This is a genomic window from Pseudomonas juntendi, assembly GCF_009932375.1.
GTDB lineage: Bacteria > Pseudomonadota > Gammaproteobacteria > Pseudomonadales > Pseudomonadaceae > Aquipseudomonas > Aquipseudomonas juntendi.
In genome coordinates this window covers 1-56,621 of the sequence record NZ_BLJG01000104.1, presented here as the reverse complement: position 1 = coordinate 56,621, position 56,621 = coordinate 1, and the positions used below count along the sequence as shown (strand labels likewise).

General features: G+C 63.9%; 53 protein-coding genes (1 of these 53 running past the window's edge). 24 read left to right on the top strand and 29 right to left on the bottom strand.

The annotated features are described in order from the left end of the window. A protein-coding gene (locus tag GYA94_RS14580; RefSeq protein WP_161892565.1) for an amidase crosses the window boundary here: on the bottom strand, positions 1–1,194 show its 5' portion. It extends 510 nt beyond the left edge of the window; only the first 1,194 of its 1,704 coding nucleotides appear in the window; it begins with the start codon at positions 1,192–1,194; its stop codon lies beyond the left edge, outside the window. A 185-nt stretch (positions 1,195–1,379) separates the two neighbouring features. Further along, the gene (gene yghU, locus GYA94_RS14575; RefSeq protein WP_161892564.1) at positions 1,380–2,222 is read right to left on the bottom strand and encodes a glutathione-dependent disulfide-bond oxidoreductase; all 843 of its coding nucleotides are present in this window, start codon (positions 2,220–2,222) and stop codon (positions 1,380–1,382) included. 201 nt (positions 2,223–2,423) lie between these two features. Here yghU and GYA94_RS14570 point away from each other — a divergent pair, with 201 nt between their 5' ends. Next, positions 2,424–3,461 carry an alpha/beta hydrolase family protein gene (locus tag GYA94_RS14570; protein ID WP_161892563.1) on the top strand — a complete coding sequence of 346 codons (1,038 nt, stop codon included), beginning with the start codon at positions 2,424–2,426 and terminating at the stop codon, positions 3,459–3,461. On the opposite strand, the gene GYA94_RS14565 is transcribed toward GYA94_RS14570, so the two are convergent. Both GYA94_RS14565 and GYA94_RS14560 read right to left on the bottom strand, forming a co-directional pair. Next, complete coding sequence (locus tag GYA94_RS14565) at positions 3,432–4,625, bottom strand: MFS transporter (RefSeq protein WP_161892562.1); 1,194 nt, start codon at positions 4,623–4,625, stop codon at positions 3,432–3,434. The genes GYA94_RS14570 and GYA94_RS14565 overlap by 30 nt on opposite strands. Positions 4,626–4,773: 148 nt before the next feature. Further along, the gene (locus tag GYA94_RS14560; RefSeq protein ID WP_009686613.1) at positions 4,774–6,360 is read right to left on the bottom strand and encodes an ABC-F family ATPase; all 1,587 of its coding nucleotides are present in this window, start codon (positions 6,358–6,360) and stop codon (positions 4,774–4,776) included. Between the two features lie 318 nt (positions 6,361–6,678). Between GYA94_RS14560 and GYA94_RS14555 the strand changes: the two genes are divergently transcribed. The 8 genes from GYA94_RS14555 (at position 6,679) to GYA94_RS14520 (ending at position 14,746) form a co-directional block, all read left to right on the top strand. Beyond that, complete coding sequence (locus GYA94_RS14555; protein ID WP_161892561.1) at positions 6,679–7,137, top strand: VOC family protein; 459 nt, start codon at positions 6,679–6,681, stop codon at positions 7,135–7,137. Positions 7,138–7,531: 394 nt separating this feature from the next. Beyond that, positions 7,532–8,047 carry an alpha/beta fold hydrolase gene (locus GYA94_RS14550; RefSeq protein WP_255326934.1) on the top strand — a complete coding sequence of 172 codons (516 nt, stop codon included), beginning with the start codon at positions 7,532–7,534 and terminating at the stop codon, positions 8,045–8,047. 246 nt (positions 8,048–8,293) lie between these two features. Further along, positions 8,294–8,806: a GrpB family protein gene (locus GYA94_RS14545; RefSeq protein WP_161892560.1), complete on the top strand. Its 513-nt coding sequence runs from the start codon at positions 8,294–8,296 to the stop codon at positions 8,804–8,806. A gap of 568 nt (positions 8,807–9,374) precedes the next feature. Further along, positions 9,375–9,731: a hypothetical protein gene (locus GYA94_RS14540; protein WP_110678346.1), complete on the top strand. Its 357-nt coding sequence runs from the start codon at positions 9,375–9,377 to the stop codon at positions 9,729–9,731. Between the two features lie 283 nt (positions 9,732–10,014). Next, entirely contained in the window at positions 10,015–10,272 is a 258-nt protein-coding gene (gene trbK, locus GYA94_RS14535; RefSeq protein WP_308936449.1) for an entry exclusion lipoprotein TrbK, read from the top strand. A 373-nt stretch (positions 10,273–10,645) separates the two neighbouring features. Beyond that, the gene (locus GYA94_RS14530) at positions 10,646–12,193 is read left to right on the top strand and encodes an AMP-binding protein (RefSeq protein ID WP_161892559.1); all 1,548 of its coding nucleotides are present in this window, start codon (positions 10,646–10,648) and stop codon (positions 12,191–12,193) included. Positions 12,194–12,207: 14 nt separating this feature from the next. Continuing rightward, the gene (locus GYA94_RS14525) at positions 12,208–13,371 is read left to right on the top strand and encodes an acyl-CoA dehydrogenase family protein (protein WP_110678352.1); all 1,164 of its coding nucleotides are present in this window, start codon (positions 12,208–12,210) and stop codon (positions 13,369–13,371) included. Between the two features lie 64 nt (positions 13,372–13,435). Further along, entirely contained in the window at positions 13,436–14,746 is a 1,311-nt protein-coding gene (locus GYA94_RS14520) for an MFS transporter (protein WP_161892558.1), read from the top strand. Here the strand turns inward: GYA94_RS14520 and GYA94_RS14515 are convergent. Further along, positions 14,731–15,693 (bottom strand): LysR family transcriptional regulator, encoded by a 963-nt coding sequence (locus tag GYA94_RS14515; protein WP_110678356.1) that lies wholly within the window; start codon positions 15,691–15,693, stop codon positions 14,731–14,733. The two genes, GYA94_RS14520 and GYA94_RS14515, sit on opposite strands and share 16 nt — an antisense overlap. 149 nt (positions 15,694–15,842) lie before the next feature. Here GYA94_RS14515 and GYA94_RS14510 point away from each other — a divergent pair, with 149 nt between their 5' ends. Further along, a complete protein-coding gene (locus tag GYA94_RS14510) occupies positions 15,843–17,180 on the top strand; it encodes a DUF1329 domain-containing protein (RefSeq protein ID WP_161892557.1) in 1,338 nt (445 codons plus the stop codon). 90 nt (positions 17,181–17,270) lie between these two features. Here GYA94_RS14510 and GYA94_RS14505 read toward each other — a convergent pair whose 3' ends face one another. Beyond that, positions 17,271–19,229 carry an alkyl/aryl-sulfatase gene (locus GYA94_RS14505; protein WP_161892556.1) on the bottom strand — a complete coding sequence of 653 codons (1,959 nt, stop codon included), beginning with the start codon at positions 19,227–19,229 and terminating at the stop codon, positions 17,271–17,273. 106 nt (positions 19,230–19,335) lie between these two features. Next, positions 19,336–20,235: a LysR family transcriptional regulator gene (locus GYA94_RS14500; protein WP_110678362.1), complete on the bottom strand. Its 900-nt coding sequence runs from the start codon at positions 20,233–20,235 to the stop codon at positions 19,336–19,338. 100 nt (positions 20,236–20,335) lie between these two features. Between GYA94_RS14500 and GYA94_RS14495 the strand changes: the two genes are divergently transcribed. From GYA94_RS14495 to GYA94_RS14475, 5 genes are all read left to right on the top strand, one after another. Beyond that, the gene (locus tag GYA94_RS14495; protein ID WP_161892555.1) at positions 20,336–21,574 is read left to right on the top strand and encodes a 3-hydroxyacyl-CoA dehydrogenase; all 1,239 of its coding nucleotides are present in this window, start codon (positions 20,336–20,338) and stop codon (positions 21,572–21,574) included. Continuing rightward, on the top strand, positions 21,571–23,358 hold the full coding sequence (locus GYA94_RS14490; protein WP_161892554.1) for an acyl-CoA dehydrogenase C-terminal domain-containing protein: 1,788 nt from the start codon (positions 21,571–21,573) through the stop codon (positions 23,356–23,358). The genes GYA94_RS14495 and GYA94_RS14490 overlap by 4 nt, the downstream gene beginning before the upstream one ends. 41 nt (positions 23,359–23,399) lie before the next feature. Continuing rightward, positions 23,400–24,563, top strand: a complete 1,164-nt coding sequence (locus GYA94_RS14485; RefSeq protein WP_110678368.1) for an iron-containing alcohol dehydrogenase — start codon at positions 23,400–23,402, stop codon at positions 24,561–24,563. A 2-nt stretch (positions 24,564–24,565) separates the two neighbouring features. Continuing rightward, positions 24,566–25,000 (top strand): acyl-CoA thioesterase, encoded by a 435-nt coding sequence (locus GYA94_RS14480; protein WP_161892553.1) that lies wholly within the window; start codon positions 24,566–24,568, stop codon positions 24,998–25,000. Positions 25,001–25,180: 180 nt separating this feature from the next. Continuing rightward, complete coding sequence (locus GYA94_RS14475) at positions 25,181–27,034, top strand: DUF1302 domain-containing protein (protein WP_161892552.1); 1,854 nt, start codon at positions 25,181–25,183, stop codon at positions 27,032–27,034. A 34-nt stretch (positions 27,035–27,068) separates the two neighbouring features. Here the strand turns inward: GYA94_RS14475 and GYA94_RS14470 are convergent, their stop codons facing one another. Beyond that, on the bottom strand, positions 27,069–27,746 hold the full coding sequence (locus tag GYA94_RS14470; protein ID WP_161892551.1) for a DsbA family protein: 678 nt from the start codon (positions 27,744–27,746) through the stop codon (positions 27,069–27,071). Between the two features lie 582 nt (positions 27,747–28,328). Here GYA94_RS14470 and GYA94_RS14465 point away from each other — a divergent pair. The 4 genes from GYA94_RS14465 (at position 28,329) to GYA94_RS14455 (ending at position 31,187) form a co-directional block, all read left to right on the top strand. Beyond that, entirely contained in the window at positions 28,329–29,141 is an 813-nt protein-coding gene (locus GYA94_RS14465; RefSeq protein ID WP_110678376.1) for an alpha/beta fold hydrolase, read from the top strand. A 10-nt stretch (positions 29,142–29,151) separates the two neighbouring features. Beyond that, positions 29,152–30,315 (top strand): PAS domain-containing sensor histidine kinase, encoded by a 1,164-nt coding sequence (locus tag GYA94_RS14460; protein ID WP_161892567.1) that lies wholly within the window; start codon positions 29,152–29,154, stop codon positions 30,313–30,315. Positions 30,316–30,440: 125 nt separating this feature from the next. Further along, a complete protein-coding gene (locus GYA94_RS27685) occupies positions 30,441–30,590 on the top strand; it encodes a hypothetical protein (RefSeq protein WP_156326407.1) in 150 nt (49 codons plus the stop codon). Between the two features lie 288 nt (positions 30,591–30,878). Then, a complete protein-coding gene (locus tag GYA94_RS14455; protein WP_009686623.1) occupies positions 30,879–31,187 on the top strand; it encodes a hypothetical protein in 309 nt (102 codons plus the stop codon). On the opposite strand, the gene GYA94_RS14450 is transcribed toward GYA94_RS14455, so the two are convergent. Both GYA94_RS14450 and GYA94_RS14445 read right to left on the bottom strand, forming a co-directional pair. After that, positions 31,174–31,425 (bottom strand): hypothetical protein, encoded by a 252-nt coding sequence (locus GYA94_RS14450; RefSeq protein WP_054912357.1) that lies wholly within the window; start codon positions 31,423–31,425, stop codon positions 31,174–31,176. The two genes, GYA94_RS14455 and GYA94_RS14450, sit on opposite strands and share 14 nt — an antisense overlap. 63 nt (positions 31,426–31,488) lie before the next feature. Beyond that, positions 31,489–31,803 (bottom strand): hypothetical protein, encoded by a 315-nt coding sequence (locus tag GYA94_RS14445; protein ID WP_161892550.1) that lies wholly within the window; start codon positions 31,801–31,803, stop codon positions 31,489–31,491. Between the two features lie 209 nt (positions 31,804–32,012). Here GYA94_RS14445 and GYA94_RS14440 point away from each other — a divergent pair, with 209 nt between their 5' ends. After that, positions 32,013–32,372, top strand: a complete 360-nt coding sequence (locus GYA94_RS14440) for a hypothetical protein (protein ID WP_161892549.1) — start codon at positions 32,013–32,015, stop codon at positions 32,370–32,372. Between the two features lie 54 nt (positions 32,373–32,426). On the opposite strand, the gene GYA94_RS27680 is transcribed toward GYA94_RS14440, so the two are convergent. Beyond that, positions 32,427–32,597, bottom strand: a complete 171-nt coding sequence (locus GYA94_RS27680) for a hypothetical protein (protein WP_009686627.1) — start codon at positions 32,595–32,597, stop codon at positions 32,427–32,429. Positions 32,598–32,819: 222 nt separating this feature from the next. Here GYA94_RS27680 and GYA94_RS14435 point away from each other — a divergent pair, with 222 nt between their 5' ends. Next, positions 32,820–33,320 carry a methylated-DNA--[protein]-cysteine S-methyltransferase gene (locus GYA94_RS14435; RefSeq protein ID WP_161892548.1) on the top strand — a complete coding sequence of 167 codons (501 nt, stop codon included), beginning with the start codon at positions 32,820–32,822 and terminating at the stop codon, positions 33,318–33,320. A gap of 4 nt (positions 33,321–33,324) precedes the next feature. On the opposite strand, the gene GYA94_RS14430 is transcribed toward GYA94_RS14435, so the two are convergent. Continuing rightward, positions 33,325–33,567: a hypothetical protein gene (locus GYA94_RS14430; protein WP_009686629.1), complete on the bottom strand. Its 243-nt coding sequence runs from the start codon at positions 33,565–33,567 to the stop codon at positions 33,325–33,327. Continuing rightward, the gene (locus GYA94_RS14425; RefSeq protein WP_161892547.1) at positions 33,564–34,301 is read right to left on the bottom strand and encodes a carbon-nitrogen hydrolase family protein; all 738 of its coding nucleotides are present in this window, start codon (positions 34,299–34,301) and stop codon (positions 33,564–33,566) included. The genes GYA94_RS14430 and GYA94_RS14425 overlap by 4 nt, the downstream gene beginning before the upstream one ends. Before the next feature lie 228 nt (positions 34,302–34,529). Between GYA94_RS14425 and GYA94_RS14420 the strand changes: the two genes are divergently transcribed. Beyond that, entirely contained in the window at positions 34,530–35,255 is a 726-nt protein-coding gene (locus GYA94_RS14420; RefSeq protein ID WP_054904467.1) for a metallophosphoesterase, read from the top strand. On the opposite strand, the gene GYA94_RS14415 is transcribed toward GYA94_RS14420, so the two are convergent. Further along, positions 35,203–35,817 (bottom strand): LysE family translocator, encoded by a 615-nt coding sequence (locus tag GYA94_RS14415; protein WP_161892546.1) that lies wholly within the window; start codon positions 35,815–35,817, stop codon positions 35,203–35,205. The two genes, GYA94_RS14420 and GYA94_RS14415, sit on opposite strands and share 53 nt — an antisense overlap. Positions 35,818–35,922: 105 nt before the next feature. Then, positions 35,923–36,738: an AraC family transcriptional regulator gene (locus GYA94_RS14410; protein WP_161892545.1), complete on the bottom strand. Its 816-nt coding sequence runs from the start codon at positions 36,736–36,738 to the stop codon at positions 35,923–35,925. A 131-nt stretch (positions 36,739–36,869) separates the two neighbouring features. Between GYA94_RS14410 and GYA94_RS14405 the strand changes: the two genes are divergently transcribed. After that, entirely contained in the window at positions 36,870–37,493 is a 624-nt protein-coding gene (locus tag GYA94_RS14405) for a LysE family translocator (RefSeq protein ID WP_161892544.1), read from the top strand. 46 nt (positions 37,494–37,539) lie between these two features. Here the strand turns inward: GYA94_RS14405 and GYA94_RS14400 are convergent, their stop codons facing one another. The 12 genes from GYA94_RS14400 to mobA form a co-directional block, all read right to left on the bottom strand. Beyond that, positions 37,540–40,017, bottom strand: coding sequence for an autotransporter family protein (locus GYA94_RS14400; RefSeq protein ID WP_161892543.1), 2,478 nt, complete (start codon positions 40,015–40,017; stop codon positions 37,540–37,542). 113 nt (positions 40,018–40,130) lie between these two features. Beyond that, positions 40,131–40,406 (bottom strand): peptidylprolyl isomerase, encoded by a 276-nt coding sequence (locus GYA94_RS14395; RefSeq protein ID WP_009686637.1) that lies wholly within the window; start codon positions 40,404–40,406, stop codon positions 40,131–40,133. A gap of 178 nt (positions 40,407–40,584) precedes the next feature. After that, positions 40,585–41,355, bottom strand: a complete 771-nt coding sequence (gene hbdH, locus GYA94_RS14390) for a 3-hydroxybutyrate dehydrogenase (RefSeq protein ID WP_009686638.1) — start codon at positions 41,353–41,355, stop codon at positions 40,585–40,587. Positions 41,356–41,365: 10 nt separating this feature from the next. Next, a complete protein-coding gene (locus GYA94_RS14385; RefSeq protein WP_161892542.1) occupies positions 41,366–42,757 on the bottom strand; it encodes a GntP family permease in 1,392 nt (463 codons plus the stop codon). Between the two features lie 232 nt (positions 42,758–42,989). After that, complete coding sequence (locus tag GYA94_RS14380; RefSeq protein ID WP_161892541.1) at positions 42,990–44,372, bottom strand: sigma-54 interaction domain-containing protein; 1,383 nt, start codon at positions 44,370–44,372, stop codon at positions 42,990–42,992. 52 nt (positions 44,373–44,424) lie between these two features. Then, positions 44,425–45,441: an ABC transporter permease gene (locus tag GYA94_RS14375; RefSeq protein ID WP_161892540.1), complete on the bottom strand. Its 1,017-nt coding sequence runs from the start codon at positions 45,439–45,441 to the stop codon at positions 44,425–44,427. Beyond that, positions 45,441–46,499: a microcin C ABC transporter permease YejB gene (locus GYA94_RS14370; protein ID WP_161892539.1), complete on the bottom strand. Its 1,059-nt coding sequence runs from the start codon at positions 46,497–46,499 to the stop codon at positions 45,441–45,443. The genes GYA94_RS14375 and GYA94_RS14370 overlap by 1 nt, the downstream gene beginning before the upstream one ends. Continuing rightward, positions 46,496–48,424 (bottom strand): extracellular solute-binding protein, encoded by a 1,929-nt coding sequence (locus GYA94_RS14365; RefSeq protein ID WP_371928266.1) that lies wholly within the window; start codon positions 48,422–48,424, stop codon positions 46,496–46,498. The genes GYA94_RS14370 and GYA94_RS14365 overlap by 4 nt, the downstream gene beginning before the upstream one ends. Before the next feature lie 11 nt (positions 48,425–48,435). Further along, on the bottom strand, positions 48,436–48,717 hold the full coding sequence (locus GYA94_RS14360) for a peptidylprolyl isomerase (protein WP_009686645.1): 282 nt from the start codon (positions 48,715–48,717) through the stop codon (positions 48,436–48,438). Between the two features lie 80 nt (positions 48,718–48,797). Further along, entirely contained in the window at positions 48,798–49,859 is a 1,062-nt protein-coding gene (locus GYA94_RS14355) for a 3-deoxy-7-phosphoheptulonate synthase (RefSeq protein WP_009686646.1), read from the bottom strand. Between the two features lie 568 nt (positions 49,860–50,427). Then, positions 50,428–50,736 (bottom strand): hypothetical protein, encoded by a 309-nt coding sequence (locus tag GYA94_RS14350; RefSeq protein ID WP_029884859.1) that lies wholly within the window; start codon positions 50,734–50,736, stop codon positions 50,428–50,430. A gap of 122 nt (positions 50,737–50,858) precedes the next feature. Beyond that, positions 50,859–51,449, bottom strand: coding sequence for a molybdenum cofactor guanylyltransferase MobA (gene mobA, locus GYA94_RS14345; RefSeq protein ID WP_110678399.1), 591 nt, complete (start codon positions 51,447–51,449; stop codon positions 50,859–50,861). 186 nt (positions 51,450–51,635) lie between these two features. On the opposite strand from mobA, the gene GYA94_RS14340 reads away from it, so the two are divergent. Continuing rightward, the gene (locus tag GYA94_RS14340) at positions 51,636–51,947 is read left to right on the top strand and encodes an HU family DNA-binding protein (RefSeq protein ID WP_161892538.1); all 312 of its coding nucleotides are present in this window, start codon (positions 51,636–51,638) and stop codon (positions 51,945–51,947) included. Positions 51,948–51,974: 27 nt separating this feature from the next. Here GYA94_RS14340 and GYA94_RS14335 read toward each other — a convergent pair whose 3' ends face one another. Further along, entirely contained in the window at positions 51,975–55,100 is a 3,126-nt protein-coding gene (locus tag GYA94_RS14335) for a multidrug efflux RND transporter permease subunit (RefSeq protein ID WP_161892537.1), read from the bottom strand. An 11-nt stretch (positions 55,101–55,111) separates the two neighbouring features. Then, positions 55,112–56,287: an efflux RND transporter periplasmic adaptor subunit gene (locus tag GYA94_RS14330; protein WP_110678405.1), complete on the bottom strand. Its 1,176-nt coding sequence runs from the start codon at positions 56,285–56,287 to the stop codon at positions 55,112–55,114. Between the last annotated feature and the right edge of the window lie 334 nt (positions 56,288–56,621).

Below are 56,621 nucleotides of genomic sequence, written 5' to 3'. Positions count from 1 at the left end.
ATCCGCCAGGCGGTTGAGCTTGGGGTCGCCATTGGCGCGCAGGAAATCATCGAAGCCCCAGCCCGACAGCTCCCAGAGCTCGTCGTGCAGGAATTCCTTGCTGACGATGCCGCGGTTGTACACCGTGGGTGCGCCGGGGCGGTCCCCTTCGCAGTTGGACACCAGCGGGAAATCGACTTCCTCCACTTGCGCGCCGGCCGCTTCCAGGGCCTGACGGGCCTGTTGCCACAGGGCGATAACGCTCGCGCGGGTGTGGATGCGCTGGCCGGTAGGGCCCCCGATACCGGGCTTTTGCGAAGTGCCGGCTGCGTCGTCGGCATTGATGTACATGCGCGGCACGCCGAAGCGCTTGCCCTTGAGGGCGCCGGCATCGGCGGCCAGGTCCAGGTACGACGCCGGGCGCACCGCCGAGGCCGCAGGGATGGGCACCCAGGGCTGCAGGCGCCACAGGTCGCCACGCTTGTCGGGGTCATCGGCGACCACGACGTCGAGTACCTCCAGCAGGTCGGCCATGGTGCGCGCATAGGGCACCACCACATCCATGGTCGGGGTCAGCGGCCAGTTGCCGCGCACCGAAATCACCCCACGCGAGGGCGTGTAGGCGCACAGGCCATTGTTCGAGGCGGGGCCGCGGCCACTGGACCAGGTTTCTTCGGCCAGGCCAAAGGCGCTGAAACTGGCGGCGGTAGCCGTGCCGGCGCCGTTGGACGAGCCCGAGGCGAACGGCGCGGTCAGGTAATGGGCGTTGTACGGGCTTTCGGCGCGGCCATACACACCGCGCTGCATGCCCCCGTTGGCCATGGGCGGCATGTTGGTCTTGCCCAGGCATATGGCCCCGGCGGCGCGCAGGCGCTCGATGGTGAAAGCGTCGCGCTGGGCCACCAGGTCTTTGAAGGCCGGGCTGCCCGATGCCGCAGTCAGGCCTTTGACCAGGTAGCTGTCCTTGGCAGTGTAGGGAATGCCGTCCAGCGGGCTCAGCAGCTGGCCTTTGGCGCGGCGGGCATCGGAGGCCTCGGCTTCCTGCAGCGCCTGCGGGTTGCGCACCACTACGGCGTTCAGGGCGGTGGCCGTGTCGGCGCCGTCGTAGGCATCAATGCGGGCCAGGTAGGCCTTGACCAGCTCGACCGCCGTCGTGCGGCCCGATTCGAGCGCGTCGCGCAGCTCGGCAATGGAAACCTCGGTTACCTCGATCATGCGTTCACCAAACAATGTACAGGTGGGGGCTATTGCGGGGAGTGTACAAGAAGGGCTACGCCGACGCAGGTTTGCGCAGGGGCAAATGATTTTGTGCAGGTGGGCATTGTCATGCCCGAGTACGCGGCAGGCATTGGCAGAGGCGGCCCTGTATCACCACAGGGCCACCTTCGGCGCGCGTTGTATCAGTTGTTCAGATCCGCAGCCGAATGCCGTTCAGGCACCTGGCTGGCTTCGTCGCCCCAGGTGCGGTTCACCCGGGTGCCGCGTTGCACTGCGTTGCGCTGGGCAATCTCTTGCGCCCAGCGCTGCACATTCGGGTACTCATGCACCGCCAGGAACTCTGCTGCGCCATACAGGTTGCCCAGTACCAGCTGGCCGTACCAGGGCCACACGGCAATATCGGCGATGCTGTATGCCTCACCGCCCAGGTAGCGGCTTTCGGCCAGGCGCCGGTCAAGCACATCCAACTGACGCTTGGCTTCCATGGTGAAGCGGTTGATGGCGTACTCGAACTTCTCCGGCGCGTACACATAGAAATGACCAAAGCCGCCACCCAGGTACGGCGCCGCCCCCATCTGCCAGAACAGCCAGTTCAGGCACTCGGTGCGGGCAGCAGGCGCTGTCGGCAGCAGGGCACCGAACTTTTCTGCCAGGTACAACAGGATCGAGCCGGACTCGAATACACGCACCGGTGGTTCCTGGCTGCAGTCGAGCAGCGCGGGGATCTTGGAGTTGGGGTTGACCTTGACGAAGCCGCTGGAAAACTGGTCGCCTTCGCCGATGCGGATCAGCCAGGCATCGTACTCCGCGCCAGCGTGGCCGAGCTCAAGCAGCTCTTCCAGGGCAATGGTGACCTTCACGCCGTTGGGCGTGGCCAGCGAATACAGCTGCAGCGGTTGCTCGCCCTTGGGCAGGTCCTTGTCGTGGGTAGGGCCGGCGACAGGGCGGTTGATGCTGGCGAACTGGCCCCCGGATGCAGCGTCAGGGCGCCAGACCTTGGGTGGCACGTAGGCGGGTTTGCTCATGCATGAAACTCCTTCAAGGGCGCTGAAGCGGTCAGATAAAACCGTTGACCGTCATCTATGCCACGGGTTCGCCGCCAGGCGCAAATGCAGGGTGCGCGTGCAGGCCTGGCATAACGCCAGTTTCATCCAGTTTTCATGCGGCGCCTGCGGGGCCAGGCCTATGCTGGGTTATCGCATTGCCACGCAAGGAGCCGCTGGCCGATGACTCTCCCCCGTTGCGTGTTGACGCTGGCGCTGTGTGCCTGCCTGCTGGCCCATGCCGAGGCTGCGCAATGGGCAGCAGGCCTGCATCACATGACCCTGACCGACCCGGTCGATAACCGGCCAATGCAGGCGCTGGCGTTCTACCCAGCGCTGGGCCAGGCCCGCAGTAGCCGTATCGATGGCTACCCGCTCGAGGTGGCCGAAGAGGCCCCCATCGCCATGGGGCGCTTCCCGCTGTTGGTGCTGTCGCACGGCAATACCGGCAGCCCGCTGGCGTTGCATTACCTGGCTACGGCGTTGGCGCGCGCAGGGTTCGTGGTGGTGGCGGTGGTCCACCCCGGGGACAACACCCGCGACCACAGCCGCCTGGGCACCCTGAGCAATCTGTATGGCCGGCCGTTGCAGCTCAGCGCGGCGATCACCGCGGCCCGCGCAGACAGCGTGGTGGGCCCGTACCTGACGGACGGCAAGGTGGGTGTGATCGGCTACTCGGCGGGTGGTGAAACGGCGTTGATCTTGTCTGGCGCGCACCCGGACCTGGAGCGTTTGCGCCAGTACTGCCTGGAACGCCCCAACGACGCCGACGCCTGCAAGACCCACGGCATATTGATAGCCGACCGCAGTGAGCTTGGCCCCAAGGCCGACCCGCGTGTCGGCGCGGTGATGTTGATGGCGCCGCTCAGCCTGCTGTTCGGGCGGCATGCCCTGGCCGGGGTGCAGGTGCCGGCACTGATCTACAGCGGCGACAGCGACCAGTTGGTGGCCGTGGACCGCAACGCCGCAGCGCTGGCCCGCAAGCTGCCAGTCACACCGGATTACCGACTGTTGGCCGGTGCAGGGCATTTCGTGTTCATGGCCCGTTGCGATGCCGAGCAATACCAGCGCATGCCGGTGCTGTGCAAGGATGCCGAAGGCGTTGACCGTCGGCATATCCACCACTCACTGCAACGTGAAACCGCAGCGTTCTTCAGCGAGGCGCTGGGGGCGCCGCAATTGGCCGAGCGCTCAGCGGCCACGGCCACGGCGCGCCAGTAGCAGCGTCAGCCCGACGCCGGCCAGTGCCAGCAGGGCGGCCACGCAGAAGATCGAGGCATAGCCCAGGTGCGCGGCAACCGCCCCCATTACCGGCCCGGCGAGGGCCAGGGCCATGTCGAAGAACACCGCGTAGGCGCTCAGCCCGGCACCCCGGCTGCTGCTGGGTACCTGCCTGATGGCTTCGACGCCCAGTGCCGGGTACACCAGCGACAGCCCAAAGCCGGTCAGCCCGGCGCCCAGCAACGCCCACGGTGGTGAGGGCGCCAGCCACAGCAGGCCAAGGCCGAGCACTTCGGTGGCCATGCAGGCGACCGCGACGTTGTAGCCACCAAAGCGATTGACCGCGTTGACGAACAGCAGCCGGGAGATGATGAAGCACACGCCAAACGCGCTCAGGCACCAGGCTGCTCCGGCCCAGCCACGCTCAAGGTAATACAGGGTGACAAAGGTGGTCAGGGTGCCGTACCCGATGGAAGCGAGGGTCAGGCCAACACCACACGGCGCCACCCGGCCGAACGCCGACCAGAAGGGCAGGCGCTCGCCGCGCGTCACAGCCACGTCGGGGCGTTTGCGCAGCACCAGCAGGGCAATGGCTGCCAACCCCAGCAGCGCCGGGCCCAGCACGCTGAAGCTCAGCCCGTCCACGGCCAGCACCCCCACCGGCGCGCCGATGGCGATGGCACCGTAAGAGGCGATGCCGTTCCATGAAATGACCCGGGCGGTGTGTTCAGGGCCGACCTGGCTGATTCCCCAGCTCAGGGTCGCCACGCCGATCAACCCCTGGGCTATGCCCAGCAGCAGGCGCCCGGCAAGCAGTAGGCCCAGGCTGAGGGTTGGCAGGTTCAGCGCCCAGGCGGACAGCAGGGTCAGCACGCCGCAGCCGGCGATACCCAGCAGGCCATAGCGTATTGCCCGCTTGCCGCCCAAGGTATCGGCCACCTTGCCGGCTAATGGCCGGCTGAGCAGGGTGGCCAGGTATTGCAAGGCGATGGTCACGCCCGCTATCACGGCGCCGAAGCCCAGCTGATCGTGCACATGGCTGGGCAGTACCGCGATCGGCAGGCCGATGCAGAGGAAGGCAATGAAGGTGTAGAAGACAATCGACAGGATTTGCAGGGTTATGTGCAAGCTATCGCTGGGGGGAGCAGGTTGTTGCGCGGTCATGGGCTCGTTCGCGGGCGGGCGGTTGGGCGTGAACCCATCATGGCCGTTGCGCGAAGGAAATGAAAGCAGGCTAACGAATTTTTCGTGGAGAGGCCTGCGCTGTGGCGCAAGGCCTAGCCGCCGATGGCGGCCAGGCCTTACCGCTCAATCAGACCAACACACCCTGGCTACGCAGGTAGTCGTCGTAGGTACCGCTGAAGTCCACCACGCCATCGGCCGAGAGCTCGATGATGCGGGTAGCCAGCGACGAAACGAATTCGCGGTCGTGGCTGACGAACAGCAGGGTGCCTGGGTAGTTTTCCAGCGCCAGGTTGAGTGCTTCGATCGACTCCATGTCCAGGTGGTTGGTCGGTTCGTCCATCACCAGCACGTTGGGTTTTTGCAGGATCAGCTTGCCGAACAGCATGCGGCCTTGTTCACCACCGGAAATCACCTTCACCGACTTGAGGATCTCGTCGTTGGAGAACAGCATGCGCCCCAGGGTGCCGCGGATCACCTGCTCGCCGGATGTCCACTGGCCCATCCAGTCGAACAGGGTCATGTCGTCTTCGAAGTCGTGGGCGTGGTCTTGCGCGTAGTAGCCGACTTCGGCGCTGTCGGTCCACTTCACCGAACCGGCATCCGGGGTCATTTCGCCGACCAGGGTACGCAGCAGGGTGGTCTTGCCGATACCGTTCGGGCCGATGATCGCCACGCGCTCACCCGCTTCCACGGTAAGGTCGAAGTTCTTGAACAGCACCTTGTCATCGAAGGCTTTGGCCATTTTCTCGACGACCACGGCCTGGCGGTGCAGCTTCTTGGTCTGCTCGAAGCGAATGAACGGGCTGACGCGGCTGGACGGTTTCACTTCGGCCAGCTGGATCTTGTCGATCTGCTTGGCGCGCGAAGTGGCCTGCTTGGCTTTCGACGCGTTCGCCGAGAAGCGGCTGACGAAGGTCTGCAGTTCGGCGATCTGGGCTTTCTTCTTGGCGTTGTCCGCCAACAATTGCTCGCGCGACTGGGTGGCGGCCGTCATGTACTCGTCGTAGTTGCCCGGGAACAGGCGCAGCTCGCCGTAGTCCAGGTCAGCCATGTGGGTGCACACGCTGTTGAGGAAGTGGCGGTCGTGGGAAATGATGATCATGGTGCTGTTACGCGCCGTGAGGATCGTTTCGAGCCAGCGGATGGTGTTGATGTCCAGGTGGTTGGTCGGTTCGTCGAGCAGCAGCACGTCCGGGTCCGAGAACAGCGCCTGGGCCAGCAGCACACGCAGCTTCCAGCCAGGGGCCACTTCGCTCATCGGGCCGAAGTGCTGCTCCAGCGGAATACCCAGGCCCAGCAGCAGTTCGCCGGCGCGCGACTCGGCGGTGTAGCCGTCCATTTCGGCGAATTCGGTTTCCAGTTCGGCGACGGCCATGCCGTCTTCCTCGGACATTTCCGGCAGCGAGTAGATACGGTCGCGCTCAGCCTTGACCTTCCACAGCTGGCCGTGGCCCATGATCACCGTGTCGATGACGGTGAATTCCTCGTAGGCGAACTGGTCCTGGCGCAGCTTGCCCAGGCGGGTGTTGGGTTCGAGCATGACCTGGCCACCCGAAGGCTCCAGGTCACCGCCGAGGATCTTCATGAAAGTCGACTTGCCGCAGCCGTTGGCGCCGATCAGGCCGTAGCGGTTGCCGTTGTTGAATTTGACAGAAACGTTTTCGAACAGCGGCTTGGAGCCGAACTGCATGGTGATGTTGGCGGTGGAGATCAAGGAGCTTACCTATCAATAACTTACGTGGCTTCTTCGCAGCTGCGGACCAATTTGGTACCAGTCTGGCGCTTTTCCAGTTCTGACCAGTGGTTGGACGAGTCAATCCAGCGCGCATAAGTCGATAAGAGCATCTGCACGCCATGCCCGAGCTGTTGGGCGATAAATGTGGGGTTGAGACCAGACATTGAGCGTATTGTCGCATAGGTGTGGCGGCAGTTATACGGGGGCGGTACCTGATCCCCAAACCTGCGAGGATCGGCCCGCCATGGTTGATGCCGGTCGGACGTGACCGTCCCCCCCCCCTTGAAGGATGACTTGATGAATTCCAACCACAGTGTCTATGCCGTCGATCATATTGGCTTCGCCGTCAGCTCACTGGAAGAAGCCATTCGCTTCTGGACAATCGGGCTTGGTTTCACACTCGAACGCCAGTCGGAAATGGGAGGACCATTCATTCTCGATGTAACCGGCACCGCCGACCCGAAGGTGCGAACGGCGATAGTGAAAGGGCCGGATGGCAGCCGAGTGGAACTGCTGGAATATTCGCAGGGTGCCCGCCACGGTGTCACCCCGCCTACGGCATCTGCGATTGGCTCAGCGCATCTGGCATTGAGCGTGCAAGACATGCACGCCGTACTCGGTCGCATCGAGCAAGCGGGCTGGAAGGCCAGGGGTACGCCTCAACCGATTCCCGCAGGCCCACGCAAGGGTACGCTGGTGGTGTATGTGACCGGGCCAGACAACATTACGCTGGATCTGATGCAGGCGGCTGAGTAGCTTTCTGCGCTCGCCTGATGTGTGCTGTCTTCAAACGGGTGCACGGGCAAGCTCTTTGCTTGCTCACCGTCAGTACATGCGTCAATGCAATAAACAGGGTCTGGCGAGAACCCAACTCAAGCGTGCAAGATCGATCATTCTTCATGCCATCGGGTGCATTCATACCCAAGCATACGCCCGTAGTGTTCATCAGCGGCCTCATCGGCTGCCTTGATCACAGCACCCTGCATAAGCGCCTGTCTCCGCTTCCGGTCTTCGTGCCTGACCTGCTTGGGTATGGCCGTCTAAGTGGTGTTACGCCATGCAACGTGAATATCCCTTCTCAGATCGAGCACCTGCACCGAGAGATCGGCAAGCACGCCCAGGTAGGCGAGTACACCTGGTCGGTCACTCCGTGGGCGGAGTTGTAGCCATGCTCTATGCGAGGCGTTATCGAGATCAAGTAGCCAGCATCACAAGCGTAGAGGGCAATTTTTCACTGAAAGATGCGTTCTGGTCTTCTAGTGTGGCAAAAATGTCTGCGCAAGAAACAGAGGCTCTGCTAGCCGACTATCGTGCAAATCCGAAAGCCTGGATGGAGCGCGCAGGGGTTGCTTCTAGCCAGCAACGCCTTGAGGTTGCTATGGCCCGGTTGGCTCATCAACCCTCCAGCACAGTGCAAGCCATGGCCCGATCAGTGCTGGTCGAGACCGTAGGTGATGATTACCACGATGCCTTGAAGGCGGTATTTTCTTCTATTCCTGTGCACCTGCTGGCCGGAGAGCGCTCCCGGGCCGAATGGGATGTACCTGACTGGGCGATAGCACAGTCGGCCAGTGTCACCATCATGCGTGAGGTGGGCCATCTGATGATGCTTGAGCAGCCACAGGCATTTGCACAGGAGATCGCCCAGACACTCAATCAGGTTTGATCGGATTCACGGAGCAGCGCACTACAACCTAGGTAAGGGTAATGGTGACCGACTCATTGCTGCCCTTCACATGGGGGCAGTCGGCCAGAAGCACATGGTAGACAAGACAGCTACCCAACCTCGATCAGATTCGAATTTGATCTACTGAATTGCCGCATGGCCGGGGTATCGTTATCAGTGGCTGGCGAATTCACAAGTATTGAGGGAACATTCGGAGTATCAGGTACTAGCCTCCAAGGAACGGAAATGGCACTGACCAGCAAAATCACTCCCTATGACCTCACTTGGCCCGCCCGCTTTCTGGCAGACAAGCCACTCATCGCTTCGGCCTTTGGCGATGAACTGATCGCCATACAGCATGTTGGAAGTACCTCCGTTCCAGGGCTCGCGGCGAAGCCTGAGATCGATGTGCTCATCGAGGTTCACGATCATAGCAACGCCTCGGCGCGGGATGAGGTGTTGATGGGCTTGGGATATGTGCGAGGAAGCGACTTATCGGAAGGGCATCATTTCTATCGGCGTAATGTGGATGGGATTCGCACGCACAAGCTCCACGCTTGTGTCCGTGGCCACCTTGCGATCACCCAGATGGTGGGGTTCAGAGATTTGCTTAGATGCGATGCCTTGATGCGCCAGCAATATGAAGCGCTGAAGCTCCAACTTGAGTCGAGCAATACAGGTGGGATGGCTGAGTATCTGGAGAAAAAGTCTCCGTTTATTATCGCGGCACTAGTGCATGCCGGCATCGTACCTGGATGACCGATCGGTTGCTAAGCGGCGTCGGTATCAAGTGTCTGCATTGGGTCGGTAGCGGTCATCCACGACCGGAAGCTTGCGACCCATTGCAGACACTCACGCAAAGGAGCACTGCAAACCCAGGCCTCCGATCGCCATTACTGCTGGCTCTGGTTTGAGTTTTGCGCCGTTACGGTATCTCTGGTTTGTTCCATGCGGTGTTTGCGACATCCCTTTTCGTACAGAGCCTAGGCCGGTCTTGCGGCGCCCGTTGGATTTCTCTTGCGCATCAGTCTGCGCTTTCAGATCACACACCGATGCTGCCTGGTGATGAAGAACTCGGTGCATCGGGCAGCTTTCGTCATGCTGACGCGGTACTGGTTGTTCAGAATGGGGCAAGGGCCGTATTATCAGGCCGGTGTCTCGGTTTGTGCTGAGACTCACTTCCTTCGAAGGACATGAGCATGGGAAAATATTTCGGTAATTCAGGCCTGTTCAAGGCGGCTTCGTATTCCTGCAACGAACTCTTAGTCAGTGGTATCGCTAGCTGGGAGCGGAAAAATATTGCCCTGAATACGAAGGAGTTTTTGATATGTCCAAAGAATTATTCGGAGTTTCTGCTCTAGGTTTAATGGTGGTCGGTGAGTTCTGTGCAATCTACAGTGAGGTCGTGGTCGCTAAACTCGCGCAGACGGGAAGTGCTTCATGGGGCGCTATCAGCTTTCCCTTGGTGCTGATGTGTTTTGCAGGGATTTGCCTACTGGCGGCATACTGGCTTGGATACGTTGCAGTCGGTGACATCTGGATCGTCACCGTAGTATCGGTCACCTCGTTGTTGCTTCTCGAGCCCGTAATCGTGTGGTCTCTTTTTCATGAATTCCCAGGACGGGGAGCGCTCATTGGCTTTATCCTAGGGGCCTTGGGGATGCTGGCCACTGTATTGCTTTAACTCACTCTTCTGGCCCAGCATCTACTGCTGGGCCAGTTCGCACGCATTGCATTAATTTTCCGTCTGGTACCGTTGCCTGGGCCAGTCAGTGAAATGGGATCCGGCAGCATCGGCCTTTGACTGGATGCGCTCTGGAATCCCTTCCCGATGAACCGAGACATCCTTCGCCCCATCCGCTATGATCCGGGGCCAGCAACCCATGCAAACTGTGCAATGCGCGGGCGATTCAGGACCTCCTGTCACTCGTGCCTAGGTAGATCAGGGTACCGGATTACCCTGAGTCATGAATGAGGACGTTATGAAACACATAGTGGGAATTTCCGCAGCCATCGTTATGGCGTGTAGCCTGTCAGCACAGGCGGATGAGAAAGTACCTGCCCCAAACGAGAAGAATTGTTCGGGTAGCACGTACGATCAGATCCTCGCCAGTCTTTCGAAAGACGCTGATCGCAATGAATTCATTTACAACTGCAAGAGTTTTGAACAAGCTCGAAAACACACAGAGTGGAAGTTCGAGAAGAGCCCACCGGACGATTTCTGACCGCTGATGTGATTCAATGCTCGGCTCTGCACGTCGATACAGGTTTACCTTCGGTCGAACGACGTTATGGAGAAATAACCCCGTTTGGAGCAGAGCTAGTCAGACTGTGTGAAAGCCCACTGATCGGCCTTACACGCCCCGACTTGTGCGGGGCGTTGTTTTTTACTGAAAAAAGCGCTTCATCAGCGCTGACACCTCCTTTGAAGTATTACAGCTGAGCGCCCGCAATCCCCCGGACGATCACCGAGCTGTCGGCGGCCGCTTGCGGGTGCCAGCCAATAAAGGTATGGCCTACATCTGAATCTGGTATTTCATCTGCACGCGCACAGCTGATTAGCATCGTCGATGTCTTTCTGTCGACGAGAACAATAACGTGAACCTTGGATCGATCATTACCCGAAGTGCCCGCTACTGGGCGGACCACATCGCCGTGGCGGACAGCCAGACGCGCCTGACCTACGCGCAGTTGGAACGGCGCAGCAACCGCCTGGCGTCAGCGCTGGGTACGCTTGGCGTGGGCGTTGGCGAGCATGTGGCGATTCTTGCCGCCAACCGCGTGGAACTGGTCGAAGCGGAAGTGGCGCTGTACAAGGCGGCGATGGTCAAGGTGCCGATCAATGCGCGGCTGTCGGTGGATGAAGTGGTGCGGGTACTGGAAGACTCCTGCACTGTCGCACTGATCACCGACGCGCGCTTTGCCGAGTTGCTGGCTGCCCGACGCGCGGAGTTGCCGCTGCTGCGCCAGCTGATCGTGCTGGACGGCCAAGGGGGCGACCTGGGCTATTGCGCGTTGCTGCAGCTTGGCAGCGAGGCACCGCTGGGGCTGGACCCGGCCGACGATGCGCTGGCCGTGCTGCATTACACCTCTGGCAGCTCGGGCGTGCTCAAGGCCGCGATGCTGTCGTTCGGCAACCGCAAGGCGCTGGTGCGCAAGAGCATTGCCAGCCCCATACGCCGCTCCGGGCCGGGCGACGTCATGGCCCACGTGGGGCCTATCACCCATGCCAGCGGCATGCAGATCATGCCGCTACTGGCGGTGGGCGCCTGCAACCTGTTGCTTGATCGGTATGACGACCGCCTGTTGCTGGAAACCATCCAGCGCGAGCGGGTTACGCGGCTGTTCCTAGTACCGGCAATGATCAATCGCCTGGTCAACTACCCCGGCGTCGAACACTTCGACCTGTCCAGCCTGAAGCTGGTCATGTATGGCGCCGCACCCATGGCCCCGGCCCTGGTGAAAAAGGCCATCGAACTGTTCGGGCCAATCCTCGTACAAGGCTACGGCGCCGGGGAAACCTGCTCGCTGGTCACTGTGCTGACCGAGCAGGACCATTTGGTGGAAGACGGCAATTACCAGCGCCTGGCCTCTTGCGGGCGGTGCTACTTCGAGACCGACCTGCGGGTAGTCAACGAAGCCTTCGAGGATGTAGCCCCCGGTGAAGTTGGCGAGATCGTGGTCAAGGGCCCGGACGTGATGCAGGGCTATTGGCGCGCCCCGGCGCTCACCGCCGAAGTGATGCGCGACGGTTATTACCTCACGGGCGACCTGGCCACGGTCGATGCACAGGGGTACCTGTTCATTGTCGACCGCAAGAAGGAAATGATCATCTCCGGCGGGTTCAACGTGTACCCCAGCGAGGTGGAGCAGGTGATCTACGGCTTCCCCGAGGTGTTCGAGGTGGCGGTGGTCGGCGTGCCGGACCCGCAGTGGGGCGAAGCGGTGCGTGCGGTGGTGGTGCTCAAGGCGGGCGCACAGCTGCAGGTCGATGAGCTGATCGAGCGTTGCGGCCGGGCGCTGGCCGGTTTCAAGAAGCCGCGCGGCGTCGATTTTGTCAGCGAACTGCCAAAAAACCCTAATGGCAAGGTGGTGCGCCGCCTGGTCCGGGACACCTACTGGCAACACAGCGAACGTCGCATCTGACCAGGAGCATGACCATGTACCAACCCAGTGCCAAAGCTGCGCAGATTATCGAAGCAATCGAAGGTTTCGTCCGTGACCAGGTACGCCCGCTGGAGCAGCAAGCCCAGCTGGACTGGGCGCGCCCGCATCCGCAACCAGTGCTGCGCCAGGTGTGGAAGCTCGCCAGCGAGCAGGGCCTTTACACCGTCATGCTGCCTGAAAGCATGGGCGGTGCCGGCCTGAACGTGGCCGACCTGTGCGCGGTCAAGGAGGCCACGGTGCTGACCGGCTCCATGTTGGCCTCACACGTGTTGGGCGAGCTGTCGGGGCCGCCGCGGGTCGGCCACCTGTTCAAGGTGGCAAGCCCCTACCAGGTCGAGCGCTTTCTCAAGCCGGTGTGCAGTGCTGAAAAGGCCGTGTGCTTCGCCCTGACCGAAGCCGAGGCCGGCTCCGACGCCACCGCCATCAGCACCCAGGCACGTCGCGACGGCGACCACTATGTGCTCAGCGGCAGCAAGCGGTACATCTCCGGAGCCACGTACGCCGACCTGGCCGTGTTGCTGGCGGTGACCGGGCCAGGGAAGGGCGCCGAGGGTATTTCGGCATTCTTCGTCGACCTTGACGCCCCAGGGGTGCGCATCAACAGCGATTATGCGGTGATGTCTGGTGGCGGTGCCCATGGCGACATCCTGCTCGATCAGGTGCGTGTGCCGGCGGCCAACCTGATCGGCGAGGAGGGGCAGGGGTTCAAACTGGCCATGGGGCGGATCACCCTCAACCGCCTGCTGCATTGCCCGACCCTGCTGGGGATGGCCGGCTTGGCCCTGAACCTGTCGATCGAGCATGCGCGCAGCCGCAAGCAGTTCGGCCAGCCCATTGCCATGTTCCAGGCGGTCAACCACATGATCGCCGACATGGCCACCGAGCTGCACGCTGCGCGCAGCATGGTGTACGCCACGGCCCAGGTGAACGATGCCGGGGGCGATATCCGCACCCAGGCGCCGATGTGCAAATTGTTCGTCTCCGAGGCGGCGTTCCGCATCGCCGACAAGGCGGTGCAGGTGCACGGCGGTGCCGGGCTGTTGCAGGGCCACCCAGTGGAGTGGATATTCCGCGCCACGCGGATGATGCGGATCCTCACCGGCACCAGCGAGATCCAGCGCAACACCATCGCCAAAGGGGTGCTGATGCCTGCCTGACCGATGGGCCGCCCTGTCGGCGGCCTTTTTGCATCGCCCCACAACAATAACAAGAGTACTCCCCATGACTGCGGATTCTTCCCTGCCCAACCCCCGTACCGCCTGGCTGGTGGCCGCGCTGCTGGCCCTGCTGATGCTGGTCAACTTTCTCGACAAGGTGGTCATCGGCCTGGTAGCGGTGCCGATGAGCGCCGAACTGGGCCTGACGGCTACCGAGTTCGGCCTGATCGGCGGCGCCTTGCACTGGTTCTTCGCGATCTCCGCCGTGGTCGGTGGCTTCATGGCCAACCGGCGCCCCACCCGCACCTTGCTGCTGGGCATGGGCCTGTTCTGGGCGCTGATCCAGCTGCCCATGCTGTTCGCCACCTCACTGTGGGCCATCGTTGCCTGCCGGGTGCTGCTGGGCATCGGTGAGGGGCCGGCATCGCCGGTGGCCACCCATGCACTGTACAAGTGGTTCCCCAACGACCGACGCAACCTGCCAGTGGCCCTGCTGCATGCCGGCAGTGCCATGGGGCTGCTGGTGGCAGGGGCGATGATCCCCTGGGTCAGCCTGCATTACGGCTGGCGGACCAATTTCATCATCCTGGCGCTGATCGGCCTGCTGTGGAGCCTGCTGTGGTGGCGGCTGGGCCAGGAGGGCACCCTCGAGCGCCTGCGCGCCAGCCAGCTCAAGGCCGATGAACCGGCTATTCCCTATCGCCGGCTGCTGGGGGACCCCAGCGTGCTGGGCAACTACCTGTGCCACTTTGCCGCCAACTGGTCGTTGGCGCTCACGCTGACCTGGGTGCCCAGCTACCTCCAGGTTGGCCTGGGTATCGACCCGCTGCAGACCGGCCGCCTCTTCGTGATGTTCGTGGTCGTGACCACGCCGCTGAGCTTGCTACTGGCCTGGTTCTCCCAGCGCCTGATGCGTCGCCGCGTGCCGTCACGTGTGGCACGCGGCGTGTTCGTTTCAGTGTGCCTGATACTGGCTGGCCTGTTGTCGGCGTCGCTGATGCTGCCTGGCCTCAGTACAGTAGCAAGGGTTGCCGCGCTGACGCTCAGTGGGGGCCTGGCGCTGGTGATGTATTCCGTGGGCCCGGCCATGCTCGCCGAGTTCACCCCGGCGGCCCAGCGCGGCGGCATCCTCGCCATGGGCAATGGCATTGCCTCGTTGGCCGGGCTGGCAGCACCGCTGGTGACGGGCTTGCTGGTTCAAGGCGCGGGCAGCGCACACCCGGCGGGGTATGCCCAAGGCTTTCTGGTATGTGGCGCGGTGCTAGTAGTGGCCGGGCTTGTGGGGGTGGCCACGCTGAACCCGCAGCTGACCCAGCAGCGCCTGCGCGTGCCGGTTGCCGCTGGCGGGAAGGCGCGCGCTCAGACCGCTAGCTGAGCGCCGGGCATGGCCTCCAGCGGCTGCGCTTCTTTGCCGATCAATTCGCCTCGCCAGCGGCCGCTGTTGACCAGGTCGATCAGCACGCTGCGCACCAGGTCGCGCAGGCAACCGGCGGCGAACGACAGGGGCTTGTGCTGGGAGTGCGCCAGGGCAATGGTGCGGCTGATGGCCGGTTCGACGATACGCCGCGCCGCCGTGGGTTCCAGCAATGTGCTCAGTGGCGGCCAGTTGCTGATGGTCGCAGCCAGGCCCGCGCGCACCAGGCTGGCGATGCCGGGCGCCGATTGCTGTTCGTAGGCGGCGGCCAGGGGCACGGCGGCCTGCATCGCCGCTTGCTCTATGCGCCGGCGCAGGTGCAGCGTTCTGGGCGGCAGCACCAGCCGGGTGGCTGCGGCTTCGGCGAGGCTGATGGTGTCGGGGGTGCCAGGGGCTGATGCACCGACCCAGTACAGCGCCTCGGTGAAGATCGGCTCGGCCTCGACATGCTCGAGTTCTTCGGCATTGGGTACCACGCCGAAGTCCACCTTGCCCAGCTCGATGGCCTGGCCGCCTTCACGGCTGAGGCCATCCCACACGGTCAGCGTCACGCCGGGGAAGCGCTGTTCGGCGCGCCTGAGAATTTCCGGCAACAGCAGGTCGGCGGCCGTGGCCGGAATGGAGATGGCCACATGGCCCTTGGGGTCGCCGCGGCTGGATTTCAGCTCATCCTTCACCGAGTCCAGTTTCTGTACCACTTGCCGGGCCACCTCGTAGAGCTGGCGCCCGGCATCGGTCAGGGCAATGCCATCGTGCTGGCGGTCGAGCAACTGCATTTCCAGTTCACTTTCCAGCAGGCCGATCTGCCTGCTCAGCGCCGGCTGGGCAATGTAGGCGCGACGTGCAGCCGAAGAGAAGCTGCCAGCGTCGACGATGGCGATCAGATAGCGGAGCTGTTTCAAGGTCATCGGAGCGGTTCCAAGGGTATGCCGAACTGATATGGCACGTATCCGAACACGTTATTTGTGGGGTTCGGAGCGCGGCTCCTAGTATCACCCCGAAAGCGCTTGCCAAAGCAAGCCGGCCAGGACCACACAACAACAAGAGGCCAAGCCCGATGAAGCCATTTGCCCTGCTGCGCAGCACCCTGTGCATCAACGCCAGCCTGCTGAGCCTGTGCGTGGCGGCCGCGCCACTGCCCGTAGACTTGACGCCGGTGGGGGCCGAACGCGGGCCCAGTAGTGACGGCCGCATTCCGGCCTGGAACGGCGGCCTGCACGCGGGACAAGTGTCGCTGACGGTCAACGGCACGCCACTGGACCCCTATGCCGATGAGCGGCCGCTGTATGTGATCAGCGCCAGCAACTACACCCAGTACCGCGAACAGTTGACCGCGGGGCAGGTGGCCTTGATGCAGCGTTATCCCAAGTCGTTTCGCCTGCTGGTGTACCCCTCGCATCGCAGTGTCGCGGTGCCGCCACGTGTCAGCGAGTGGGCCCGGCACAATGCCGCCAGCGCCCGCCTGGTCAATCACGGCAACGGCGTGGCGGGCTTCGCCGGCGTGGTGGCATTCCCCCGGCCGGGCAATGGCCTGCAGGTGTTGTGGAACCACCTCACGCGGCCGCGCAACGGCAGCTACAGCCTGGCCTCGGACAGCATTACCCCGCGTGGTGATGGCCGCTTCGCAACGATCAGCCTGCAACAGAACTTCGCCCGCCCTGACGGGCTGGAAGGCGGCCAGGCGGGCAACGTGCTGTATTACCTGAGTTACCGCATGACCGCGCCGTCGCGCCTGGCGGGCGATGCCGTGGTGCTGCACGAAACCCTCGACCAGGTGGCCCAACCGCGCCTCTCGTGGCTGTACAGCAGCAGCCAGCGGCGGGTGCGTCGCGCCCCGGCGCTGGCCTATGACAGCATCACCCCGGGCACGGCCGGCCTGCGCACCGCCGACAGCCGCGACATGTTCAACGGCGCCCCGGACCTCTACCAGTGGACCCTCGTCGGCAAGAAGGCCCTGCACGTACCGTATAACAGCTACCGTCTGGCTTCGCCGCTGCTCGGTTATGCCGCGCTGATCGGGCCTGGCCATGTCAACCCGCAACCCACACGCTACGAACTGCACCGGGTGTGGGAAGTGGTGGGCACCCTCAAGCCTGGGGCGAAGCACCTGTACGCCAGCCGCCGCTATTACCTGGACGAAGACAGCTGGGCCATCCTCGAGGCGGATTTCTTCGACCACGAGGGCCGGCTGTGGCGCACCGCCCAGGCGCACAGTTACTACCACGTCACGGGCCAGGCGCTGGTCAATGCCATGGAGGCGATCTATGACCTGCGCACTGGCCGCTACCAGCTGTCTGGCCTGACCAACGAGCAGCCCAGGCCATACGTCTTCGACGTACGCACCCATGCGTCCTACTTCTCCCCCGGGGCATTGCGCAGCCAAGGGTTGCGTTGAAACAGGCCCCTCATCGCTTCCGAGCACCGTCATACCCTTTGCAAGCGCCAGGTTTAGCGCCGCTCGTCTCAGGGCGGCGCTGTTGGTTATTCAAGGGGTGACGATATTGAAACGCCCGTCAGGCTCGTCCAGCCCTGCCATGAAACGCATGAACTTGACGCGCTCACCCCTGATGGCGATATCACCCACGGTTGCTTCCTTGAGAAAGCCGGTCTGCTTCAGGGCGATGCGGTCCAGGGTCGCCTTGCTCATGTTCACTTCGACATCTGCCTGCCCATGGCGGGTGTGGTCGCGGTGGGTGAGCACCCCGTTACGCAGGGTCAAGGCGTAGTCGTCGTTCAGGTCGGTGAAGTGCCAGTTGATGGTCAGGTCCTGCTCGGCTGCCTTGGCGGCATCCACGCGCACACCCAGGTAGTCGAAGAACAGCGTCGGGGTCAGGGCGCGTATCAGGTCGTCCGCGCTGCCGCCTTTGCTGGCGGCAGGTGCCACGCCGTTGCGCAGCTCTTGCGCACCGGTCAGGTACGCGTTGCGCCAGGTGGCGTTTTCGCTCTGATAGCCCAGTTGCTCCAGGGCGTCGGCCTGCAGCTCGCGCGCGGCGCGGTTGTCGGGCTGGGCGAACACCAGGTGCCGCGTCAGCTCGGCAACCCAGCGGTAATCACCGCTGCTATAGGCCTCACGGGCCAGGGTCAGCACCCGCTCGGCGCCACCCAGGGCCTTTACGTAATGCGTACCGGCTTCGCCAGGCGGCAAAGGGTCCAGGGTTGCCGGGTTGCCGTCGTAAAAGCCCATGTAGCGCTGATACACCGCCCGCACGTTATGGCTGAGCGAGCCGTAGTAGTCGCGGCTGTACCATTTGCTGGCCAGCCGGGGCGGCAAGCTGGTCAGCTCGGCGGCGATTTCGGTAGGGCCCAGGCCGCGGTTGATCAGGCGCAGGGTCTGGCTGTCGATGAAGGCGTACATGCCGCGCTGATCGGCCAGGTAGTCGCGTATCGCCGCGCTGCCCCAGGTTGGCCAGTGGTGCTGGGCAAACACCACGTCGGCCTGCTCGCCATAGCGCACCAGCGACTGGTCGAGGTAGTGCGCCCACACCTTGGCATCGCGCACCTGGGCACCGCGCAGGGTCAGCACGTTGTGCTGCACGTGGGTGGCGTTCTCGGCCATGCACAAGGCCTTGAACTGCGGAAACCACAGGTTCATTTCAGCCGGCGCCTCGGTGCCAGGGGTGAGCTGGAACTCAATGTCGACCCCGTCGATGCGCAGGGTCTCGAAGGACTGTTCGATCAGCCGGGTCGGGGCGATCAGGCTGACCGTGGCATTGGCTGGCACGCCTTTGCCGAGGCCGGCATCCACCTGGCCGCGTGGCCCGCGGGGCAGTGGCGCGCCGTACATGTACTGCGCACGGCGCTTCATTGCCGGGCCGGCCAGCACGTTTTCGCTGACGGCATGTTCGAAGAACCCTTGTGGGGCGATGACCTGTACCTTACCGGCCTTGACGTCCGCCTCGTCGACCACCCCACGTACCCCGCCGAAGTGATCGACGTGCGGGTGGGTGTAGATCACCGCCACCACCGGCCGCTGCGGGCGATGGCGCATGTACATGGCCAGCCCGGCCCGGGCGGTTTCCACCGACAGCAGCGGGTCCATCACGATCAGGCCGTGCTCGCCTTCGATCAGGGTCATGTTGGCCAGGTCCAGGCCGCGCACCTGGTAGATGCCCTCGCGGACCTTGTATAACCCGGCAAGGGTGTTGAGCTGGGCCATGCGCCACAGGCTCGGGTTGACCGTGGCCGGTGCATGGCCTGCCAGGAAGGCGTAGCGCTGCAGGTCCCAGACGGTCTTGCCGGCGGCATTGACCACGGGCTGGTCGACGGCTTCGAGCAGGCCGCGGCGGGCATTGTCGAAGTCGCTGCGGTCGTCGAAGGGCAGGCGCTGCAACCATTGCTGGTTGCTTTGGCGGGTGAACTCGCTGGCTTGCTTGGCCGGCTCGGCGGCCAGCGTTGCGTGGGGCAACGCCAGGGCCAGCAGGCAGGGCAGGGTGCGCAGGTGCATGGGGTGGTCCTTATTGTTCTGTTCTGAGGGCAAACACTCTAAGGACAGAGCTCGCTGGCGAACCAATACCACTCTTGCATGGCTCCCCATGCCCAATTGCGATGGCTTAGCCAGCACCGATGTCCATGATGCGCGCCACCAGCCAGGCCAAAGCCGGGTCGTGCTGACGATGGGCAAGGTACACCAGCTCCAGTTGGAAAGGCTGCAGGGCGAACGGCAGCTCGAACACCTGCAATGGCAGCAGCCTGGCGAAATGGCGGGCCAAGGCGGTAGGCAGCACCACGCACAGGTCGGAGCTGGCGGCCAGGTGCGCGGCCTGCAGGTAATTGGGCGTGGTGTAGACGATGCGCCGGGCCAGACCCTGTTCCCCCAGCCATTGGTCGACCATGCCACGCGTCTGGCCGCCGTGCACCCACAAGTGGCGCAGGGCGAGAAACGCCTCAAGGTCGAGTGTGCCCTGCACGTCGGGGTGGCCCTGGCGCACCGCCACGTGCAGGGTTTCGCTGCGCCAGTGGCGCCGTTCGTAGCGGGCGGGCACGTCATCGAAGCGCCCCAGCACCAGGTCGAGTTCGCCCCGGTCGAGGGCTTCGGCAGGCAGGTTGGGCGCCAGGTGCAGCACATCCACGCGCAAGTGCGGGGCCTGGGTTTGCAAGGTGGCCAGCAACTTTGGCATGCACAGCTGTTCAGCGAAATCGGTCAGAGCGATGCGCAGTTGCCGGTGGCTAAGCCTGGGGTCGAAGCGGTCACCAGCGCCAAGGGTTTGTTCGATCTGCAGCAAGGCCGCGCGAATCGGGCCTTCCAGGGCCAGGGCGCGCGGGGTGGGGCGCATGCGCCGGCCGACGCGCACCAGCAGCGGGTCGCCCAGCAGGTCGCGCAGGCGTGCCAGCGCATTGCTGACCGTCGGCTGGGTCAACGCCAGGCGCTCGGCGGCCCGCGACACGTTCTGTTCGCGCAGCAGCATGTCCAGCACGCGAAGCAGGTTGAGGTCGAAGTTGGCAATATTCATGCAAAAAATACATGGGATGGAAAATGAGAATTTCAAAAATAGTAGGCGCCTGACTAGGGTGAGGGCAATGCCTTCACAACTCGAATCAGGAGCGTCACCCGTGAGTACCCTCTACAACATTCAGCAGGTGGCGGTGATCGGCGCCGGCACCATGGGCCGTGGCATCGTCATCAGCCTTGCCCGTGCAGGCCTTGCAGTGCAGTGGCTGGACAACGACCCCGGCGCCACCGAAGCAGGCCTGGCCATGATTGCGCAAACCTGGGCACAACAGGTTGCCAAAGGCCGCATCGCTCAGGCCGAAGCTGATGCTTGCCTGGCGCGCGTGCACCCGGTCATGGCCTATGACGACCTCGCCGCAGCCGACCTGGTGATCGAAGCGGTGTACGAGAGCCTGGCGCTCAAGCAGGCCATCTTCCGTACTCTGGACAGCACGCTCAAGGCCGACGCCATCCTGGCCAGCAACACCTCGGCGTTGGACATCGACGCCATCGCGGCGGTGACCCGCCGGCCCGAACAGGTGCTGGGGCTGCATTTCTTCAGCCCGGCCCATGTGATGAGGCTGCTGGAGGTGGTGCGCGGGGCGCGCACGTCGCCGGCGGTGCTCGACGCGGCCCAGGCCCTCGGCCAGCGCATGGGCAAGGAAGTGGTGGTGGCCGGCAACTGCCCGGGTTTCATCGGCAACCGCATGCTCGCCAGCTATGTGGCCGAGGCGCGCAAGCTGCTGCTCGAAGGCGCCACGCCGCGGCAGGTGGACGGTGCGCTGCAGGCGTTCGGCATGGCCATGGGCCCGTTTCGCATGTACGACGTGGTCGGCCTCGACCTGGAGTGGCGAGCGCGCCAGCTGGCTGGTAACGGCATGGATGCGCCGCTGGTACAGGTCGACAATGCGCTGTGTGCGCTCGGGCGGTTCGGCCAGAAAAGCGGCCAGGGCTATTACCGTTATACCCCCGGCAGCCGTGAAGCCGGGCACGACCCCGAAGTCGACGCGCTGGTGCTCAAGGTCGCCCAGGACCTTGGCGTGCGCCGGCGCCCGATCGACGACGAGGAAATCCGCGAACGCTGCCTGCTGGCACTGGTCAACGAAGGCGCGAAAATTCTTGAGGAAACGGTGGCGGGTTGCAGCACTGACATCGACCGGGTGTACCTGCATGGCTATGGTTTCCCGCACCAGGCCGGCGGGCCGATGCATTGGGCCGACCAGCAGGGCCTGAGCTTGCTGCTGGCGCGGCTGGAACGCCTTCAGGGGCTGTTCGGCGAGCATTGGCGCCCGGCCGGGTTGTTGATGCGCCTGGTGGCCGAGGGCAAACGACTGGCCGACGTCCGAGGAGGCCGTGCATGAACTACCGAGCCCCCCTGCGTGACATGCACTTCGTGCTGCACGAACTGTTCGATGTGACGGCGCACTGTGCCCGCCTGGGCAATGAACTGGACCGTGAAACCATTGACGGCATACTTGAGCAGGGTGCACGTTTCGCCGGCGAGGTGGTTGCACCGCTCAACCGCCAGGGCGATGAGCAGGGCTGCCACCTGGAGCAAGGCAGCGTGCGCACGCCCGAGGGCTTTCGCCAAGCCTACCGGCACTATGTGGAGCAGGGCTGGGGTGGCATGACCGGCCCGCTGGAGCATGGTGGGCAGGGCCTGCCGCAAATGGTTGCGGCCTGCTTCCATGAGATGCTGATGGGCGCGTCGCTGTCGTTCCGGATCTATTCCGGCCTGACCGAGGGCGCCGTGCTGGCCGTGCACCGGCATGGCAGCGCAGCACTCAAGCGCGACTACCTGGGCAAGCTGGTCAGCGGCGAATGGGCCGGCACCATGTGCCTGACCGAGCCGCAGGCCGGTACCGACCTGGCGCTGCTGCGTACCCGTGCGGAGCCGCAGGGCGATGGCAGCTACCGCATCAGCGGCAGCAAGATCTTCATCAGCGGCGGCGACCAGGACCTTACCGACAATATTGTCCACCTGGTGCTGGCGCGCCTGCCGGATGCGCCGGCCGGTGTGCGTGGCATCAGCCTGTTCCTGGTGCCCAAGTTCGAATGCGCCGCAGGCGGTGGGTTGGGCCCGCGCAATGCGCTCGAATGCGGCGCACTCGAGCACAAGATGGGCATCAAGGGCGCGGCGACCTGCGTAATGAACTTCGATGGCGCGCGCGGCTGGCTGGTGGGGGAGGCCAACCAGGGCCTGGCGTGCATGTTCACCATGATGAACGACGCGCGCTTCCAGGTCGGGCTGCAGGGGCTGGGCATCGCCGAAGCAGCCTTCCAGGGTGGCTTGGCCTATGCGCGCGAGCGCCTGCAGTCGCGCAGCCTGGCAGGGCCGGTGGCGCCCGAGCGCAGTGCCGACCCGATCATCTGCCACCCTGATGTTCGGCGCATGCTGCTGACCCAGAAAACCCTCAGCGAGGGCTGCCGCATGCTGGCGGCGTTTGCCGCCCAAGCGCTGGACCTGGAGCACGGCGCCTTGCAACCCGAGTTGCAGGCGGCCGCCGGGCGCCGGGCGGCATTGCTGATTCCCATCGTCAAGGCGTTCCTCACCGATGTTGGCCAGGAGACTGCCAGCCTGGGCGTGCAGCTGTACGGTGGGCATGGCTACATCCGTGAATGGGGCATGGAGCAGCTGATGCGTGACAGCCGCATCACCCAGTTGTACGAGGGCACCAACGGCATCCAGGCGCTGGACCTGATTCGCCGCAAGCTGCTGGGCGATGGCGGCGAGCAACTGCGCCTGTTGATCGATGAGCTACTTGAAGCGGCACGCAACTGCCGCGTTGAGGCGCTGGCCGGGATGGCCCGGGTGGTCGCCCAGCGCCTGCAGGAGTGGCGCAACCTGAGCGCCGAAGTGCTGGATGCCTGCCGCAGCGACCCCCAGGAAATAGGCGCGGTGGCGGTGGATTTCCTCGCCTATTCAGGCTACGTGCTGCTGGCCGCACTGTGGCTACGGGCGGCCGAGACCGCCAGTGCGGCCTTGGCCACAGGCAGTCGGGACCGCGCCTTCTACCAGGCCAAGTTGCACGCCGCTGCCTTCTACTGGCAGCGGGTATTGCCGCGCGCCACTGCCCACTGCGATGCCTTGCGCGGCGGCGCACAGTGCCTGATGAGCCTGGATGAAGCGCACTTCGCCTTTTGACCTGGCCCCGCTGTTCACCCACAAGAACAAGGAACATGAGCATGCAGCCTTTCAGTTTTGCCACCACCCCCCACCTGCTATGCGAAACCGGCGCCGCCGGGCGCCTGGCCCAGCTATGCAAACGCCGTGGCGTGCGCCGCGTGCTGATCGTGACCGACCCCGGAATCGTCAACCTGGGCATGCTCGATGACTTGCTGCCAGGGTTTACCCAGGCGCACCTGAGCGTGGCCATCTTCAGTGAGGTCAGCGCCGACCCCAGCCATGCCTGTGTGCTGTCGGCCGTGGGCCGGGCGCGGCATATCGGCGCCGAGCTGATCGTCGGTTTCGGCGGCGGCAGCTCGATGGATGTCGCCAAGCTGGTTGCGCTGCTGGCACACCCGGGCTGTGACCAGACCCTGGAGGCGGTCTATGGCATCGACCAGGCCAAAGGCCAGCGCCTGCCGCTGATTCAGGTACCGACCACCGCCGGGACCGGCTCGGAGGTCACCCCCGTCGCCGTGATCACCACCGGCGAGGCCGCCAAGCTGGCAGTGATCTCGCCGTTGTTGTTGCCTGACCTGGCGCTGCTCGACGCCGAGCGCACCCTGGGCCTGCCACCGGCGATCACGGCGGCCACGGGGATAGATGCCATGGTCCATGCCATCGAGGCCACCACCAGCCAGTTCAAGCGCAACCCGATGTCCAGCCTGTTGGCCCGGGAGGCGCTGACGCTGCTGGCAGGCAACCTCGACCAGGCAGTTCACAACGGTGGCAACCTGGCGGCGCGCCAGGCCATGCTGCTGGGTGCCTGCCTGGCCGGGCAGGCATTTGCCAACGCGCCGGTGGCAGCGGTGCATGCGCTGGCCTACCCGTTGGGGGCGCGCTACCACGTGCCGCACGGGTTGGCCAATGCACTGGTGCTGCCGCACGTGATGCGCTTCAACCGGCTGGCAGCGTTCGCCGACTATGCTGCGCTGGCCCCGGCACTGTTGGGCGAGCGCCTGGTGCCGGGCGGTCCGCATGAGTTGTGCAACCAGTTCATCGATGAGCTGGAGCAACTGGCGCCACGCTGCGGCCTGCCCAGCCGGCTGCGGGATGTCGGGGTACCGCGGCACAGCCTGCCATTGCTGGCCGAGGATGCCCTGCAACAGCAACGGTTGTTGGTCAACAACCCGCGCAAGGTCACGCTCGACGATGCCTTGGCCCTCTATGAGGCGGCGTTCTGACCATGGCCAGGGAACGCCCGCGGCGTGGCGCCTACCGCCACTTCCAGCCGATCACCACGCGGTGGCACGACAACGACCTGTATGGGCATGTGAACAACGTGGTGTATTACGGCTTTTTCGACAGTGCCGTGAACACCTGGCTGATCGAACACGCCGGCCTGGATGTTCACCACGACCCGGTGGTGGCTTACGTGGCAGGGTCTGCCTGCGACTACTTCGCCGCCGTCGCGTTCCCGCAGCGCATCGAGGTGGGCATTGCCGTCGAGCGGTTGGGCAGCAGTTCGGTGCATTACGCCCTGGCCGTGTTCGCCGAGGGCGAGCCCCAGGCCTGCGCCGCTGGCCGCTTCACCCATGTGTTCGTCGATCGCCGCAACAACCGCCCGGTCGCGATTCCCGCCAGATTACGCAGTGCCTTCGCCCGCCTGCTGCCGGTTTAGTTGCGCGCCGTTGCCCTTGGGCCATAACGAAGCGGCATGGCATTGATCCGAACACGCTATTTGTGAGCGTAATCAGCCCTCCCTGATACTGCCCGTCACCGACACCGCCGGCCTTGGCAGCCGGCGTGTCCGCGCTGAACCCATCATTTTCCTCATTACTAGAACAACAAGAGGTCAAGCGTGAGCGCACTCCTTCCAACCTGCCGGCGCCAGGCGCCGCTGGCGGCCCTGTGCTGCCTGCTCGCAACCCCGGTTGCGGGCGTTCAATTCGACTTTGGGCCGCTGCAAGGGCGTTTCGATTCGGCCCTGTCATTGAGCACCGCCGTCAGCACTGCCAACCCCGACAAGCAGCAGCTGCAGGCCGCCAATGGCAATGACGGGCGACGCAACTACCGGTCGGGTGACGTTTTTTCGGTGCTGTTCAAAGGCACCCATGACCTGGAGGTGCGTCGCGGTAACCTGGGTGTATTCCTGCGGGGCAGCTATTGGTACGACACTGCGCAGCGCGACCACAGCCAGCGGGCCGTCGACATCGACGACCGCAACCGCCTGGTCTCGGCGAAAACCGCAGGGGCGGAGCTGCTTGATGCCTTCGCCTACGGCCTTTATGACATTGCGGGTGAGCCCGGTTCGCTGCGTGTGGGCAAACAGGTGGTCAACTGGGGGGAAAGCTTGTTCATCCAGGGCGGGCTGAACGTGATCAACCCATTCAACCAGGCGGCGCTGCGCCGGCCGGGCGCAGAAGTGAAGGACGCCCTGGCACCGGTCAACCTGCTGTATGTCACGCAGAACCTCAACCAGGCGGTGTCTTTCGACGCCTTTTATCAGTTGGACTGGGAGCAGACCCGGCTGGAAAACTGCGCAACGTTCTTTTCCGGCAACGACTTCATGCCCGAAGGCTGCCAGGGCCTGGATGTCGGCGGGCAGGCGCTGACCAACCCGGCCGTGTCGCAGGCCCTGGCGCCGTTCGGTGTGACGCTGACGGCGGAGGGCGTACGCGTGCCGCGAGGCGCCGACCAGGATGCGCGCGACGGTGGCCAATGGGGGGTGTCGTTGCACTGGTACGTGGAACCTCTGGATACCGAGTTCGGCCTGTTCGCGGCCAATTACCACAGCCGCTCGCCCTACCTGGGCACGGTCAGCAGCCGCTATTACGCCAATGCGGGCTTTGCCCGTGAACTGTGCGGCAACATCGGCGTGGCGCTGGCCAGTTGCGGCGCGTTCATGGCGTCCGGCAACGGGCAGACCCTGGCTGGCGCGCTGCGCATGGGTACTTCGCAGTACCAGGCGCAGTACCCCGAGGACATCCGCCTGTACGGTCTGACCTTCGCCACCACCTTGCGCAACGGCGCCGCCGTGCAGGGTGAACTGAGCTACCGCCCGAACATGCCGGTGCAGCTCAACGGCAACGATGTGCTGCAGTCATTGCTCAATGCCCCTGGCCGCAGCCCGCTCAACGCCGACGGCCTGCGCCCGGCGACAGGCTACACCCCGTTCGACGGTTATCGGCGCAAGGAGGTGACCCAGGCTCAGGTATCAGTGGTGCAGGCATTCAGCCAGGTCATGGGCGCGAACCAGTTGCTGCTGATGGGCGAGGTTGGGGCGACCTATGTCGGCGGGCTGGAGGGACGGTTCGGGCCGCGTTATGGCCGTTCCGGTGCCTACGGCAACGGCGAGCTGGCCGACAACAGCCTGTGCCTGGCGATTTCGAAGAGCCCGGGCGACTGCAACAACGAGGGCTTCGTCACCGCCTTTGCCTGGGGTTACCGCCTGCGGGCGACCTGGAGCTACCCCAACCTGATCCAGGGCCTGGACATTCGCCCAGGCCTGGCCTGGGCCCACGATGTCAGGGGCTTTTCGCCGGCCGACAGTTCGGCTTTCAACGAAGGCTCGCGCTCGATCAGCTTGGGCGTGGACGTCAGCCTGGCTAGCCAGTACTGGGCCGGCCTGGCCTATACCGCTTACCTCGACGGCGATTATGGCACCCGCGGCGACCGCGATTATGTGGCGTTCAGCGTGGGCGCCAACTTCTAGAGCAGCCTGGCGGCAAACACTGTGCTCGACGGCTTCAGACTGCAGCCCGCCTGAACTGCTCGATCGTAGCGATCAGGCGTTCTGGCTGGTTGTAGAGGTCTGGCCCGCTGAAGGCATGCATGCGCTGGTCGAGCTCGACCAGCAACAGCGGCACACCATTTGCGCCCGCTTTGCGCATCAGTGCCTGCGCTTCGGTGAAGCGGGCCGAGGTTTGGCTGGCCAGTTGCTGTTGCCGGGTAAGCGCCGTGAGCAGTGCCTGCGCATCGGCCGTGAAACCCTCCTGGCCCAGGAAGTTGGCAGTGCAGGCCGCCACTACGTCGGGCGACGAGGTATCAAGGCCATCCACGTAGCGCGCTGTTTGCAGTGCCGCGTACAGCTTTGGCTCCAGCGCCTTGCCGTACCCTCGGGCCAGGGTAAGCGCACGGCTGACCGGCATTGAGTCGAACCGCAGCGAGCGGCCACCGAGAATCTGCTTGAAATACAACTCGCTGAAGGGCTGGCCGGTGAGTGAAGCGATTCGCAAGTCGTTGGCCCGGGCGAAGTGGGCAAACTCAGCGTTTATCTGCCGTGCACCTGGCCCTGCGAAAAGCTCTGTCGGGTGCATCTCCAGCTCACCGGCGAAGCGCTCTGCCAGGTGCTTCAGCGTGTCGGCGCTGGCATAGCACCAACCACAGAGCGGGTCGAACAGAAAGTGCAATTTCATAGCGGCCATCATCAGGCTCCTTGAATGTGATGGCGCCAGACTATTCGATTGGTATGCGCGGAAATAGGCGATTACACCGCACAGATTATTGCGCAAACCGGGCAAATGCTGTTCGAAAACCTGCCTGTCGCAGCCGAGCCTTTTCCCGAAAACGGTGCACGGCTTCGGCCGCCCCAGCCCCCTGCTGGGCAGCGCTACACCGTGGCTGAACTTTTGCCGGCGTTGATGGCTCTGAGCCATTCCCACAGCGCATTGTGCGCTGCGGCATCTCAGAGACCCTGTCATGTTTTCCGATGAATTCCTGGTTGCTTATGTCGTGGTCGAGGTGGTGCTGGTCGTGGCGGCTTTTGCTATCGGCGTTCACCTGACCGAGCGCTAGGGCACACAAAAGCTGCGTGATCGATGGTTTTTTCGGAACTATCCATCTGCATCCTGTATGGTGCCGGTTTAAGGCTTCGAAAGTGGATCGGCTTCGCGCTCAATGTCATTCAGCAAGCACTACAGGCAGCTTGATCTGCAGTCCACTATGCTCTCAGGCAGCATGGACTGGTTGGTTTTATCAGCGCAATGTCGACCGAAATCGGGATATGTATGACTGTACAGCAGCGTAACAATGTACATATCGAGGGTGACGGCCCGGCTACCCTGATTCTGTCTCACGGTTTTGGCTGCGACCAGTCGATGTGGAAGGCGTTGTCGCCGCATTTCATTCCACACATGCGTGTCATCACCTACGACCTGGTCGGTGCTGGGCAGTCCGATCTCGCTGCCTACGACAGAGCGAAATACTCGACCCTGTTGGGCTATGCCGATGACCTGAACGCAATCATCGATGATTTCGGCCAGGGCCCGGTCATTATTGCGGGGCATTCGGTCAGTGCCATGATCGGTGTGCTGGCCGAGCTACGGCAGCCAGGCAGAATCGCGGGGCTGGTGTTGATCGGGGGGTCGCCTTGTTACATCGACTCGGACGGTTACAACGGCGGCTTCAGCCAGGAGGATGTGCTGGGGCTGCTGTCGATGATCGATGAGAATTACCTGGGCTGGTCCAGCACCATGGCGCCTGTGCTGATGGGTGCGTCGGGTGAGCCCGCGATGCAGGAAGAGTTGGTAAGCAGCTTCCGTCGCACCAACGCGGAGATCGCCCGGCATTTCGCCCGCGTGATCTTCTTGTCCGACCACCGCGAGGATGTGAAAGGCTTGAATGTGCCGACGCTGATCCTGCAGAGCAGAGTGGACCCGGTAGTTCCAGTGGCCGTGGGCGAGTACCTGGAAAGGGTGATGCCCAGCAGCCAGCTTGTACTGGTGGACAACATGGGCCATTACCCGCAGCTCAGCGCCTCCAGCGCCTGCGCCGCGGCCATGGACGGGTTTTTCGCCCGCCTGGGGCTGGGTCGTGAATGATCCGACCGTGATGTTCGACGCGTCTTACTTCGAGCAAGCGCCTTGCGGCTTGGTCGTCATGGAGGCGGACGGCACACTGCTGCGCTGCAACGCCACCTTTGGCAACTGGCTGGGGTATGACGTAGCGCAGTTGAAACAGCGCAGTTTCGATCAGTTGCTGACCACCGTGGGCCGTACCTTCCAGCTTACCCACTGGGGGCCTTTGCTGAACTTGCAGGGCTCGATTTCCGAGGTGAAGGTCGGCCTGCGTCACCGCGATGGTCACGTGGTGGCCATGCTGCTCAATGCCGTGCGCCGTGAAACCGCTGAAGGGGTTCGCTTTCAGCTGGCCTTGTTCAGTACCAGCGAGCGTGATCGCAACGAGCACACGGTGTTTCAGGCCATGCAGCGGGCCGAGGAACTGCTGGCGCAAAAAATCAGCGCCGAGCATGCCCTGCAGCGTGCACAGGACGACCTGGCCCTGGCCTACGCCGAGGCCCAGCGGCGTGCGCGACTGGCCGAGCAGATGGTGGCGGTTGCCAGCCATGATTTGAAAAACCCCATGACCGCTATTCGGATGGCCACCGAACTGCTGGCGCGTGATGCCCAGGGCGAGCGGGCCCGGCGCCTGTTGGGCAGCATCAACACATCGGCCGAGCGCGCGCAGCGCATGATCGTCGACCTGCTGGATTTCGCCTCGGTCAGGCTAGGCCAGGGCATCAGCATCAAGCGTCAGCGAGTCGACCTGTTGCGGGTGGTGGATCAATGTGTCAGCGAGCTGAGGATCACCTTCTGCCACGCCAGCATTCGCCATCTTTCCCGCGGGCAGGCCATGTTCGAAGTGGATCAGGACAGGCTGCAGCAAATGATCGGCAACCTGGTCGCCAATAGCGTTGCCTACGGTGACTTGCGCCAGCCGATTACGGTGACCACTGACTGTTTCGCGGACAGCGTGCTGATCAGTGTGCACAACCACGGCCCCGCCATCGCCGAAGCAGTGATACCCACCTTGTACGAGCCAATGACGCGCGGCAGCGACCGCCAGGAAGGGCTGCGGTCCATCGGCCTTGGTCTGTTCATTGTCAAGGAAGTTGCCCACGCCCACGGCGGGCACATCTCCATGACCTCCAATGCCGTGTACGGCACCACCTTCATGGTTCAGTTGTACAAGGAGCGCCCGGCCACCGAGGCGTAGTCACTTCTGACCTGTCAGTTTTTCCGGGTGAGACTCGGGAGTATGATGGCGCAAAGACAATTAAAAATGCGGCTTACCTGGTAGTACGTTCTCGGTTTCTCGTGGGGGTAACAGGAGCGTGTCGCATGATGAAATTCCAATCGCTGGCAGGCGCTGTGTTGATGGTTGGGGTGAGTACCCTGTTGTTGGCAGGCTGTGCCCATGATGGTGATGTGCGTGACAGTCATGACTGCCGCTCTGCTGTGCTCGAAAGCTTGATTGACCACGCGCTTTGAGCTCAAAGGGTAAGCGCGACGCGGCTTGTGTGGGAGCGGGCGTGCCCGCGAAGAAGCCAACGCGGTGGCTTGCACCGGCTACGCCGGTGTTCGCGGCGGTTTGACGCCTCGACATGCCCGCTGCCCCAAGGACCTCGCTAAATCAATGAGTTATGTGTTCTTCTATGAGGGCGGGCTTACCTGCGATGGGCTGCGCAGCAGCCCCTTAACGGGTGATACAGCATCACGCACTATTAAAGCAGTTTGAATGGAGAGCAGCGGGTGGAAGCAAGAAGCGTTGTCGCCGAAATGTTCATTGGAATCCCGACGCATTTCTGGGTATTGCCGGTGGCCGGCCTGGTAGCCTATTACGGTTTGAAATGGTCGGTCAGGTTCGGCAGCCGGGCCACCCTGTTGCAAGTATCGACTTACCTGTTGTTGCTGGCACTGGCAGTGCTGCCCAATGGTATTTATGCGCTGTTTCCGCCAACGCCTGATCCTGATGTGCTGCTGAACAACGCGCCGTTGCCCAATTATGCAGGCCGTTTTTATCTGGACGCATTCTACGTTTTCAGCGGCTGGGCACTCAGTAAAGTCGTGAAGCTCAAGTTTCGCTAGGCCGGCGCTGCGGCCAGCTTTCACCTGCGCGCTCGCCGCCGTCCATTCTCGCAGCCACGGCGCGCAGTTGCTCCGCAACCCCATCAATAGCGCGCACGTGCGCGGTGACATCGATGTCGCCTGGCGAACTGCCGCGGGCCAGCATGAAGCGCACATGGCCACTCATGGTCTGGCTAAGCTGGTCCAGGTGATCTGCTGTTCTGACCAGATCTGACTTGATGGTGCGAAGCGTTTCCATAATGCGGGGGCCTGATTGTCGGATGCTGTTGCGCCTGGGGTCAGCAAAGGCAGGCCTGAGTGATCAGGTCTCATCGAGCAACAGTTCCGGATCGAAGAAGAACGAGGCCAGCAGCACCGCGGTGATTACGCCCGATGCGTCGGCAATGAACAATAGCAGGGCGCTGGCATCGCCCGGGGTGAGGTGATTCCTCAAGGCGAAGTCCACGCCGTGCGGGAACGCGGCGATCATCAGCAGCATGGTGGCTAGCAAGCCAGAAAGCAACTTCAGATAGGCGCGTCCGAACGCCAGCCCAAAAGCCCAGAACACCAGGATGCAGAGGACAGCCAAGCCAGTGGCGGTTGCATATTGGGTGAGTAGTTCCAGCCACCAGAGCATGGCAATCTCCTGAACGAAGCGAGCACTGAGTCAAGATAAGTGAACAGGGCCAGCCCGAATCGCGCTGCCTGTTGCTCATCAGAAGCGGAGCGGATTCAATTCGTTCCGTCGTTATAAGCAAATAGTCGCCGTGACGTGCTGCCGTTGAACAACAGGCTTCTCAAGGCCAGACTTTGGTTGATTGGTCAGTCGGTATCGGTCTCGTTAGAATGCAGCGTATCCATACGAGTCAATTGCAAATGCATACTTTTCGTATTTTTATCAGTTCATTGTTAATCGCCGGCCTCGCCGGTTGTGCGACGCCTGGCAAGCCGACGGCCAGCAAGCTCAGTTCGAAAACGCCCCAGGAATATGCGGCCTGCGTCTTGCCGAAATGGCAGGCTGTGGCCCCGCAAGCCACGCAGAAATCGATTGCCCATGGCTATCGGCTGACGGCATCCAGTGCCGTGGCCAGTGACGATGTACTGGAGGTGATCGATTCAGGCGAAGGCAGCCGTGCTACGTTCTACAAAGGCAGTTTCTTGTCCGGGGACAAGTTGCGCCAGGCGGCCAAGGAATGCCTGGACTGAAACAGCGCCGAGCGCGGCTGGGTCCTTTCAGACCGCGCCAGGTTTCAACCGGGCTTACGACTGCTTGATCAGTTTGCGCCCGGCCCCTCGGCGTACCACACTGCATATCCAGCGCTTGCCGCAGCGATAGGGCGCACGGATGAAGGTAAGGTCCGCGATGCGCCGCGCCCCCTGAGCCTTGAGTGCCTGGGCGAGCTGGGCGAGCGTTTCTGCCACGATGGTCATGGTTCACCTCATGAATTGACTGCATTCATAATTCTCGACCCATCAGAAGAACCCGTGACTCAGTTCGATTAGGGTTAATCACAAAGTGATAGTGTGGACGCCTCAGTCCGCCCGTCCGGTGCGGATCGGTGCCGGCTATGCAGTTACCCGAGCAAGAAAGCGGATGCGCCACAGACGGTGGATCTTTACAGTGGCGGCATCGCAATCTGCAGGAGCCCGCTGATGTCCAGCGCATTCACCATGATGCAATCGCCTGTGGGCACGCTTACCCTGGTAGCGCGCGGCGATCGCCTGGCAGCCGTGCTGTGGGAGAACGAGCGCGAAAACCGCGTGCGCCTGGGCGCACTGCACCGTGACGATCAGTGCCCGGTGCTGCTGGAAACCGTTCGCCAACTGGGTGAGTACTTCAGCGGCAAGCGCCGACAGTTCGAGCTGCCGCTGGATTTTGCCGGTACCGGGTTCCAGCGCCAGGTGTGGGCCGCGTTGCTGGCCATACCCTTCGGTGAAACCCGCAGCTACGCCGAGATTGCCCGGCAGGTCGGCAACCCCGGTGCGGTGCGTGCAGTGGGCGCGGCAAATGGCCGCAACCCCATCTCGATCATCGCGCCTTGCCACCGGGTCATCGGTGCATCGGGCAACTTGACCGGGTTTGCCGGCGGGCTGGCGGCCAAGCAATACCTGCTGGCGCTGGAAGGGCGGCAGAGCCTGGCACTGGACCTTTAGCGGTTCAGCCGAACCAGCTGGCGATCAGGCAAGCCAGCACCGCCAGTACCGAACCTGCCATCAGGGTGTAGTGCCGGTGGGCCCGCCGCGCAGCCTGTTGCACTTCACGCAGGTAGGCGCCGGGTGTCGGCGCATCGGGCCGGTGACGCAAATGCTCGGCCACGTCGGCCATTTGCCCCCGGATGATCAGGCCGGTCAGGTAGTAGGCACAGGCATAGCTGAGCAGGGCCAGTACGAAATAGGTCATACCGGGTCCAGTGGCAGGGCAATGGCATTGGCCTGGCGGGTATCAAGCACGATAAGGCCTTCGCTGCGGTCGTCCAGGCTGGCCAGCAAGTGGCCCTTGCTGTCCCACGCAGCCGAGCCGCCGGCGCCAATGAAGGTGTCGGCTGGCCCCACGCAGTTTGCCAGCAGCACCGGCATGGCCAGCTCGCGGGCGACCCGCATGTAGTGCGGGTGACCCTCGCTGATCCCTTTGGCGGTTTTCGCCACGCTGACCATGTACAGGTCGGCGCCATGTTCACGGGCCGCAGCGGCATGCCCCATGAACATCGACTCGTAGCAGATCGCCGGGGCGATGCAGTGTTCACCCAATGTCAGCAACAAGGCTTGGTCACCGGCGCTGAACCACGGCAACTCATCGGCATGCAAGCGCCGTTTGGCATAGACCTGGCGCGGTGCATTGGGGCTGAACACAGGCATGCCGATGCGTATGCCGTCAGGGGCTGGCAGCGGCAGGCCGACGGCAACGGTGATGCCCAGGCGGTCACTGGCTGCCTGCAGCGGGTCCAGCTGCCTGGCGCTGACCGGCATGGCCGCCTGGCGTGCCACACTGGGTTCATAGCCGGTCAGCGACAACTCGGGAAACACCACCAGTTCGGCGCCAAGCGCTGCAGCCTGTTCGATGCAGGCCAGATGGCGCTGCAGGTTGGCTGAGACCTCGCCTTTGAGCGATGCCAGTTGTACGGCGCACAGCTTCATGTAAACCCTTCCCTGGTAAAGGTTGAAGCCGCCAGCATACTATCGGCCACGACGCCTGTACCAGTGAAGGGGCGTTCAGCGAGCACAAGGGGCGAAAGTGGCCCGCGACCTGCGCGCTTGGAGCAGGTTGTGCCATGCTGTTCATCAAGGGCGCGATGCGTGCGGGGGGAGGCCGGGTCCGTCAGCCTTTCATCCCTGCCTGGGCAGCGCCAGCAGAGGAACAGTGAGATGGGACGGTTACGGCGCATGATCGCCAACCTGCGGGGCCGCGACCTGGCAGTGGGCGATATTCACGGCCATTTCCAGCGCCTGCAGCAATGCCTGGATGCGGTGGGTTTCGACCCCGCCGTGGACCGCCTGTTCAGCGTGGGCGACCTGGTCGACCGCGGGCCAGACAACGAGGCGGCCCTGGAGTGGCTGGCCAAGCCTTGGTTTCATGCCGTGCAAGGCAATCATGAGGCCTTGGCCATTACCCGCGTGCGGGGTGGAAAACTGGACCTGGCCATGTACCGCGAAGCCGGCGGCGGTTGGTTCATCGACCTGCCGCGGGCCGAGCAACTGCGTTTCGTCGAACGTTTCGAGCAACTGCCGATTGCGATCGAGGTTGAAAGTGCGGCAGGTCTGGTCGGCCTGCTGCATGCCGACAGCCCGACTGCCGATTGGCTGCAATTGAGAACGTGGCTGGAGCTGCTGGATGACCCCAAAGTCAGGCAAGTATGCCAGTGGTCGCGGCGGCGACTCAGGGCTGGCGATACCGAGCCGGTGCAAGGCCTGCGCGCCTTGCTGGTGGGCCACACGCCGGTGCCGCAGGCCACGCTGCTGGGCAATGTCTGGCACCTGGACACCGGCGGCTGGGCCAGCGGCCACTTCACCTTGGTGGACATGCGCAGCCTGAAGCTGGTCAGCCCCAGGCCAGGTGTAACAGCACCGCCGCGCCCAAGAGCACCAGCATGATCCCGGAGCTGCGTTCCAGCCACGGCAGCCAGCGCGCGAAGCGCCGCAGTACCCGCTGGTTGCCGATGGCCACGGCGATCAGCAGGTCCCACAGCAGCACCACACCGAACATCCACAGCGCGCAAGCGGCTTTCCAGCCGGCACTGGCGCTGCCCACCATACTGGCCAGGCTCGCGTAGAACAGTGCGTTCTTGGGGTTGAGAAGGGCAGACAGCAAACCCATCCCCAGCCCCTGCCACCACCCTGGCCCAGTGTGCTTGCCAACGGCCGCAGTCAGGCGGGTATGCCCTGCATGGCGCAGGAACAGCATACCGATGTACACCAGGTAGACGGCACCGACCAGTTGCAGGCTGGCAAACAATGGGCTGCCTTCCTGGAGCATCGACAAGCCGGTGAAGGCCACGGTGATGAACGCACCATTGGCCAGGGCGATACCCAGGCACACGCCGCTGGCGCTACGCCAGCCGCTGCTGACCGACGTGCGTGCGACCAGGAAGAAGTCCGGGCCTGGCGATAGCAGTGCAAGAAAATGGGCGAGGGCGACGATCAGGAATATTTGCATGGGCCGGGCTGCTCTGCGGGAAAAGCCGCAGTCTGCTGCCGGGCTGGCATGGCGTATTGAAGAATATTGCAGGGGCCCATGGGTCAGCCTGGCGGCTGTGCACCTTCAAGCACCGCGATACTGCCCCGGTGTCACCCCCACATGAGCCTTGAACACCCGCTGGAAATGGCTCTGGTCGGCAAACCCCAACCGGTAGGCCACCTCTGCCAGTGCCTGCCCTTTGCCCAGCAGCTGCCGCCCAAGGTTGACCCTGGCGTTGAGCAGGTAAGCATGGGGGGTGAAACCGGTGGCTGCACGAAACGCCCGAATCAACTGATAGCGCCCAAGCCCGGCCTCCCGCGCCAGTACCGCCAGGCTCAACTGTACCGGATCCTGGGCTTCGATCCTTGCGATCAAGCCGCTCAGGGCCGTAGCCGCCAATGCCGGTGCCGGTGCCGGTGCCAGCGGCGGCTGCGCGGCAAAGTCCAGGTCACCGAGAAAGGCAACCAGCGCCGCGTCCTTCTCTGCACTGCTGGCGGTGGAGAACAGCAGGCCGTTCAGCTCGCAGAATCGTTGATACAGCACTGCCTCCCGGCAGATACGCGCAGGGGCGCCAGCCCCGCCGTCACCCAGTTCCGACTCCAGGCGCAGTTGCGACAGCCAGCGGGCATCCACATGCAGCATCTGGTAGCTCCAGGCATACCCGGGTGCGGGGTTGCAGGCATGCACGCGCTGGGGCGGTACCAGCACCAGGGTTCCAGGTGTCAACCGCGCCTGCCCGCCGGCAGCTCCGCTGAACAGGCTGAGGCCAGCATCCACTGCGCCGATGGAGAATGTCGGGTGGCTGTGGGCTCTGTAGCAGGCGCGGCTATGGCAGGCACGCCGGCTTTCCACATGTGGCAGGTTCGGGTCGCGCCACAGTGCGGCGTGGGTACGGGGCATCATGCGCTCCTCGGGGTTGTCGGCAGGGTAACAGCTGCAAGGCACCTGTACAGTTTTTATCGCTGGCTGTCACTTGACCGAATGCCCCCGGGCCCGCCGAAATAGGCGCCTGCTGCCAAAGGAAAACAACAATGGACTTATCGAGCCTGCTGCTCTTCATCCCCGCCTGCTTCGCCCTGAACATGGCCCCGGGGCCGAACAACCTGCTGTCGCTGCACAACGCCAGCCGCTACGGGCTGCGCACCGCCTGCGTGGCCGGTGCCGGGCGCATTCTGGCGTTCAGTGGCATGATCGCGCTGGCGGCCATGGGCCTGGCGGTGGTGCTGCATACCAGTGAATACCTGTTTTTGGCCATCAAAGTGGTGGGCGCGGGTTACCTGTTCTACATTGCCTGGCAACTGTGGCGGGCACCGGTGGGCGTGGCTGCGAGCAGCGGCGGTGAGCTGCGGGGCATGTGGCACCTGGCGCGGCAGGAATGCTTCGTAGCGGCCGGCAACCCGAAGGCGATCCTGATTTTCACTGCGTTCCTGCCGCAGTTCGTAACCGTCGACAGTCGTATGCCGGTCAGTGAGCAGTTCCTCTGGCTGGGAGCGCTGTTCCTGGTGCTGGAATGGGCCGCGATCGCCCTCTATGCAGGCCTTGGCGCCTACCTGCAGCGCTGGTTCAGCCAGCCAGGTCCGCGGCGCCTGTTCAACCGGGTCAGCGCCTCGCTGTTGGGCTGCGCTGGCCTCGGCCTACTGGCGGCGCGTCGCTAGGGTTCAACCCGGGTAGTAAGCTGTTCACTTTTGCCGGGACAGGGCCCTAGAACGCCCAGCGTATGCCTAGGTTCACCCCGCTGGCTTCCTGCTGGCGGCTGTCGAGGTTGGCGGTGTACTGCACGCCACCGTGCACGCTCAGTGCATCGCTGACCTGCGCCACCACGCCGCTTTCCACTTGCACCGAGGTGTAGCGGTAGTCCGTCTTGATCTTGTCGGTGTCGTCGAAGGTCAGGGTGTCGCGGCCACCGTCGCCGTGCCACAGGTTGACCTGCGCGTAGGGCTGCAACAGGCGCCCGCTGCTGCCCTTGAAGGCACCCTCCAGGCGCACGCCCAGGCGGCCGGTCATTTCGACTTGGGCGTCATGGCTGACGCGCGAGACACTGTCACTGGCGCTGTCGAGCTTGACCTTCTGCGCAATCAACTGGGCTTGCGGTTCCACCGTCCAGCGGTCGGACAGGGCGATCGGGTAGCCGGCCTCCAGCGACGCCGTCCAGGCATGGCCATCGATGTTCAGCTTGTCACCCCGCTCGGAGCGGGCGCGCCCGTCCAGGCGGGTGTACTGCAGCACGGCATCCAGGTAGCCACCCTGCGGGCCGACCAGCGTCCAGTAGCCGCCCACGCTGTCGCCATCGAGTTGCAGGTCGCCGACGCTGCGGTCCTGCACGGCCAGGGCGAAGCCTTTGACGTCGGCGTCCAGGCGGCTGTGGCTGACATAAAAGCCCATGTGCTGGCGATAGCCACTGTCGTTGACGGTGGCGTACAGGTCCTGGCCAACCTTGAAACCGTACAGGTCCCCGTCCAGGCTTGGGCTGACCGTGCCGGTCCATTGCTGGCGCAGCGTGCCGCCATAGGCCTGGCCCCAACTGGCGGGCAAGCCACCTTCACCCTGAAGCAGCTGCTGGTCACCCTGGCGCTGGTGGAAGCTGCCCAACGCCTGGCGGGCGATGATCGCGGCGCCCCTTGGCGCTGCGGCATACACCGGCACTTCCGGGCGGTACAGGGGCAGGCTTTCGCCTTGCACCGGTGCCGGCAGGTCGACCTGGCCGGGGGCCGGTGCAGCCACCGGCGGGGTTACGGCCGGGGCAGGCGCTGGGGGCTCGCCGGGTTCCGGTTCGGCGACGACCGCGGGTGCTGCCACCAAGGTCGAGCGCAGGTACCAGCTGTTCTCGCTGCCTGCCGTTACCCCGCCCTTGAACAGCCGGTAGTCATAAGCGCCCGCCGAAAGCGTCTGGGTCTGGACGAAGGCCGACGCGGTACTGGTTGCGCCGTCACGTGCCTCTACTACTTGTATGCCGTTCTGCGTGGTGGCGGCGCCGGCGCCATCGAGGTTGTTGATGCTCAATTGGGTAGCGCCGCCAATGGCACCGCCGCTGACCACCAGCCGGTCGGACGCAGCACCGTCGCCGGCCAGCACACTGTTCAGGCGCAGGCTACCGTTGCTGCCGGTGTAGTCGCCCTCGATGGTCAGGCGGCCCTTGGCATCGTTACCTGCGCTCAGGTCGAGCGTACCTGCGTTGTTGACCGAGACGCGCTGGCCGGTGGTGAACGGGGTGATCGCCCCTTGGCGCGAGGTGAGGGTACTGCTGGCGTCGATAGCGATGCTGCCTGTGCCGCTGTTGCTGTCACCCAGCACCAGCGTGTCATCCAGTGCCAGTTGGCTGGCATTGTTGAGCGCCAGCTGTTCCCAGTTCACGTAGTGTGCACCGCCCATGGCCTGGCTGGCGTCGAAGGTCAGGCTGTCGTTGCCATCACCGCCGTCGAGGGTGATGTTCAGCACTTCGGGGCTCAGCCCTTTGAGCAGCGCCAGGTCATCACCTGGCCCGGCATCGACCCGCCCGCCAATGCGGCCGCCATCCCAGGTGAAGCGGTCATTGCCGGTGCTGAGCAGCACATCGCCGCCCACCTCGCCACCATGCACCAGTACCTGGTCATCACCCCCACTGACGCTGATGTTGCCGCCGATGCTGCCATTGAAGATCTCGACATAGTCCTTGTCGAAGGCGGTTATCACGTTTCGGTCGACACTACCGCCGCGCATGATGAAGGTGTTTTCGTCCAGGCGCATATTGACGTTGCCGATGCGTCCACCGTCCATTTCGGCATAGTCGCCGCTGTCGAACGTACCCTGGATCCAGCCCGCGATCATGTGGAAGGTGTCGAGGCCATCGCCTTGGTTGAGGTTGCCGGCGATAACCCCGCCGCTCATTACGAAATCGTCGATGCCTGCGCCTTGGTTGACATTGCCACCGATGGTGCCGGAAGCCATCTCGATACTGTCCTTGCCAGCGCCGAACGTCACGTCGCCGGTGATCGTGCCACTGCCCGATGCTGGCAGTACTAGGCGGTTGTCGCCGCTGGTATCCACCAGCGAGGGGGCGCTGCCACTGTCGCAGCTGTAATTGTCGTTACCGGCAGTGGGCGTGAAGGTGCACGCAGCATGTGCAGCGGGCAGGGCAATGCTCAATAACGGCAGTGAGCCAAGAGTCAGCAACAGGCGCAGACGCATCAGGGAAGCCTCCATTGACCAGGGGGCCCTGCAGGTCACGCATGGCGTGCAGGGTTACCGCGGTTTTTATAGAGGTGTGCGTGCTGGGCACAACTGGCAAAAATGTCAGGTGGCACAGGGCCAGTGCGTTAGTCGCGGTAGAAGGTTTGCACCAGGTGATAGCCGAACTTGCTCTTGATCGGGCCGTGTACCACGCGCAGGGGCTTCTTGAAGATGACTTGGTCGATGGCGCCGACCATTTGCCCTGGGCGGACTTCACCCAGGTCGCCGCCCCGTTTGCCGGACGGGCAAGTCGAGAACTTTTTCGCCAGCACGTCGAACGCCTCGCCATTGGCGATACGCTGCTTGAGCTTTTCGGCTTCGTCAGCGGTCTTGACCAGAATATGGCGGGCTTGAGCTTTCATGGATTACCTGTGCTTCGGGGGGGCGAAAAGCGCGCATTATGCCTGATTGCTGCGCGTTTGTGGCCTTTCACCCAGGCCCGTGGGCGGTGCTCTCGCACCGCTGACAGCGCATCGGCCAGCAGCCGCTTCGGCGGCAAACACCGGCAAAAACCTCTGCCAACCACCGCGGGAGCCTGCGTCACTGGGCCAACCAGCCCCCGTCAACGTTCCAGGCGGCACCACGCACCTGGCTACCCGCTTCGCTGCACAGGAAAAGCACAAGCTCGCCCAGGTGCTGCGGGGTAACGAAGGCCAGCGAAGGTTGCTTTTCCGCCAGCAGGTCATGTTGCGCCTGCAGCGCATCGCCACCGTTGGCGGCACGGTCATCGATCTGTTGCTGCACCAGCGGGGTCAGCACCCAGCCCGGGCAAATGGCGTTGCAGGTGACAGGGCTGGTGGCGGTTTCCAGGCCCACGACCTTGGTCAGGCCCACCACGCCATGCTTGGCGGCCACGTACGCCGCCTTGCCGGTCGAACCGACCAGGCCATGCACAGAGGCAATGTTGATGATGCGCCCCCAATTGCGCGCGCGCATGCCCGGCAGCGCCAGGCGTGTGCCATGGAAGACCGCCGACAGGTTGAGCGCGATGATCTTGTCCCAGCTTTGCACCGGAAACCGTTCGACCGGGGCCACATGCTGGATACCAGCGTTGTTGACCAGGATGTCGACGCCGCCGAACTCGCGCTCGGCCGCGGCGAACAACGCCTCGATCTGGGCGACCTCGGCCAGGTCGGCCGGGTGATGGATGGCTTTTACCCCGTGCCGGGCAATTTCCGCCAGGGCGGGAGCCGGGTCGCCAAAGCCGTTGAGGACGATGTTGGCACCGGCCCGGGCCAGTACCTGGGCGATACCCAGGCCGATGCCGCTGGTCGAGCCGGTCACGAGTGCAGTCTTGCCGTTGAGGGTCATGCAATGCTCCTTAGACAATGCCAGTGGCGTAGAACGTGGCAATTACCACGAACACTGCCAGGGTCTTGATCAGGGTAATACCGAAAATGTCCTTGTAGGCTTCCCGATGGGTCAGGCCGGTGACTGCCAGCAGGGTGATCACCGCGCCGTTGTGCGGCAGGGTGTCCATGCCGCCGCTGGCCATGGCCGCTACCCGGTGCAGCACCTCGAGCGGAATGTTGGCGGCATGGGCGGCGGCGATGAAGGTGTCACCCATGGCGGCCAGCGCAATACTCATGCCGCCCGAGGCAGAGCCGGTGATACCGGCCAACAGGGTGACGGTGATGGCTTCATTGACCAGGGGGTTGGGGATGCCGCGCAGGGCATCGGCCAGCACCAGGAAGCCAGGCAGCGAGGCGATCACTGCGCCAAAGCCATACTCCGAGGCCGTGTTCATGGCTGCCAGCAAGGCGCCGCCGACAGCACTTTTGGTGCCTTCGGCCAAACGGCTGCGGATGGCGCCGAAGGCACATGCCAGCACCATCAGGATGCCGACCAGCAATGCTGCCTGTACCGCCCAGATGGCGGTCAGCTTGGCCACGTCGCTGTTCACTGGGGCACTCATGCCGGGCAGTTGCAAGCTGTGGCTGGCGCCGTACCACTGCGGGATCCAGTGGGTGAACAGCAGGTTCATCACCCCCACCAGCATCAACGGGGATATCGCCAGCCAGGGGTTGGGCAACCTCAGGTCGGCAGCGGTTTCCGGTTCGTTGCGCAAGTCGGTGCCATACCCTTCACCGGCACGCTGGGCTTTGTTGCGCTGGCGCTGCAGGTAGGCCATGCCGGTGCAGAACACGAACAGTGTGCCGATCAGGCCCAGCCAGGGTGCGGCCCAGGCGGTGGTATTGAAAAAGGTGCTGGGGATGATGTTCTGGATCTGCGGGGTACCGGGCAGGGCGTCCATGGTGAATGAAAACGCCCCCAAGGCAATGGTGGCCGGGATCAGCCGTTTGGGGATGTTGCTCTGGCGGAACATCTCGGCCGCGAACGGGTATACCGCAAACACCACCACGAACAGCGAGACGCCGCCGTAGGTCAGCAACGCACAGACCAGCACGATCACCAGCATGGCCTGGCGGGTGCCGAGCAGGCGGATGGCAGCGGCCACGATCGAGCGGGAAAAGCCGGACAGCTCGATCAGTTTGCCGAACACCGCACCCAGCAGGAACACCGGGAAATACAGCTTGATGAAGCCCACCATTTTTTCCATGAACACCCCGGTGAAGGCGGGGGCAACGGCGGACGGGTCAGTGAGCAGAACGGCGCCGAGGGCGGCGATAGGGGCGAACAGTATGACGCTGTAGCCGCGGTAGGCGGCCAGCATCAGCAGGGTCAGCGCGGCAAGGGCGATGAGCACGGTCATCGGGTGTCTCCTGGGTGAGTCTTGTTGTTATCGGTTTGCAGGAGAAAGCGGATATCGTGCCAATTTTTAACTTATTGATTTACATAGAGTTTTTATTTTTTGCAGTGTTTCCTTCTCTGTTTTGAGATTTTGTTGTTCAAGCGCACGCACCATCTCCTCCCAGATTTGCACGCTGCCTGCCTGCACAATCGAGCTTGTTCCGCTATCTCTAAAAAGAGACAAGAGTCTCTGCTCAGAGACCAAGCGCCACCATCTTCTTGTACAGGGTAGAGCGCCCCAGCCCCAGCGCCTTTGCCGCCTGCGGCACGTTGCCCGCATGGTCCGCCAACGCCCCGGCGATCAGTGAGCGCTCGAATGCCTCGCACGCCTCGCGGTAGGTCTGGCGCACCGGTGCCGCCGACAGCGGACTCAACGGCCCCAACGCCGCACGCAAGTCCGCCGCCCCCAGGCGTGGTTGATCGGCCAGCAAGGTCGCCCGCTCCAGCACGTTGCGCAGTTCACGGATATTCCCCGGCCAGGCATGGCGTGCCAGCAGTTGCTGCGCCTCGGTTTCCAGCTCGTACTGGCTGCCCAGCTCTGCCAGCACGGCCTCGCATAACGCCGGCAGGTCCTCCAGCCGCTGCCGCAGCGGCGGCACTTCGATCGGTAACACGTTCAGCCGGTAGTACAGGTCGGCGCGGAATGCGCCGCGGGCCATGGCCGCCTGCAGGTCGATGGAAGTGGCCGCAATGATGCGCACGTCGCTGCGCAGCATCTGGTTCGACCCCACCGGCTCGTATTCCTTTTCCTGCAGCACCCGCAGCAGCTTGCTTTGCAAGGCCAGCGGCATGTCGCCGATCTCATCGAGGAACAATGTGCCGCCTTCGGCCAGTTGCAACTTGCCGCTGCGGCCTTTGCGGTCCGCCCCGGTAAAGGCACCGGGCGCGGTGCCGAAGAACTCGGCCTCCAGCAGTGTTTCCGGGATGGCGGCGCTGTTGATGCTGACGAACGCCTTGTGTGCCCGGGCCGAGGCGGCGTGGATGGCGTGCGCCAGCAACTCCTTGCCCGTGCCCGTCTCGCCCAGCAACAGCACCGGTGAGTCACTGCCTGCACCGCGCCGTGCACGGCGCTTGGCTTCCAGGCTGGCAGCGCTGCTGCCAACGAACTGCGCAAAGCTGTACTTGGCCTGGCGGGCGCGCAGTTGCGAGCGGGTCGAGGCAAGCTCCTGCTGCATGCTCGAATAACGCTTGAGCAACGGCGACAGGCTACGCAACTGATCGAACAGGGCAAAACCGATGGCGCCGATCAGCGCGCCCTGGTCGTCGTGGATAGGCAGGCGCATGACCACCAACGGCTCGTTCGGCATGTCCAGCATGTCCAGCAGGATAGGCCGGCCATTGCTCACCACCTCGCGCATCAGGCTACCGGGGATCACTGCTTCGCAGGGCTGGCCAATCGCACTGGCCGCGTCGGCCAGGCCAAAGCGCCGGGCATAGCGTTCGTTCATCCAGGCGATACGCGCCTGGCGGTCGACGATCACCGTACCCTCGCTGGACTGTTCGATGATCTCGAACAGCGAGCGAATCGCCAGTTGCCGAACGTGGGGGTAGTCCTTGAGGCTGTCGCTGTCGTGCATGGAAAAAGTCCTGAATACGTTGTTTGCCCGCGCCGGCACCTTGCCTGAAACGTCAGCCCTTCGGGTCAAACGCCTGCCGCAAGGCATCGCCGATGAACACCAGCAGCGACAAGATCAGCGCCAGGGTAAAGAACGCAGTAAAGCCCAGCCACGGTGCCTCCAGGTGTTGCTTACCCTGGGTCACCAACTCCCCCAGCGAGGCGCTGCCCGCGGGCATGCCGAAACCGAGGAAGTCCAGCGCGGTCAGCGTGGTGATGGCCCCGGTGAGCATGAACGGCACGTAGGTCAGTGTGGCATTCAAGGCATTGGGCAAGATATGCCGCAGCATGACCTGGCTGTCTGGCAAACCCAGCGCCCGGGCTGCCTTGACGTATTCCAGGTTGCGCCCCCGCAGGAACTCGGCCCGCACCACGTCGACCAGGGTCAGCCATGAAAACAGCGCCATGATCCCCAGCAGCCACCAGAAATCCGGCTCGACGAACCCGCTGAGGATAATCAGCAGGTACAACACCGGCAGCCCGGACCATACCTCCAGCAGGCGCTGGCCGAACAGGTCGACCCAGCCCCCGTGGTAGCCCTGCAGGGCGCCTGCCGTCACCCCGATGACCACGCTGATCACGGTCAGGGCAAAGGCAAACAGCAAAGACACCCGCGTGCCATACAACACCCGGGCCAGCACATCTCGGCCCTGGTCATCGGTACCCAGCCAGTTGCTGCTGCTCGGTGGGCTGGGCGTTGGGACCTGCAAGTCGTAGTTCGGGGTGTCGGCGCTGAACGGGATCGGTGCGAACAGCATCCAGCCGCCCTGGTCCTCGATCAGCTTGCGCACGTAGGCGCTGCGGTAGTCGGGCTGGAACGGCAGCTGGCCGCCAAATTGCTGCTCGGTATAACGCTTGAGCGCCGGTACGTACAGTTCGCCCTGGTAACCCAGCAGCAACGGCTTGTCGTTGGCCACCAGCTCGGCGCCCAGGCTCAGCGACAGCAGGGCGGCGAATACCCACAGCGAGACCCAGCCCAGGCGGTTGCGGCGAAAGCGTTGCAGGCGCCGGCGCGCCACAGGCGACAGCATCAGTGCGCCCTCGTGTCGAAGTCGATGCGTGGGTCCAGCAAGGTGTAGGCCACGTCGCCGATCAGGCGGATCAGCAGCCCTGCCAAGGTGAAGATGAACAATGTGCCGAAGACGATAGGGTAGTCGCGGGACACGGCGGCGTCGTAGCTCATGCGGCCCAGGCCATCCAGAGAAAAAATCACCTCGATCAGCAGCGAGCCGGCGAAGAACACGCTGATCAGTGCCTGTGGTAGCCCGGCCACCACCAGCAGCATCGCGTTGCGCAATACATGGCCGTAGAGCACCCGCCGCTCGCTCAGGCCCTTGGCCCGAGCGGTGACCACGTACTGGCGCGAAATTTCGTCGAGGAAGGCATTCTTGGTCAGCAAGGTGAGGGTGGCGAACCCGCCGATCACCAGGGCGCCGACGGGCAGTACCAGATGCCAGAAGTAGTCGGCCACCTTGCCGAGCAGGGTCAGCTCGTCGAAGTTGTCGGAAACCAGGCCGCGCACCGGAAACCAGTTCAGCGAAGTGCCGCCGGCAAACACCACGATCAGCAACAGGGCGAACAGGAACGAGGGCAGGGCGTAGCCGACCACGATCAGTGCGCTGCTCCAGGCATCGAAGTGGCTGCCGTGGCGCACCGCCTTGCGAATGCCCAGGGGTATGGACACCAGGTAGGTGATCAGCGTGGCCCAGAAGCCCAGCGACAGGGTGACCGGCAGTTTGTCGAGGATCAGGTCGGTGACCTTGGCACCACGGAAAAAACTGTTGCCGAAGTCCAGCCGGGCATACTGGCCCAGCATCAGCCAAAGGCGCTCGGGCGCAGACTTGTCGAAGCCGTACTGGCGCTTGATCTCTTCGATCAGCTTGGGGTCGAGCCCGCGGGTGGCGCGTGATTCACCGTGCACAACCTCCGAGCGCGCACCGGGGGTGCCACCGCCGATGCCTTGCAGGCGCGCCACGGCTTGTTCCACCGGGCCCCCTGGCGCGGCCTGTACGATGACGAAGTTGACCAGCAGGATCGCCAGCAATGTCGGAATGATCAGCAGCAGGCGGCGCAACAGGTAGCGGGTCATGGGGCGGCGTTCCGGCGTATGGCCATCTGTTCATTGGTCAGCGCCGTTGGGCTGATCTCCCACCAAGTGTCCAGGCCTTCATCGTAGGTGGCCTGAACCTTGGGCAAGCCGAAGCGGTTCCACCAGACGGTGGAGCTGCCTGGCGGGTAGTAGTTGGGGATCCAGTAGTAATTCCACTGCAGCACCCGGTCCAGGGCGTGAGCGTGGCGCAGCATGTCGGCCTCGCTGGCAGCGCGTACCAGGCCGTCGATCAGGTGGTCGACGGCCGGGTCCTGCAGCACCATCAGGTTGTTCGAACCGGGGTCGTGGGCAGCGGCCGAGCCGAAGTAGTTGTACAGCTCGGCACCGGGGGACAGCGTCACCGGGTAGCCGGTCACGACCATGTCGTAGTCACGGGCCATCAGCCGGTTGACGTACTGCGCCGAGTCGACGTTACGGATATTCAGGGTAACGCCGATCTGAGCCAGGTTGCGCTTCCAGGGCAACAGCAGGCGCTCCATGCCGGCCTGGCCGTTGAGGAAGGTGAACGTCAGGGGCTGACCTTCGCGGTTGACCAGGCGGTCGCCATCGGCATGCCAGCCGGCCTGCTGCAGCAGGGCCAGGGCTTGCAACTGCTGGGCGCGGATGATTCCCGAGCCGTCAGTGACCGGTGCCGTGAACACGTGGTCGAAGACTTCCTGCGGCACCTGGCCACGCAGCGGTTCGAGCAGTTTCAGCTCGCCGGCATCGGGTAGCTGGCGGGCGGCCAGCGGGGTATTGGAGAACACGCTCTGCTGGCGGATGTACAGGTTGCGCATCATCTGCCGGTTGCTCCACTCGAAGTCCCAGAGCATGCCCAGTGCCTGACGTACACGGCGGTCCTTGAACTGCGGCCGGTCCAGGTTGAACACGAAGCCCTGGGCTACCTGCGGTTTGGCTGGGCCTAGGTGGGCCCGTTGCAGGCGACCGTCGTCCAGTGTGGCGCCGTTGTAACCCAGGGTGTAGGCGGTTGCGGAGAACTCGCGGTTGTAATCGTAGCCCCCGCCCTTAAGCACCTGGCGCGCCACCTCGGTGTCGCCGAAGTACTCGATGCGCAGTTTGGCGAAATTGTAGCGGCCACGGCTGGCCGGCAGGTCACGGGCCCACCAGGTAGGGTCACGCTCGAAGGTGATGCTGCGGCCATTGTCGATCTGGCCGATGCGGTAGGGCCCACTGCCGACCGGTTTGTCGAAGCCGGCCCCGTTGGCGAAATCGCGTTGCTGCCAGTCGTGCTCGGGCAGCACGGGCAAGCTGGCCAGGTCCAGCGCCAGGGTACGGCCGTGTCCGGGCTTGAAGTCGAAGCGGATGCTGCGCGGGCCTTCCACGGTCACCGCGCTGACGTCGGCGAACTGGGTGCGGTAGGTCAGGCTGCCTTTGCTCATCAGCAGGTCGTAGGTGAAGCGCACGTCTTCGGCGCGCACCGGCTTGCCGTCGGCAAAGGTCGCCCGTGGGTCGATATCGAAACGCAGCCAGGCGTCATCCGGGCCACGCTCCATGCGCCGGGCGATCAGCCCATAGACGGTGTAGGGTTCGTCGAATGAGCGCACGGCCAGGGGTGCGAACAACAGGCCATCGACCTGGCTGACACCAATGCCTTTGTCGATGTACGGCAGGATATGGTCGAACTGGCCAATCTCGATGGCCGAGCGGCGCAGCATGCCGCCCTTGGGGGCGCTGGGGTTCACATAGTCGAAATGCTGGAAACTGGCGCCGTAGCGGGGGGCTTCGCCGTACACCGTGAGGGCATGGGTGGGGGCGGCCAGGGTATCGAGGGCGAAACAAAGCAGCAACAGGCACCACAACCCATGCAGAAGCGGGTTACCCCGCGAATACGCCCGAGCATGCAGCCTCGTTGCCTGAGCTGACGTATTCGCGTGTGAACCCGCTGCCACCGGGGGCATGAACAGCTGTTGGCTGCTTAGTCCTGACGGCTGGTGACTTCCAGCAGGTGGTAGCCGAACTGGGTCTTTACCGGGCCTTGCACGGTATTCACAGGTGCGCTGAACACCACGGTGTCGAATTCCTTGACCATCTGGCCTGGGCCGAACGAACCCAGGTCACCGCCCTGGCGGCTGGACGGGCAGGTGGAGTTGGCTTTGGCGATTTCAGCGAAATCGGCACCGGCTTCGATCTGGGCTTTCAGTTCGTTGCACTTGTCTTCGCTGGCAACGAGGATGTGACGGGCGGTTGCACGGGCCATGGGTACTGCTCCTTGGGGTAAAAAGTGCAAGCCTAGCGCACTTGTCCGGGGTATGTCTCGCCAGGCTTGCAACCATCGGCTCACAGTTGTTGTGCGGCTTCGCGCAACAGCGTTTCGGTCGAGGCCCAACCCAGGCAGCCGTCGGTGATCGACACGCCGTACTTCAGGGCGCCCTTGCCCAGCGCCTGGCAACCGTCGAACAGGTGGCCTTCGATCATCACGCCCACCAGCGAGCGGTCGCCGCTCAGGCGTTGCGCCAGCACCTCATTGAACACCGCAGGCTGGCGCGCTGGGTCCTTGCCGCTGTTGGCATGGCTGCAATCGACCATGATCCGCGGCTGCAAGCCAGCCTTGGCCAGCGCCTGGCGGGCCAGGGCAATGCTAGGGGCATCGTAGTTGGGCCCTTTGTGGCCGCCGCGCAGTACCAGGTGGGTGTCGGGGTTGCCCAGGGTTTCGATGATCGCCGGGTGGCCTTGCGCGTCCAGGCCGAAGTGGCGGTGCGGGTGTGCGGCGCTGCGCATGGCGTCGCTGGCTACGGCGATACCACCGTCGGTGCCGTTCTTGAAGCCCACTGGCAGCGCCAGGCCACTGACCATTTCGCGGTGGATCTGCGATTCGGTGGTACGCGCGCCGACCGCTGCCCAGGCCAGCAGGTCGTCGAAGTAGCCCGCTGCCAGCGGTTGCAGCAACTCGGTGGCGATGGGCAGGCCGCGCTCGATCATGCTCAGCATCAGCCCGCGAGACAGGGCGATGCCGGCATGCATGTCGTCGCTGCCATCCAGGTGCGGGTCATACGCCAGGCCTTTCCAGCCCACCGTGGTACGCGGTTTTTCGACGTAGGCGCGCATCACCAACAGCAGCTTGTCGTCTACGTCGCGGCTGAGGGCGGCCAGGCGGTCGGCGTATTCCAGCGCGGCGCGCGGGTCGTGGATCGAGCAGGGGCCGACGATCACCAGCAGGCGCTGATCGTGGCCTTCGAGGATGTTGCGGATAGCCTGGCGGTGGGCATGTACTTGCTGGGCCAGGTCTGTGGCGAGCGGCATTTGCTGCTTGAGCAGGTGCGCACTGGGGAGGCGTTTGCTGACTGCGGTGTTGGCCGCTTGCGGCTGGGTCAGGGGCAGGGCGAGGCTGGAGGCGTGCATGGCATTTTTCCCTGGGCGGACGGCGGGGGCTGGCCCGCGCGGTCGGCCCTATCGAGGTGTTCGACAGATCGTTGAATTACTGTTGGCTGCTGCATTGCCACCTGTGCAAGACCGATCGGAGGCGGCTGGCTGGCCCGAGCGGGATTGGCTAAATCGCCAGGTGTAGGTGTCGGCGTAGTAATAGGTGGCGTAGTTCATGAAGCGGTCCTCAATGTGAATCGATGGTTTTTTCAAAGGCCTGAAACGCAAAACCCCCGGTCGGGTAGCCGACCGGGGGTTTGAGTATTCTCATGTTCGGCGGCCCCTCGAAGGTGGGCGCCGTGCAGGTATCGGCGCCTAGTGGCTAAACCAATACCCGAAGTAATAGCTTGCTGGAGCTACGCAGCCGGCAACGGCCAGCACAGGGCGCGGTTGGCGACCGGTGTGGTTGGCGAGGTGGCGGATGTGTGTTGGCATGTTGCGCTCCAGTGAATGAGCCCGAGCTTACTGCAGTTCGGCTGGGCCATTCAATGGATAAATACTATGTGTTCAATCATTTATTTGTGTACTGAATGGTTAAACGGCCCTGTCAACGGCTGTCCTGATCTTCAGCGGTGCCACCGCTGGCGCCGGCACCCGAGCCAGTAGCCTCGCCGGTGCTGTTGGAGCCGCCCGTGGCGCCATCGGCGGCATCGGTGCTGCTGCCGGTGTCGCTACTGTCATTGCTTTTGCCGCTGCCAGGGGTGTTGACGCTGCTGCCCTCACCGGCAGTCTTGCCGCCAGATTGGTCGGTCTGTGGGTGGCTGTCGGTGTTGGTGGCCGTGGCGGCGAAGCTGGTGCCAGCGAGTGGGGTCAGCGCCAGTGCCAGGCACAGAGAGAGTGGGCGAATGCGGATCATGGGATATCTCCATCGTGCGGATGATCTGTCATTCGTTTGGCCTGGTGAGCTGCGCTGGGTGCCGTTCGGGCGACGAGCGGTAAGCGCAACAAGCGATGGGGGCCGCTGCGCCGGGCCGGCGATCAGCGAGATTGCGCGTGTTCCTGCAGCAACTCGGGGCTGTTGAAGTTGCTCAAGCGGCGATCGTCTGCGCTGCACTCAAGCGCTTGCACCTTGGTGCGCAACAGGGCCTTCTGCAAGCTCCGCTCACCCTCGGCCCAGGCTTGCTCCAGCACCGGCAGCAACCGGCGCGGCAGTACGCTGAACATCGGCTGCCAGTAGCCGCCCTGGTGCGCCATCGCGGCACTGTCATTGGCCGCAGCAACCCGCAGCAGGTCCTCGATCAGTGCGCGGTCGACCAGCGGCGCATCGCAGGCCAGCACCACCACCCATGCATGCCGCGCCACCTTCAGCCCGGCAATCACCCCCGCCAGCGGCCCGGGGAAGTCGTTGTCGGCATCGCCCACCAACTGGTCGGCATACACCCGGTAGGCCTGCTGGTTGCGGTTGCAGGAAATCACCAGGTCGTCAGTCAGGGGCCGCAGCACGCGATGGATTGCGGCCACCAGGGGCTCGCCCTGCCAGCTGATCAAGCCCTTGTCCCGGCCGCCCATACGTTGCCCGCGGCCCCCCGCGAGGATCAGGGCAGAGCAAGTGAGCAATTGTTCAGTCATTGGCTAAAGTCCGAGGCAGGCACGAAGGCAACCCTCACACGCACGACAGCGGTTGTCCAGCGGACGTGAACGCGGGGCCAGGGCACTGACATTTTTGCCAGTTGTGCCCGCCGCTGCTTCTCCCTTGAATAGGGCTGCAGCCTTGCGCTCGCAATGAGGGCAAGCAAGACTCCAAGGAGAAGGCAATTGAACAAAGCGCAACTTATTGAACAGGTAGCAGCGCGCGCCGTACTCAGCCAGGCAATGGCCCAAAAGGCCGTCGATGCCTTCATCGATGGGGTCAAGGCGTCGCTGAGCACACACACGCCTGTCACTTTGGTGGGTTTCGGCAAGTTCGAGACCGTCCGAAGGTCAGCGCGGGTCGGCAGGGACCCGCGATCTGGCAAACCGTTGAACATACCTGCGGCGATGACGGTCAAGTTTCGAGCTGGCAAGGATCTGAAGGATGCCGTCAGATTCCGCGGGGAGTCCGAGGCCAACACCAAACCCCGCAAGTGAACGCAGAGGGTCCCTGGGGACCCTCATTCAGGGGCTGTCGTGCAGCGCCTCGCCGGCCGTTGTGGTTTTGCGCGTGCCAGCCAGCCGCATCACGCTGACGAAGAACACCGGCACGAATACCACCGCCAACGTTGCGCTCAGCATGCCGCCGATAACCCCGGTGCCGATCGCCTGTTGGCTCGCCGAGCTGGCACCGCTGGCGATCGCCAAGGGCACCACGCCGAGGATGAACGCCAGCGATGTCATCACGATCGGCCGCAGGCGCAGGCGGGCGGCCTGTACGGCGGCATCGGCGGCGTCCACGCCCTGGTCGACCAGGTGCTTGGCGAACTCGATGATCAGAATGGCGTTCTTCGCCGACAGGCCGATCAAGGTGATCAGGCCGACCTTGAAGAACACGTCGTTGGGCATGCCCCGCAGGGTTACCGCCAGTACCGCACCCAGCACGCCGAGTGGCACCACCAGTAGCACTGCGGTGGGTATCGACCAGCTCTCGTACAGCGCAGCCAGGCACAGGAACACCACCAGCAGCGACAGCGCCATCAACATCGGCGCCTGGCTGCCGGACAGGCGTTCTTGCAGTGACAGGCCGGTCCATTCCAGGCCGGCACCGGCGGGCAGTTGCGCCACCAGGCGCTCGATTTCGGCCATGGCTTCGCCAGAGCTGTAGCCGGCGGCCGGTTCGCCGGAAATCGACACCGCCGGGTAGCCGTTATAACGCGTCAGTTGCACCGGGCCGCTGACCCATTTGGCCTGGACGAACGCGGCCAACGGCACCATCTTGCCGCTGCTGTTGCGCACATGCATGTTCAGCAGGTCTTGCACCTGGCTGCGCTGGTCGCCTTCGGCCTGCACCACCACGCGCTGCATGCGGCCCTGGTTCGGGAAGTCGTTGACGTAGCTGGAGCCCACTGCCACGTCGAGTACCGAGCCGATATCGGCAAACGTCACGCCCAGGGCATTGGCCTGGCGGCGGTCGATCTCCAGCTGCACCTGCGGGCTTTCCGCCAGCGAGGCTTCGCGCACGTTGCTCAGTACCTTGCTCTTGCCGGCCTGCTCGAGCAGCTGGTCACGCGCCGCCATCAGCGCGCGGTGGCCCATGCCCCCCCGGTCCTGCAGGCGGAACTCGAAGCCGGTCGACTCGCCAAGCCCGTCAATGGGCGGCGGCAGCACGGCGTAGGCCACCGCATCCTTGAGTTGCGTGAAGGCCTGGTTGGCGCGCTCGGCAATCGACTGGGCAGTGTGTTCGGCACTTCGCTCGGACCAGTCCTTGAGGGTAGTGAAGGCCAGCGCAGCGTTCTGCCCGCTGCCCGAGAAGCTGAAACCCAGGATCAGTGTGGTGTTGCCGACCCCCGGTTCTTCACTGTTGTGCGCCTCGATCTGGGCGGCCACCTGTTCGGTGCGCATGCGGCTGGCGCCAGGCGGCAGCTGGATGTCCGTAATGGTGTAGCCCTGGTCTTCGGTGGGCAGGAACGCCGTGGGCAGCTGGCTCAAGCCATAGCCCAATGCCCCCAGCAGCAGCGCATACAGCAACAGGTAGCGCCCGCTGCGTTGCAGCGCTTGCATGACCCAGCGCTGGTAGCCATCGCTCATGCCCTCGAAACGGCGGTTGAACCAGCCGAAGAAACCCTTGCGTGCATGCTGTTCGCCCTTGGCCACAGGCTTGAGCAGCGTGGCGCACAGTGCCGGGGTCAGGCTGAGGGCGAGGAATGCCGAGAACAGGATCGACACCGCCATGGCGACCGAAAACTGTTGGTAGATCACACCCACCGACCCTTGCATGAAGGCCATGGGCAGGAACACCGCCACCAGTACCAGGGTGATGCCGATGATCGCGCCGCTGATCTGGCTCATGGCCTTGCGCGTGGCTTGCCGGGGCGGCAAGCCTTCTTCGGCCATGATGCGTTCGACGTTTTCCACCACCACGATGGCGTCATCGACCAGGATGCCGATGGCCAGCACCATGCCGAACAGGGTCAGCACGTTGATCGAGAAGCCCAGCGCCAGCATCACGGCGAAGGTGCCCATCAGTGCCACCGGTACCACCAGGGTCGGGATCAGCGTGTAGCGCAGGTTCTGCAGGAACAGGAACATCACCGCGAACACCAGCAGCATGGCTTCGAACAGGGTACTGATGACCTGCTCGATCGACACCTTGACGAACGGCGAGGTGTCGTAGGGGATGTCGTACCTGACCCCCTCGGGGAAGTAGCGCGCCAGGTCCTGCAGTTTCGCCCGTACCAGGGTGGCGGTCTGCATGGCATTGGCGCCCGGTGCCAGCTGCACGCTGAAGGCCGTGGCCGGCTTGCCGTTCAAGCGGGTGCCGTACTGGTATTCCTGTGCGCCGACTTCCACCCTGGCGACATCGCCAAGGGTGACCACGGAGCCGTCGGGGTTGGCCCGCAGCACAATGGCGGCGAACGCATCCGGCGTGCTCAGCTGGCCTTTGACCACCACGTTGGCCGTGATTTCCTGAGTGCTGCGGCTGGGCAGGTCGCCAATGCTGCCAGGGGCTACCTGGGCGTTCTGGCCGGCGATGGCGTCCGCCACGTCGTTGGGCGTGAGGTTGAAACCGACCAGTTTGCGCGGGTCGATCCAGATGCGCATGGCCCGTTCCGAGCCATACAGCTGGGCCTTGCCGACGCCTTTGAGGCGGCGTATTTCATCCATCACGTTACGCGCCAGAATGTCCGACAGGGCGGTTTCGTCGAGTTTGCCGTCTGTGGAGGTGAGGGTGGCCAGCAGCAGAAAGCCGGTGGACACCTTCTCGACCTGCAGGCCCTGCTGGGTGACCGGCCGCGGCAGGCGGGACTCGACCACCTTCAGGCGGTTCTGCACGTCGACCTGGGCCAGGTCCGGGTGGGTGCCCGGGGCGAAGGTGGCGGTAATGGTGGCGCTGCCCAGGCTGCTCTGGGATTCGAAGTACAGCAGGTTATCGGCGCCGTTGAGTTCCTGTTCGATCAGGCTGACCACGCTTTCGTCCATGGTGGCTGCCGAGGCGCCGGGGTATACGGCGTAGATCTCGACCTGCGGCGGTGCCACGTTGGGGTATTGGGCCACCGGCAGTTGCGGGATGGCCAGCGCGCCGGCCAGCAGGATGAACAGCGCGACCACCCAGGCGAATACCGGGCGGTCGATGAAGAATTGCGGCATGGGTCAGGCCCTCACTGGCCGTTGTGCTGTGCGATGGGCGGCGTTTGTGGGCTGGGGTCGACCTGCACCTGGTCGCCGGCCTTGACGTGCTGCAGGCCCTCGATGACCACGCGCTCACCAGCGGCCAGGCCGGCGCTGACGATCCAGCGGTCGCCCTGGGTATTGCCCAGCACCACCTCGCGCTCGCTCACCCGCGCCTGCGGGTCGACCACCAGTACCTTGGGCACCCCGGCGCTGTCACGCAGGATGGCGCGCTGCGGCACACTCAGGCCATGGGGTTGCACGGCCTGCTCGAGGCGCACGCGCACGTAGCTGCCGGGCAACAGGTCCAGGTCCGGGTTGGGGAACTCGCTGCGCAGGGTGATCTGGTTGGTGCTGGGGTCGACGCTGATGTCGGAGAACAGCAATTTGCCCGGCAGTGGGTAGGCGCTGCCGTCGTCCTGGATCAGCGTCGCCCGGGCCTGACCGTCGCCCACCTGCTGCAGCTCGCCCGCGCGCAAGGCGCGGCGCAGGGCATTGAGCTCGCGGGTGGATTGGGTGACATCGGCGTAAATCGGGTCCAACTGCTGGATGGTCGCCAGCGGGGTGCTCTCGTTTTGCCCGACCAGCGCGCCTTCTGTGACCTGGGCACGGCCAATGCGCCCGGAGATGGGCGCGGTGACCGTGGCATAGCCGAGGTTGAGGCGGGCGCGCGCCAGTGCCGCCTTGGCTTCGGCTACGGCGGCATCGGCCTGCAGCAGGCTGGCCTTGGCATTGTCGTATTCCTGGCGGCTGACCGCCTTGTCGTCGACCAGCTGGCGGTAGCGCTGCTCTTGCAGGCGGGCCTGGTAGCGAGTGGCTTCGGCCTTGGCCAAGGTTGCGCGGGCACTGTCGTGGTCGGCCTTGAACGGCGCCGGGTCGATCAGGAACAGCACATCGCCTTGCTTGACGTCGCTGCCTTCACGGTACACCCGCTTGAGCACCACGCCGGCGACCCGCGCGCGCACTTCTGCGGTACGCGGGGCCAGGATGCGGCCACTGAGTTCGCTGCTGATGGCCAAGGGCTGCAGTTGCAGGGTTTCCACCCGTACTTGCGGGGTGGGCGCCTGTTCGTCTTGCTCGGCGCTGTTGCCGCAGCCGGCCAGGGACAGGCTCAGAAACGCCAGAAGCGCCACTGGGCGCAGGCGAAGGGAGAGGGTAGTAGGCATGCGGATCTTCCGATGATGACCGGGTATATGCTACGGCAGGCATTGCTGGGCGGCTGTTAATACCTGTAGGGCGAGTGTGAAAAAATGTAAAGAACAAGCCTGTGGTGTTGCAGTGTTCTATATCCTGAGTATTCCTGTGCCGGCCTCTTCGCGGGCTTGCCCGCTCCCACAGGTACAGCACAGATTTCAGATACTGTGCGGTCCTTGTGGGAGCGGGCAAGCCCGCGAAGAGGCCGGCAGGGTCCCACAACCTAGCTTGCAACGCCAGTATCTTATGCCAGGCACTCTTACTCCTTGTCTAGGCTTACAGCCCCCTTTTCGCGTTGATCGCCGG

Bases quoted from the DNA above. Each gene is read 5' to 3' on its own strand.
- yghU (WP_161892564.1), bottom strand. From the start codon at position 2,222: ATGAGCAAACCCGCCTACGTGCCACCCAAGGTCTGGCGCCCTGACGCT.
- GYA94_RS14570 (WP_161892563.1), top strand. From the start codon at position 2,424: ATGACTCTCCCCCGTTGCGTGTTGACGCTGGCGCTGTGTGCCTGCCTG.
- GYA94_RS14565 (WP_161892562.1), bottom strand. From the start codon at position 4,625: ATGACCGCGCAACAACCTGCTCCCCCCAGCGATAGCTTGCACATAACC.
- GYA94_RS14555 (WP_161892561.1), top strand. From the start codon at position 6,679: ATGAATTCCAACCACAGTGTCTATGCCGTCGATCATATTGGCTTCGCC.
- GYA94_RS14545 (WP_161892560.1), top strand. From the start codon at position 8,294: ATGGCACTGACCAGCAAAATCACTCCCTATGACCTCACTTGGCCCGCC.
- GYA94_RS14540 (WP_110678346.1), top strand. From the start codon at position 9,375: ATGTCCAAAGAATTATTCGGAGTTTCTGCTCTAGGTTTAATGGTGGTC.
- trbK (WP_308936449.1), top strand. From the start codon at position 10,015: ATGAATGAGGACGTTATGAAACACATAGTGGGAATTTCCGCAGCCATC.
- GYA94_RS14525 (WP_110678352.1), top strand. From the start codon at position 12,208: ATGTACCAACCCAGTGCCAAAGCTGCGCAGATTATCGAAGCAATCGAA.
- GYA94_RS14520 (WP_161892558.1), top strand. From the start codon at position 13,436: ATGACTGCGGATTCTTCCCTGCCCAACCCCCGTACCGCCTGGCTGGTG.
- GYA94_RS14515 (WP_110678356.1), bottom strand. From the start codon at position 15,693: ATGACCTTGAAACAGCTCCGCTATCTGATCGCCATCGTCGACGCTGGC.
- GYA94_RS14510 (WP_161892557.1), top strand. From the start codon at position 15,843: ATGAAGCCATTTGCCCTGCTGCGCAGCACCCTGTGCATCAACGCCAGC.
- GYA94_RS14505 (WP_161892556.1), bottom strand. From the start codon at position 19,229: ATGCACCTGCGCACCCTGCCCTGCCTGCTGGCCCTGGCGTTGCCCCAC.
- GYA94_RS14500 (WP_110678362.1), bottom strand. From the start codon at position 20,235: ATGAATATTGCCAACTTCGACCTCAACCTGCTTCGCGTGCTGGACATG.
- GYA94_RS14490 (WP_161892554.1), top strand. From the start codon at position 21,571: ATGAACTACCGAGCCCCCCTGCGTGACATGCACTTCGTGCTGCACGAA.
- GYA94_RS14485 (WP_110678368.1), top strand. From the start codon at position 23,400: ATGCAGCCTTTCAGTTTTGCCACCACCCCCCACCTGCTATGCGAAACC.
- GYA94_RS14480 (WP_161892553.1), top strand. From the start codon at position 24,566: ATGGCCAGGGAACGCCCGCGGCGTGGCGCCTACCGCCACTTCCAGCCG.
- GYA94_RS14470 (WP_161892551.1), bottom strand. From the start codon at position 27,746: ATGGCCGCTATGAAATTGCACTTTCTGTTCGACCCGCTCTGTGGTTGG.
- GYA94_RS14465 (WP_110678376.1), top strand. From the start codon at position 28,329: ATGACTGTACAGCAGCGTAACAATGTACATATCGAGGGTGACGGCCCG.
- GYA94_RS14460 (WP_161892567.1), top strand. From the start codon at position 29,152: ATGTTCGACGCGTCTTACTTCGAGCAAGCGCCTTGCGGCTTGGTCGTC.
- GYA94_RS27685 (WP_156326407.1), top strand. From the start codon at position 30,441: ATGATGAAATTCCAATCGCTGGCAGGCGCTGTGTTGATGGTTGGGGTG.
- GYA94_RS14455 (WP_009686623.1), top strand. From the start codon at position 30,879: ATGTTCATTGGAATCCCGACGCATTTCTGGGTATTGCCGGTGGCCGGC.
- GYA94_RS14450 (WP_054912357.1), bottom strand. From the start codon at position 31,425: ATGGAAACGCTTCGCACCATCAAGTCAGATCTGGTCAGAACAGCAGAT.
- GYA94_RS14445 (WP_161892550.1), bottom strand. From the start codon at position 31,803: ATGCTCTGGTGGCTGGAACTACTCACCCAATATGCAACCGCCACTGGC.
- GYA94_RS14440 (WP_161892549.1), top strand. From the start codon at position 32,013: ATGCAGCGTATCCATACGAGTCAATTGCAAATGCATACTTTTCGTATT.
- GYA94_RS27680 (WP_009686627.1), bottom strand. From the start codon at position 32,597: ATGACCATCGTGGCAGAAACGCTCGCCCAGCTCGCCCAGGCACTCAAG.
- GYA94_RS14435 (WP_161892548.1), top strand. From the start codon at position 32,820: ATGTCCAGCGCATTCACCATGATGCAATCGCCTGTGGGCACGCTTACC.
- GYA94_RS14430 (WP_009686629.1), bottom strand. From the start codon at position 33,567: ATGACCTATTTCGTACTGGCCCTGCTCAGCTATGCCTGTGCCTACTAC.
- GYA94_RS14425 (WP_161892547.1), bottom strand. From the start codon at position 34,301: ATGAAGCTGTGCGCCGTACAACTGGCATCGCTCAAAGGCGAGGTCTCA.
- GYA94_RS14420 (WP_054904467.1), top strand. From the start codon at position 34,530: ATGGGACGGTTACGGCGCATGATCGCCAACCTGCGGGGCCGCGACCTG.
- GYA94_RS14415 (WP_161892546.1), bottom strand. From the start codon at position 35,817: ATGCAAATATTCCTGATCGTCGCCCTCGCCCATTTTCTTGCACTGCTA.
- GYA94_RS14410 (WP_161892545.1), bottom strand. From the start codon at position 36,738: ATGCCCCGTACCCACGCCGCACTGTGGCGCGACCCGAACCTGCCACAT.
- GYA94_RS14405 (WP_161892544.1), top strand. From the start codon at position 36,870: ATGGACTTATCGAGCCTGCTGCTCTTCATCCCCGCCTGCTTCGCCCTG.
- GYA94_RS14400 (WP_161892543.1), bottom strand. From the start codon at position 40,017: ATGGAGGCTTCCCTGATGCGTCTGCGCCTGTTGCTGACTCTTGGCTCA.
- GYA94_RS14395 (WP_009686637.1), bottom strand. From the start codon at position 40,406: ATGAAAGCTCAAGCCCGCCATATTCTGGTCAAGACCGCTGACGAAGCC.
- hbdH (WP_009686638.1), bottom strand. From the start codon at position 41,355: ATGACCCTCAACGGCAAGACTGCACTCGTGACCGGCTCGACCAGCGGC.
- GYA94_RS14385 (WP_161892542.1), bottom strand. From the start codon at position 42,757: ATGACCGTGCTCATCGCCCTTGCCGCGCTGACCCTGCTGATGCTGGCC.
- GYA94_RS14380 (WP_161892541.1), bottom strand. From the start codon at position 44,372: ATGCACGACAGCGACAGCCTCAAGGACTACCCCCACGTTCGGCAACTG.
- GYA94_RS14375 (WP_161892540.1), bottom strand. From the start codon at position 45,441: ATGCTGTCGCCTGTGGCGCGCCGGCGCCTGCAACGCTTTCGCCGCAAC.
- GYA94_RS14370 (WP_161892539.1), bottom strand. From the start codon at position 46,499: ATGACCCGCTACCTGTTGCGCCGCCTGCTGCTGATCATTCCGACATTG.
- GYA94_RS14360 (WP_009686645.1), bottom strand. From the start codon at position 48,717: ATGGCCCGTGCAACCGCCCGTCACATCCTCGTTGCCAGCGAAGACAAG.
- GYA94_RS14355 (WP_009686646.1), bottom strand. From the start codon at position 49,859: ATGCACGCCTCCAGCCTCGCCCTGCCCCTGACCCAGCCGCAAGCGGCC.
- GYA94_RS14350 (WP_029884859.1), bottom strand. From the start codon at position 50,736: ATGATCCGCATTCGCCCACTCTCTCTGTGCCTGGCACTGGCGCTGACC.
- mobA (WP_110678399.1), bottom strand. From the start codon at position 51,449: ATGACTGAACAATTGCTCACTTGCTCTGCCCTGATCCTCGCGGGGGGC.
- GYA94_RS14335 (WP_161892537.1), bottom strand. From the start codon at position 55,100: ATGCCGCAATTCTTCATCGACCGCCCGGTATTCGCCTGGGTGGTCGCG.
- GYA94_RS14330 (WP_110678405.1), bottom strand. From the start codon at position 56,287: ATGCCTACTACCCTCTCCCTTCGCCTGCGCCCAGTGGCGCTTCTGGCG.